General features: G+C 40.2%; 62 protein-coding genes, 3 tRNA genes and 3 pseudogenes. 52 read left to right on the top strand and 16 right to left on the bottom strand.

What is annotated here, in order from left to right; translation table 11 throughout:
* From HMPREF0014_RS26340 to HMPREF0014_RS19160, 7 genes and pseudogenes are all read left to right on the top strand, one after another.
* Positions 1-414, top strand: a pseudogene (locus HMPREF0014_RS26340) (DEAD/DEAH box helicase); the annotation flags it as partial.
* A gap of 106 nt (positions 415-520) precedes the next feature.
* Entirely contained in the window at positions 521-691 is a 171-nt protein-coding gene (locus HMPREF0014_RS26335; protein ID WP_004884605.1) for a hypothetical protein, read from the top strand.
* Positions 692-816: 125 nt separating this feature from the next.
* Complete coding sequence (locus tag HMPREF0014_RS19180) at positions 817-1,635, top strand: ABC transporter ATP-binding protein (RefSeq protein WP_004711782.1); 819 nt, start codon at positions 817-819, stop codon at positions 1,633-1,635.
* Complete coding sequence (gene mlaE, locus HMPREF0014_RS19175; RefSeq protein WP_001091949.1) at positions 1,632-2,408, top strand: lipid asymmetry maintenance ABC transporter permease subunit MlaE; 777 nt, start codon at positions 1,632-1,634, stop codon at positions 2,406-2,408. Before HMPREF0014_RS19180 ends, mlaE begins: the two co-directional genes overlap by 4 nt.
* Positions 2,408-3,091, top strand: coding sequence for an outer membrane lipid asymmetry maintenance protein MlaD (locus tag HMPREF0014_RS19170; protein WP_002049738.1), 684 nt, complete (start codon positions 2,408-2,410; stop codon positions 3,089-3,091). Before mlaE ends, HMPREF0014_RS19170 begins: the two co-directional genes overlap by 1 nt.
* Positions 3,092-3,117: 26 nt before the next feature.
* Positions 3,118-3,759, top strand: coding sequence for an ABC transporter substrate-binding protein (locus tag HMPREF0014_RS19165; RefSeq protein ID WP_002049753.1), 642 nt, complete (start codon positions 3,118-3,120; stop codon positions 3,757-3,759).
* 11 nt (positions 3,760-3,770) lie between these two features.
* A complete protein-coding gene (locus HMPREF0014_RS19160; RefSeq protein ID WP_000250997.1) occupies positions 3,771-4,058 on the top strand; it encodes an STAS domain-containing protein in 288 nt (95 codons plus the stop codon).
* A 73-nt stretch (positions 4,059-4,131) separates the two neighbouring features.
* On the opposite strand, the gene HMPREF0014_RS19155 is transcribed toward HMPREF0014_RS19160, so the two are convergent.
* Positions 4,132-5,145 carry a CorA family divalent cation transporter gene (locus tag HMPREF0014_RS19155; protein WP_002049699.1) on the bottom strand — a complete coding sequence of 338 codons (1,014 nt, stop codon included), beginning with the start codon at positions 5,143-5,145 and terminating at the stop codon, positions 4,132-4,134.
* Between the two features lie 157 nt (positions 5,146-5,302).
* Between HMPREF0014_RS19155 and HMPREF0014_RS19150 the strand changes: the two genes are divergently transcribed.
* Positions 5,303-5,884 (top strand): TIGR00730 family Rossman fold protein, encoded by a 582-nt coding sequence (locus HMPREF0014_RS19150; protein ID WP_002049746.1) that lies wholly within the window; start codon positions 5,303-5,305, stop codon positions 5,882-5,884.
* Positions 5,885-5,898: 14 nt separating this feature from the next.
* Positions 5,899-6,300 carry an NUDIX domain-containing protein gene (locus tag HMPREF0014_RS19145; RefSeq protein WP_004884602.1) on the top strand — a complete coding sequence of 134 codons (402 nt, stop codon included), beginning with the start codon at positions 5,899-5,901 and terminating at the stop codon, positions 6,298-6,300.
* 2 nt (positions 6,301-6,302) lie between these two features.
* On the opposite strand, the gene HMPREF0014_RS19140 is transcribed toward HMPREF0014_RS19145, so the two are convergent.
* Entirely contained in the window at positions 6,303-6,938 is a 636-nt protein-coding gene (locus tag HMPREF0014_RS19140; protein ID WP_006580705.1) for a phosphoribosyltransferase family protein, read from the bottom strand.
* Entirely contained in the window at positions 6,931-8,976 is a 2,046-nt protein-coding gene (gene recG / locus HMPREF0014_RS19135) for an ATP-dependent DNA helicase RecG (protein WP_006580704.1), read from the bottom strand. Before recG ends, HMPREF0014_RS19140 begins: the two co-directional genes overlap by 8 nt.
* A 20-nt stretch (positions 8,977-8,996) precedes the next feature.
* Here recG and HMPREF0014_RS19130 point away from each other — a divergent pair, with 20 nt between their 5' ends.
* Positions 8,997-9,812, top strand: a complete 816-nt coding sequence (locus HMPREF0014_RS19130; RefSeq protein WP_006580703.1) for an NAD(P)H-binding protein — start codon at positions 8,997-8,999, stop codon at positions 9,810-9,812.
* Between the two features lie 78 nt (positions 9,813-9,890).
* Positions 9,891-10,877: a putative multidrug efflux protein AdeT2 gene (adeT2, locus tag HMPREF0014_RS19125; RefSeq protein ID WP_006580702.1), complete on the top strand. Its 987-nt coding sequence runs from the start codon at positions 9,891-9,893 to the stop codon at positions 10,875-10,877.
* A 42-nt stretch (positions 10,878-10,919) separates the two neighbouring features.
* On the opposite strand, the gene plsB is transcribed toward adeT2, so the two are convergent.
* On the bottom strand, positions 10,920-13,493 hold the full coding sequence (gene plsB / locus HMPREF0014_RS19120) for a glycerol-3-phosphate 1-O-acyltransferase PlsB (protein WP_004711794.1): 2,574 nt from the start codon (positions 13,491-13,493) through the stop codon (positions 10,920-10,922).
* Positions 13,494-13,768: 275 nt separating this feature from the next.
* On the opposite strand from plsB, the gene HMPREF0014_RS19115 reads away from it, so the two are divergent.
* Together HMPREF0014_RS19115 and HMPREF0014_RS19110 are read left to right on the top strand one after the other, a co-directional pair.
* On the top strand, positions 13,769-14,641 hold the full coding sequence (locus tag HMPREF0014_RS19115) for an acyl-CoA thioesterase II (RefSeq protein ID WP_002049736.1): 873 nt from the start codon (positions 13,769-13,771) through the stop codon (positions 14,639-14,641).
* A gap of 108 nt (positions 14,642-14,749) precedes the next feature.
* Entirely contained in the window at positions 14,750-16,015 is a 1,266-nt protein-coding gene (locus tag HMPREF0014_RS19110; RefSeq protein WP_031944341.1) for a dicarboxylate/amino acid:cation symporter, read from the top strand.
* A 44-nt stretch (positions 16,016-16,059) separates the two neighbouring features.
* Here the strand turns inward: HMPREF0014_RS19110 and HMPREF0014_RS19105 are convergent, their stop codons facing one another.
* From HMPREF0014_RS19105 to HMPREF0014_RS19080, 6 genes are all read right to left on the bottom strand, one after another.
* A complete protein-coding gene (locus tag HMPREF0014_RS19105) occupies positions 16,060-17,010 on the bottom strand; it encodes a metal-dependent hydrolase (protein ID WP_082187632.1) in 951 nt (316 codons plus the stop codon).
* Between the two features lie 123 nt (positions 17,011-17,133).
* Positions 17,134-17,910, bottom strand: coding sequence for a ribosome biogenesis GTP-binding protein YihA/YsxC (yihA, locus tag HMPREF0014_RS19100; RefSeq protein WP_004884586.1), 777 nt, complete (start codon positions 17,908-17,910; stop codon positions 17,134-17,136).
* A 108-nt stretch (positions 17,911-18,018) separates the two neighbouring features.
* Positions 18,019-18,456: an Rrf2 family transcriptional regulator gene (locus tag HMPREF0014_RS19095; protein WP_020992298.1), complete on the bottom strand. Its 438-nt coding sequence runs from the start codon at positions 18,454-18,456 to the stop codon at positions 18,019-18,021.
* Positions 18,457-18,541: 85 nt separating this feature from the next.
* The gene (locus HMPREF0014_RS19090) at positions 18,542-19,306 is read right to left on the bottom strand and encodes a globin domain-containing protein (RefSeq protein ID WP_006580698.1); all 765 of its coding nucleotides are present in this window, start codon (positions 19,304-19,306) and stop codon (positions 18,542-18,544) included.
* Between the two features lie 143 nt (positions 19,307-19,449).
* On the bottom strand, positions 19,450-20,985 hold the full coding sequence (locus tag HMPREF0014_RS19085; protein ID WP_006580697.1) for a helicase HerA-like domain-containing protein: 1,536 nt from the start codon (positions 20,983-20,985) through the stop codon (positions 19,450-19,452).
* A gap of 43 nt (positions 20,986-21,028) precedes the next feature.
* Positions 21,029-22,219, bottom strand: a complete 1,191-nt coding sequence (locus HMPREF0014_RS19080; protein ID WP_006580696.1) for a PLP-dependent transferase — start codon at positions 22,217-22,219, stop codon at positions 21,029-21,031.
* Between the two features lie 168 nt (positions 22,220-22,387).
* Here HMPREF0014_RS19080 and HMPREF0014_RS19075 point away from each other — a divergent pair, with 168 nt between their 5' ends.
* The 30 genes and pseudogenes from HMPREF0014_RS19075 to HMPREF0014_RS18930 all read left to right on the top strand — a co-directional run bounded on the left by HMPREF0014_RS19075 (position 22,388) and on the right by HMPREF0014_RS18930 (position 38,599).
* The gene (locus tag HMPREF0014_RS19075) at positions 22,388-23,116 is read left to right on the top strand and encodes a type 1 glutamine amidotransferase (protein ID WP_004711809.1); all 729 of its coding nucleotides are present in this window, start codon (positions 22,388-22,390) and stop codon (positions 23,114-23,116) included.
* Between the two features lie 252 nt (positions 23,117-23,368).
* Positions 23,369-23,680, top strand: coding sequence for a 30S ribosomal protein S10 (gene rpsJ / locus HMPREF0014_RS19070; RefSeq protein WP_000070912.1), 312 nt, complete (start codon positions 23,369-23,371; stop codon positions 23,678-23,680).
* A gap of 57 nt (positions 23,681-23,737) precedes the next feature.
* A complete protein-coding gene (rplC, locus tag HMPREF0014_RS19065; protein ID WP_002049740.1) occupies positions 23,738-24,376 on the top strand; it encodes a 50S ribosomal protein L3 in 639 nt (212 codons plus the stop codon).
* Positions 24,377-24,387: 11 nt separating this feature from the next.
* Complete coding sequence (rplD, locus tag HMPREF0014_RS19060) at positions 24,388-24,990, top strand: 50S ribosomal protein L4 (protein ID WP_002049755.1); 603 nt, start codon at positions 24,388-24,390, stop codon at positions 24,988-24,990.
* The gene (gene rplW / locus HMPREF0014_RS19055) at positions 24,987-25,307 is read left to right on the top strand and encodes a 50S ribosomal protein L23 (RefSeq protein ID WP_002049693.1); all 321 of its coding nucleotides are present in this window, start codon (positions 24,987-24,989) and stop codon (positions 25,305-25,307) included. The genes rplD and rplW overlap by 4 nt, the downstream gene beginning before the upstream one ends.
* Positions 25,308-25,318: 11 nt before the next feature.
* Positions 25,319-26,143: a 50S ribosomal protein L2 gene (gene rplB / locus HMPREF0014_RS19050; protein ID WP_002049686.1), complete on the top strand. Its 825-nt coding sequence runs from the start codon at positions 25,319-25,321 to the stop codon at positions 26,141-26,143.
* Between the two features lie 13 nt (positions 26,144-26,156).
* Positions 26,157-26,432 (top strand): 30S ribosomal protein S19, encoded by a 276-nt coding sequence (rpsS, locus tag HMPREF0014_RS19045; protein WP_001138119.1) that lies wholly within the window; start codon positions 26,157-26,159, stop codon positions 26,430-26,432.
* Positions 26,433-26,443: 11 nt separating this feature from the next.
* Positions 26,444-26,773 (top strand): 50S ribosomal protein L22, encoded by a 330-nt coding sequence (gene rplV / locus HMPREF0014_RS19040; protein WP_001982638.1) that lies wholly within the window; start codon positions 26,444-26,446, stop codon positions 26,771-26,773.
* 1 nt (position 26,774) lies between these two features.
* A pseudogene (rpsC, locus tag HMPREF0014_RS19035) lies at positions 26,775-27,591 on the top strand (30S ribosomal protein S3).
* Entirely contained in the window at positions 27,531-27,944 is a 414-nt protein-coding gene (gene rplP / locus HMPREF0014_RS19030; protein ID WP_002049688.1) for a 50S ribosomal protein L16, read from the top strand. Before rpsC ends, rplP begins: the two are co-directional and overlap by 61 nt.
* The gene (gene rpmC, locus HMPREF0014_RS19025; protein WP_000849928.1) at positions 27,944-28,141 is read left to right on the top strand and encodes a 50S ribosomal protein L29; all 198 of its coding nucleotides are present in this window, start codon (positions 27,944-27,946) and stop codon (positions 28,139-28,141) included. Before rplP ends, rpmC begins: the two co-directional genes overlap by 1 nt.
* Positions 28,138-28,395: a 30S ribosomal protein S17 gene (rpsQ, locus tag HMPREF0014_RS19020; protein ID WP_001291845.1), complete on the top strand. Its 258-nt coding sequence runs from the start codon at positions 28,138-28,140 to the stop codon at positions 28,393-28,395. Before rpmC ends, rpsQ begins: the two co-directional genes overlap by 4 nt.
* 92 nt (positions 28,396-28,487) lie before the next feature.
* Entirely contained in the window at positions 28,488-28,856 is a 369-nt protein-coding gene (gene rplN / locus HMPREF0014_RS19015) for a 50S ribosomal protein L14 (RefSeq protein WP_001982634.1), read from the top strand.
* Positions 28,857-28,865: 9 nt separating this feature from the next.
* Positions 28,866-29,183, top strand: coding sequence for a 50S ribosomal protein L24 (gene rplX / locus HMPREF0014_RS19010; RefSeq protein WP_002049703.1), 318 nt, complete (start codon positions 28,866-28,868; stop codon positions 29,181-29,183).
* A 15-nt stretch (positions 29,184-29,198) separates the two neighbouring features.
* Entirely contained in the window at positions 29,199-29,735 is a 537-nt protein-coding gene (rplE, locus tag HMPREF0014_RS19005) for a 50S ribosomal protein L5 (protein WP_002049698.1), read from the top strand.
* Between the two features lie 9 nt (positions 29,736-29,744).
* On the top strand, positions 29,745-30,050 hold the full coding sequence (gene rpsN / locus HMPREF0014_RS19000; RefSeq protein WP_002049689.1) for a 30S ribosomal protein S14: 306 nt from the start codon (positions 29,745-29,747) through the stop codon (positions 30,048-30,050).
* An 11-nt stretch (positions 30,051-30,061) separates the two neighbouring features.
* Positions 30,062-30,457: a 30S ribosomal protein S8 gene (gene rpsH, locus HMPREF0014_RS18995; RefSeq protein WP_002049732.1), complete on the top strand. Its 396-nt coding sequence runs from the start codon at positions 30,062-30,064 to the stop codon at positions 30,455-30,457.
* A gap of 13 nt (positions 30,458-30,470) precedes the next feature.
* Positions 30,471-31,004, top strand: coding sequence for a 50S ribosomal protein L6 (gene rplF, locus HMPREF0014_RS18990; protein ID WP_002049709.1), 534 nt, complete (start codon positions 30,471-30,473; stop codon positions 31,002-31,004).
* A gap of 14 nt (positions 31,005-31,018) precedes the next feature.
* Positions 31,019-31,369, top strand: coding sequence for a 50S ribosomal protein L18 (rplR, locus tag HMPREF0014_RS18985; protein ID WP_002049741.1), 351 nt, complete (start codon positions 31,019-31,021; stop codon positions 31,367-31,369).
* A 2-nt stretch (positions 31,370-31,371) separates the two neighbouring features.
* Positions 31,372-31,869, top strand: a complete 498-nt coding sequence (rpsE, locus tag HMPREF0014_RS18980) for a 30S ribosomal protein S5 (protein ID WP_001141025.1) — start codon at positions 31,372-31,374, stop codon at positions 31,867-31,869.
* A 6-nt stretch (positions 31,870-31,875) separates the two neighbouring features.
* Positions 31,876-32,052, top strand: coding sequence for a 50S ribosomal protein L30 (rpmD, locus tag HMPREF0014_RS18975; protein WP_000849088.1), 177 nt, complete (start codon positions 31,876-31,878; stop codon positions 32,050-32,052).
* Between the two features lie 3 nt (positions 32,053-32,055).
* Complete coding sequence (gene rplO / locus HMPREF0014_RS18970; RefSeq protein ID WP_002049750.1) at positions 32,056-32,496, top strand: 50S ribosomal protein L15; 441 nt, start codon at positions 32,056-32,058, stop codon at positions 32,494-32,496.
* 45 nt (positions 32,497-32,541) lie between these two features.
* Positions 32,542-33,861: a preprotein translocase subunit SecY gene (secY, locus tag HMPREF0014_RS18965; protein ID WP_170318186.1), complete on the top strand. Its 1,320-nt coding sequence runs from the start codon at positions 32,542-32,544 to the stop codon at positions 33,859-33,861.
* 20 nt (positions 33,862-33,881) lie between these two features.
* Positions 33,882-33,998 (top strand): 50S ribosomal protein L36, encoded by a 117-nt coding sequence (gene rpmJ / locus HMPREF0014_RS18960; RefSeq protein WP_000867907.1) that lies wholly within the window; start codon positions 33,882-33,884, stop codon positions 33,996-33,998.
* 107 nt (positions 33,999-34,105) lie between these two features.
* Entirely contained in the window at positions 34,106-34,462 is a 357-nt protein-coding gene (rpsM, locus tag HMPREF0014_RS18955) for a 30S ribosomal protein S13 (protein WP_000090816.1), read from the top strand.
* A gap of 19 nt (positions 34,463-34,481) precedes the next feature.
* The gene (gene rpsK / locus HMPREF0014_RS18950) at positions 34,482-34,868 is read left to right on the top strand and encodes a 30S ribosomal protein S11 (RefSeq protein ID WP_001040166.1); all 387 of its coding nucleotides are present in this window, start codon (positions 34,482-34,484) and stop codon (positions 34,866-34,868) included.
* 12 nt (positions 34,869-34,880) lie between these two features.
* Positions 34,881-35,507, top strand: coding sequence for a 30S ribosomal protein S4 (gene rpsD / locus HMPREF0014_RS18945; RefSeq protein ID WP_002049716.1), 627 nt, complete (start codon positions 34,881-34,883; stop codon positions 35,505-35,507).
* 17 nt (positions 35,508-35,524) lie between these two features.
* Positions 35,525-36,532: a DNA-directed RNA polymerase subunit alpha gene (gene rpoA / locus HMPREF0014_RS18940; protein WP_002049752.1), complete on the top strand. Its 1,008-nt coding sequence runs from the start codon at positions 35,525-35,527 to the stop codon at positions 36,530-36,532.
* A gap of 18 nt (positions 36,533-36,550) precedes the next feature.
* Positions 36,551-36,928, top strand: coding sequence for a 50S ribosomal protein L17 (rplQ, locus tag HMPREF0014_RS18935; protein ID WP_002049717.1), 378 nt, complete (start codon positions 36,551-36,553; stop codon positions 36,926-36,928).
* A gap of 180 nt (positions 36,929-37,108) precedes the next feature.
* The gene (locus HMPREF0014_RS18930) at positions 37,109-38,599 is read left to right on the top strand and encodes an NAD(P)/FAD-dependent oxidoreductase (protein WP_006580692.1); all 1,491 of its coding nucleotides are present in this window, start codon (positions 37,109-37,111) and stop codon (positions 38,597-38,599) included.
* Positions 38,600-38,647: 48 nt separating this feature from the next.
* Here the strand turns inward: HMPREF0014_RS18930 and HMPREF0014_RS18925 are convergent, their stop codons facing one another.
* Positions 38,648-39,820, bottom strand: a complete 1,173-nt coding sequence (locus HMPREF0014_RS18925) for an acyl-CoA dehydrogenase family protein (RefSeq protein ID WP_002049748.1) — start codon at positions 39,818-39,820, stop codon at positions 38,648-38,650.
* A gap of 189 nt (positions 39,821-40,009) precedes the next feature.
* Between HMPREF0014_RS18925 and HMPREF0014_RS18920 the strand changes: the two genes are divergently transcribed.
* The 5 genes from HMPREF0014_RS18920 (at position 40,010) to HMPREF0014_RS18905 (ending at position 45,549) form a co-directional block, all read left to right on the top strand.
* Entirely contained in the window at positions 40,010-40,267 is a 258-nt protein-coding gene (locus tag HMPREF0014_RS18920) for a succinate dehydrogenase assembly factor 2 (protein ID WP_002049719.1), read from the top strand.
* Between the two features lie 6 nt (positions 40,268-40,273).
* The gene (locus HMPREF0014_RS0206525; protein WP_006580691.1) at positions 40,274-40,663 is read left to right on the top strand and encodes a hypothetical protein; all 390 of its coding nucleotides are present in this window, start codon (positions 40,274-40,276) and stop codon (positions 40,661-40,663) included.
* Positions 40,664-41,430: 767 nt separating this feature from the next.
* Positions 41,431-42,516, top strand: a complete 1,086-nt coding sequence (locus tag HMPREF0014_RS18915; RefSeq protein ID WP_006580690.1) for a hypothetical protein — start codon at positions 41,431-41,433, stop codon at positions 42,514-42,516.
* An 83-nt stretch (positions 42,517-42,599) separates the two neighbouring features.
* Positions 42,600-43,166 (top strand): rhombosortase, encoded by a 567-nt coding sequence (gene rrtA / locus HMPREF0014_RS18910; protein ID WP_004711824.1) that lies wholly within the window; start codon positions 42,600-42,602, stop codon positions 43,164-43,166.
* Positions 43,167-43,353: 187 nt separating this feature from the next.
* Entirely contained in the window at positions 43,354-45,549 is a 2,196-nt protein-coding gene (locus HMPREF0014_RS18905; protein WP_006580689.1) for a TRAP transporter large permease subunit, read from the top strand.
* A gap of 147 nt (positions 45,550-45,696) precedes the next feature.
* Here the strand turns inward: HMPREF0014_RS18905 and HMPREF0014_RS18900 are convergent, their stop codons facing one another.
* The 4 genes from HMPREF0014_RS18900 to rnr form a co-directional block, all read right to left on the bottom strand.
* A complete protein-coding gene (locus HMPREF0014_RS18900; RefSeq protein ID WP_006580688.1) occupies positions 45,697-46,128 on the bottom strand; it encodes a hypothetical protein in 432 nt (143 codons plus the stop codon).
* Between the two features lie 11 nt (positions 46,129-46,139).
* Positions 46,140-46,349 (bottom strand): YheV family putative zinc ribbon protein, encoded by a 210-nt coding sequence (locus HMPREF0014_RS18895; protein ID WP_002049754.1) that lies wholly within the window; start codon positions 46,347-46,349, stop codon positions 46,140-46,142.
* A gap of 40 nt (positions 46,350-46,389) precedes the next feature.
* Positions 46,390-48,444 (bottom strand): M3 family metallopeptidase, encoded by a 2,055-nt coding sequence (locus HMPREF0014_RS18890; RefSeq protein ID WP_006580686.1) that lies wholly within the window; start codon positions 48,442-48,444, stop codon positions 46,390-46,392.
* A gap of 133 nt (positions 48,445-48,577) precedes the next feature.
* Positions 48,578-50,998: a ribonuclease R gene (gene rnr, locus HMPREF0014_RS18885; RefSeq protein ID WP_002049749.1), complete on the bottom strand. Its 2,421-nt coding sequence runs from the start codon at positions 50,996-50,998 to the stop codon at positions 48,578-48,580.
* Between the two features lie 261 nt (positions 50,999-51,259).
* On the opposite strand from rnr, the gene HMPREF0014_RS18880 reads away from it, so the two are divergent.
* The 4 genes from HMPREF0014_RS18880 to HMPREF0014_RS18865 all read left to right on the top strand — a co-directional run bounded on the left by HMPREF0014_RS18880 (position 51,260) and on the right by HMPREF0014_RS18865 (position 52,254).
* Positions 51,260-51,350, top strand: a tRNA-Ser gene (locus tag HMPREF0014_RS18880).
* A 10-nt stretch (positions 51,351-51,360) separates the two neighbouring features.
* A tRNA-Arg gene (locus tag HMPREF0014_RS18875) sits at positions 51,361-51,437 on the top strand.
* Positions 51,438-51,476: 39 nt separating this feature from the next.
* Positions 51,477-51,553 (top strand) — tRNA-Arg (locus HMPREF0014_RS18870).
* Between the two features lie 107 nt (positions 51,554-51,660).
* Positions 51,661-52,254: an HAD-IB family hydrolase gene (locus HMPREF0014_RS18865; protein ID WP_006580684.1), complete on the top strand. Its 594-nt coding sequence runs from the start codon at positions 51,661-51,663 to the stop codon at positions 52,252-52,254.
* Positions 52,255-52,323: 69 nt separating this feature from the next.
* Here HMPREF0014_RS18865 and HMPREF0014_RS26330 read toward each other — a convergent pair.
* Positions 52,324-53,256, bottom strand: a pseudogene (locus HMPREF0014_RS26330) (hypothetical protein); the annotation flags it as partial.

The raw sequence follows: 53,256 nt of genomic DNA, 5'->3' as shown, positions 1-53,256 counted from the left end.
CGTAGCTTCGGTGGTGAAGATCGTCCGCGTCGTGAGTTCAACTCTGACCGTCCACGTCGTGAAGGTGGTTTTGAAGATCGTCCAAAACGTAGCTTTGGTGGTGAAGATCGTCCACGTCGTGAGTTCAACTCTGATCGCCCTCGTCGTGAAGGTGGTTTTAACGATAAGCCTCGTTTTGATTCAAATGATGACAACCGTGGTAATCGCGTAGATTATAAACCTCGTCGTGAAAATGGTTTTGGTGACCGTCCACAACGTAGTTTTGGTGGCGAAGATCGTCCACGTCGTGAAGGTGGTTTCGGTGATCGTCCAAAACGTAGTTTTGGTGGTGAAGACCGTCCACGTCGCGCAGTTCGTGAAGAACATTTTAATCAAGAATCTCGTGGTGAACGTCGTCGTAAATTCGACCGTTAATCTTAAAAAGATTTAAAAAAAGGCCAGTTAACATACTGGCCTTTTTTATTTTTCAGTTTTGTTATAAAATAACAAAGTGTAAAATAGTTCAACATTTATTGTAATAATGCGTAAAAGTAAGCGAAAAGAGACTCCTTTGGCATGGTTGAGTAAATTATTACTTCAACATGGTTTGCCATACCTTTTTATTGCACTCGCTTTGTGTAATGGAATCTATTTTGCCTATGCTTTATTAACTGGCCATTTCGTAGATCAGTTTCAAGTTCTCAATCAGTAAATTTCTTTCAAAATCTAGCTCATATTGATGAATGAGCTTGTTTCGCTTTTGTCAAAATTACAACAAGATTCTCAAAATTCAGTGTTATAGTATGCTGGCATAAAAGTGCAGGAATGATTGCCATTATGAATAATAAAACTCCTCTCTCGACTCAGTCACTCATTGAAGTGAAAAATTTGAGTTTTAATCGAGGGGAACGCGTCATTTATGACAATATTAGTTTAAATATACGTCGAGGCCAGATTACGGCCATCATGGGACCATCTGGTACAGGTAAAACGACTTTATTACGTCTGATTGGTGGGCAGCTTGTTCCCGATCATGGTGAAGTTTTGCTTGATGGTAAAGATATTGCTCAAATGTCACGTCAGGAATTGTTTGCAGCGCGTGCACGTATGGGAATGCTATTCCAAAGTGGTGCTTTATTTACCGATATGTCGGTGTATGAAAATGTCGCTTTTCCAATTCGTGCGCATACTAAGCTTTCTGAAAATCTGATTGCTGAACTGGTCGCTTTAAAGCTTGAGTCTGTTGGCCTGCGTGGAACAGAACAGCTTATGCCTACTGAGCTATCGGGTGGTATGAATCGACGAGTTGCTTTAGCTCGTGCAATCGCGCTTGATCCAGATTTAATTATGTATGACGAACCTTTTGCAGGGCAGGACCCGATTGTAAAAGGTGTTTTAACACGTCTCATACGTTCATTGCGAGAAGCTTTGGATTTAACCACCATTATTGTTTCGCATGATGTTCCTGAAACCCTATCTATTGCCGATTACATTTATGTTGTGGCAGAAGGAAAAATTCAAGGGGAAGGAACACCAGAAGAATTGCAAAAATATGCTTCTCCATTTGTAAAACAGTTCTTAACCGGTTCTGCAGAAGGTCCGGTTGAGTACCAGTTTAGCCACCAAGCTTATTTAGATAACGAGGTTCGTCCATGAATACGATTGCCTGGTTAGGTAGACTCGTTATTGAGCGGATTCGAGGGATTGGTGTTGCGGCACTGATGCTCTTACAAATTATTTTTTCATTACCTTCAGCCGGCGGTTTTGGACGTTTCGTCTATCAAATGCATCGTGTAGGGGTAATGTCTTTACTTATTATCACGGTATCAGGTTTATTTATTGGTCTGGTACTCGGATTGCAAGGCTACTCAATATTGGTCAATGTTGGTAGTGAATCAATGCTAGGCACTATGGTGTCTTTAACTTTACTGCGTGAGCTTGCACCAGTTGTTGCTGCTTTACTATTTGCTGGACGAGCAGGTTCTGCATTAACTGCTGAAATTGGTTCAATGAAACAAAGTGAACAGCTTGCCAGTATGGAAATGATTGGTGTTGACCCTTTAAAGCAAATCGTATCACCACGTCTTTGGGCTGGCATAGTCAGTTTGCCAATGTTAACTGTTATCTTTGCTGCGATTGGTATCGTTGGCGGTAAATTGGTTGGTGTTGACTTTCTTGGCGTTGATGAAGGCTCCTTCTGGAGTGGTATGCAAAATAATGTTCAATTTGGCCATGACGTTGTAAATGGCATCATTAAGAGCATTGTATTTGCTTTACTTTGTACATGGATTGCTGTTTTCCAAGGGTATGCATGTGATCCAACACCTGAAGGCATTGCAACGGCAATGACCCGAACGGTTGTATATTCTTCATTATGTGTTTTAGGTTTTGATTTCGTGTTGACTGCGGTCATGTTCGGAGGGATTTAATGAAATCACGTACTAGTGAGCTGGCCGTAGGTATCTTTGTCATTATCTTCGGTATTGCTTTATTCTTTTTAGCGATGAAAGTAAGTGGTTTGGTAGGTACAAACTTGAGCGAAGGTTACACCATGAAAGCTCAGTTTGATAATGTTAACGGACTTAAACCACGTGCTAAAGTAACGATGAGCGGTGTAACAATTGGTCGTGTTGATTCAATCACGCTTGATCCGGTTACACGTTTAGCTACAGTAACTTTTGATCTTGATGGAAAACTGACAAGTTTTAATGCTGAACAGTTAAAAGAAGTTCAAAAAAATGCTTTAGACGAATTACGTTATAGTTCTGATTATACGCAAGCGACTCCAGCGCAACAAAAAACAATGGAACAGCAACTGATCAGTAACATGTCATCCATCACCAGTATTGATGAAGATGCTTATATAATGGTTGCAACCAATGGTTTATTGGGTGAGAAATATTTAAAAATCGTACCGGGTGGTGGTCTTAACTACCTTAAACGTGGCGATACAATTTCTAATACCCAAGGAACGATGGATTTAGAAGATTTAATTAGTAAATTTATTACTGGTGGTGGCGCAGGTAAAGTTGCCGCTGGTTCATCATCCTCAGCAGAAGAAAAAGCTCCTGCAAGTACTGACAGCAGCGCACAGCCGTCATTTGTTGAGTAAGAGATTATTTGAAGGAGTGGTTCCAGGTGAATAAGTTGTTTAAACAAACCCTGACAGCAAGTGTTTTGTCTACTATGATTGCTGGTACAGCTTTTGCTGCACCTTCAGAAGCACCACCTGATTTTATTAAGCGTGTTGCTGATGGTTTGATTGCTCGTTTAAAAACAGATCATGCCAAGTTGCAAAACAACCCTGCTTTAGTTAAATCAATCATACGTCAAAATTTAGATCCGTATGTTGACTCACAAGCGTTCACTCGTATTGTGATGGGTACTTATGCGACAAATCAGTATAGTACGGCTGCACAGCGTGCTCAGTTTGAAACAAACTTCCGTAATACATTAATTGAGAATTACGGTAGTGCATTTGCTAAGTATACAAACCAGACTTACACCATGCGTCCTTATAAAGCGACAGCAGGCAAAAACCCTGTTGTAACTTTAGACTTCAACCACAATGGCGATAAAATTCCTGTGTCGTTCCAGTTGGCTGACAAAGGTTCGCAGTGGAAAATCCGTAACATCAATGTTTCTGGTATTGATTTAGGATTACAGTTCCGCAACCAGTTTGCTGCAACTGTTAAGCGTAATGGTGGCGATTTAAATAAAGCAATTGCTACGTTCCAACCTGATGCAGATGCTGCTGTTAATCAGAACAAACAAAAATAAGTAGGTGAAGAGTGGTTCAGTATCTTAACCAAGAGTTAGTTGTTTCAGGCAAAATCGATTTTGAAAATGCTGAACAACAATATCAAGCTGGATTGGCAATTATTAAAAAGCAGACTAGCTTTCCTCTAATTGTTGATTTAAAACAGCTTGAGCATGGTAATACGTTAGCATTGGCGGTGTTAGTTCAATGGTTACGTCAGACGCCACAGAAGTCTGGATTACATTTTAAAAATGTTCCAGAGAAGATGCTGAAAATCATTCAAGCTTGCCATTTGCAAGAAGATCTACATTTGGTCTGATTATGCAAAGATAAAAAAGCACCTAAATTTAGGTGCTTTTTTTATATAAAGGATTGGTGAATATGGACAGGCTTTAAATCCACTTTTTCCAGCGGAAATAAATGATAGGGCCAATAAAAAAGCCAATAATGATTAATAAGACTGCGATAAAACTACTTTTACCATGAGCAAAAGGCAATACTTCAGTGTTCATACCATAGATACTCGCGATCAGCATTGGTGGTGCTAACATACTTGGTAAAATCGAGAATCGACGAATCGTATCGTTTTGCTCAGTGTTAATGAACCCAGACGTTGTATCAAGCAAGAATCGTACTTTTTGGAATAAAAAAGCATCATGTTCTACAAGTGAACGAACGTCTTCACTTAGTTCTCGGATATCTGCATCGTAGATATGACTGCCTAAGGCACGTGGACGAGATAAAAATGTTAAGACTCTTCGTAAATCAATTAAACACAGTTGAGCTTTTCCAAGCATATCTTCTTGTTGAGCCAAGCGGGTAATCATGTCATCAAGGTCTAAAATCTTCTCACGTTGATGGTTGTTGAGCACCTCAGTAGAGTATTTTTCTAGATCCTTGTGGATATCTTCTAAGATATCCGCAAGCTCATCCAGTTTTGCTTCAAGCAAGCCCAATAAAATCCAAGTTGGATCTTTGTAATCCATTTCATAGTCATTACGACGAGCTCGCGCACGAAATGCACGAAATGCAACTAGCTTCTCACCACGCAAAGTAAATAAGCGATCTTTATGTAAAATAAATGCTACGGTTTGTACCATGGCAAGCATATGTGATGAATCTTCCGCATCTCCATCAACCTGATAATTTTTATTTTTCGTTAAAAAATAGGTGCTGATATGCAAAATGCCGTCATCATCACGGTAGAATCGAGCAGAAGATGAAATGTCTTCTAGCGACTTTAGTGTAGGTAAGTTCTGATCGTAGGCATCTAAGACCCATTGTTGTTCTTCTTGAGAGGGTGCAATTAGATCAAGCCATACTAATTCGGGATGTAGATCAAATCCACCGTTGATGGTGGCATCTTCCAGACTTCCGCGTTCTGTGGCATAAAAGGCTTCAAGCATGTGTCTTTTTTCCTCACGCAGTCTGATGGAAATTGATGGGTGTATTTTAGACAAGGATTTGCCGAAAAACACTTGCCAATACGCTATTTTGCAAAAAAAAACTCTGTCGATAGTCTAGTTTGTCAGCATGACAGTTCAATAAAACGGTTTTTATACTATGAATTCAATTTGTATTTTCTGTGGTTCATCTTTAGGTTCAGACCCAATCTTTCAACAAATTGCTCAATTAACCGGTCAAACTATTGCTAAACAAGGTAAAACTCTTGTTTATGGTGGTGGTCGTTCGGGTTTAATGGGCGTTGTCGCTGATAGTGCTTTACAAGCCGGTGGACAAGTCATTGGCGTCATTCCTCGTGCTTTAGTCGATCGCGAGTTAGCTCATCCCGGGCTGACAAGACTATATGTCGTCGAGAATATGCATGAGCGTAAGACCAAAATGGCAGATCTATCGGACGGTTTTATTGCTTTACCAGGTGGGGCAGGTACATTGGAAGAAATCTTTGAACAATGGACATGGGCACAATTAGGTATTCATCAAAAGCCGTGTGCTTTTCTAAATGTAGCGGGCTTTTATGAAGATTTGCTTAAAATGGTTCAAGGAACTGTAGATAAAGGTTTTAGCCAAGCAAGGTTTGCCGATAAATTGATCGCTTCGGATAAAATTGAGGATATTCTTCAGCAATTTGAACAATATCAGCCGCCTGCTCCAAAATGGACAAATGCGGATGTTCAACCATAAATGAGGTTAGATAGGTGAAAACAATTACGGTCGCCGCTGCGGTGATCTTAAATGAACAAAATGAATTATTGCTTGTTAGAAAGCGTAATACACAGGCTTTTATGCAAGTAGGCGGTAAACTGGAGCCGAATGAGGCTCCGGAAACTGCTATACAACGTGAAATCTTGGAAGAAATAGGTAGCTCGTGTGTAATAGAGCGGTTTATAGGCCGTTTTGAGACAGCAGCAGCCAATGAACCAGATCATACGCTGATTAGTCATTTATATTTAGTTCGTTTGAAACAGTCTCCACAAATTGCAGCCGAGATTGCTGAAATGAAGTGGATAAAATTTAATGATTCCGAGACAAAACTTGCGCCATTAACCAAAGAAATTGTAATTCCATGGTGTGAGCAGAACTTATCTACAACTCTATAATTTTAATATGATGTAGATGAGGCAGCAGCTAGGCAACTTGCATAAATAGATGTGCACCCTAGCTGTTTTAGTGCCTGACTTAAAGCGTGAATTGAACTTCCTGTTGTGATTACATCATCAATAATCAGCACACGACGGTAACGCCGTTTTTCTTGAGTCATCGCAACAAATTGCTGTTCAATATTTTCAAATCTTTCGAGGCGAGACAATCCTTTTTGAGAGCGTTCATTTAGGCGCTGCACAGGCTGCCAAACAGGTATTTTTAATTGTTTACTTAAAAGTTTGGCGAGTAATAAGGATTGATTAAAACCACGTTCAGTTAAGCGTTGTTTAGAAATAAGCATAGGTACTATGGCTTGTACCTTAGGAAATTTTATTTGCTGTAAGACTTCGGCAAGTAAGGTTTGATAGTGTAATTTTTGTTCATATTTGAACTGCTGAATTATGCGATTAATTGGATATGCGTAGTGGCAAGCCACAAGAACAGATTGATCATTGCGCTGAACTGTTTGCTTAAGCCACGGTAGTTGTTCCCAACATTCTTTACAAAGTGAATATTTTTCCCGTGTTCCTATTTCACATAATAGGCAAGGGGACAATAACTGAAAAAGATATTGAGGGTTGAACAACTTAAACATAAGCGTATCGAGGTGCTTCAGGCAGCCACCGTTTCAAGAGGGCGTCAGCTTGCTCAGGGTAATCTTTTAGAACTTGTTGTGCAACGTAATGCGCTTGACTCAGTAAATGATCATCTCGTTCTAAACGTGCGACACGGAAGCCCATATCACCTGTCTGTTTTGTTCCTAATAATTCACCCGGACCTCGTAATTCAAGGTCTTTTTCAGCAATGACAAAGCCGTCGTTACTTTCTCTTAAAATTGAAAGTCTTTCTTGCCCATTTTGTGAAAGTGGGGGTTTATAGAGAAGAACACAAAAACTAGCCTTTGCACCTCGTCCGACTCGACCTCGTAATTGGTGTAGTTGTGAAAGACCTAAGCGTTCAGCATTTTCAATGACCATAATTGAGGCATTAGGTACATCTACCCCAACCTCAATAACAGTTGTTGCAATTAGCAGTTGTAGTTCATTGTTTTTAAATGCTTGCATGACAGATTGCTTTTCATCAGCTTTCATTTTGCCATGAACCAAACCAATATTAAGTTCAGGAAAGCGTTCTTTCATTTCTTGATAAGTGGCTTCGGCAGCTTGAGCATCTAAAGTTTCGGACTGTTCAACCAGAGTACATACCCAGTAGGCTTGTTTACCTTCTCGGCAATTTGTAGCAATTCGATTTAGCACTTCTTCACGACGATCTAGCGGAATTGTGACGGTCTGAATTGGAGTTCGGCCTGGCGGCAATTCATCAATAATCGATGTATCCAAATCGCCATAAGCACTCATTGCTAATGTTCTAGGAATTGGCGTTGCAGTCATGACGAGTTGATGTGGTGTGAGTTGTTCTGCGCCTTTGTTGCGTAAAGCTAATCGTTGATCAACCCCAAAGCGGTGCTGCTCATCAATAATCACGAGTCCTAGTTTGGCAAACTCAACATTATCTTGAAACAAAGCATGCGTACCTACAATAAGCTCGGCATGGCCCTCTTTGATTTGTTGTTCAGCTTGTGTTCGTGCTTTACCTTTTTGTTTGCCTGACAGCCAAGCTACTGTAATACCTAAAGGTTCAAACCAGCGTTTAAAATTTAAATAATGCTGCTCTGCTAAAATTTCGGTAGGTGCCATTAAGGCAACTTGCCAATCTGCTTCTAAGGCATGACATGCAGCAACTGCCGCAACTAAAGTTTTACCTGCACCTACATCACCTTGTACTAAGCGTAACATCGGTTGGTGTTGTTTTAAGTCGCTTAAAATTTCTTTTGATACACGCTTTTGTGCGTTGGTCATTTGAAAGGGAAGAGCTTCTAACAGTTTTTTTGCAAGTACTTTACTACTCGGAAAAGCAGGTGAGGCAATTTGACGAATATAAGCACGTCGCGTGAGAAGGCTAATTTGATGTGCGACCAACTCTTCAAAAATAAGGCGTTGCTGAGCAGGATGAGACCCTTGGGCCAATTGAATCATATTGGCATCGACAGGTGGCTCATGAATGTAATGTAGGGCTTCTTTGAGTGCGTATCCATTTGTATATTGTTTAGGAAGCAGCTCAGGTAGAGCATCACTATGATGCTTCAACGCTTGTTTAACATATTCACGTAACTTAGGTTGCGTTAAACCATCAGTACTTGGGTAAATTGCCGTGAGCTGCGTTTTGGGTAGAGGTGTATGCTCATTAATGAGCTGAATTTCTGGATGATAAAGCTCAAGTCCTCGTGCACCTACGCGAACTTCACCAAAAATACGTAAACGATGGCCTGGTTTTATTTTGTCGGTTAAATTTTTATAAATATGATAAAAGCGTAAAGTCACCTTACCAAATTCATCTTGTATTAATGCGGCCATAGATTTACGTTTACCTGGAGGGAAATCAACAGATTTGACTTCACCCTCGAGTAAATAACTACGACCAACCACCAATTGATTCATAGGAATAATGGTACTGCGATCTTCATAATCACGGGGCAGATGAAACAGTAAATCATCTGTGGTAAAAATATTTAGTTTTTCGAGTAGGGCTGCTGAAGCCGATCCAACGCCTTGTAACTGATGGACTGAAGTCATGTCCCCTCAACGAGTTCTCTATGCATATATTATTTATCGGTTATGGTAAAACATCTCAGCGTGTTGCTAAACAACTATTTGAGACAGGACATCAAATTACCACAATCAGCCGTAGCGAAAAAACAGATCCTTACGGGAAACACCTCGTACAGGATATTTTTACACTTGATTTAAGTGAAATTGCGCCTGTAGATGTAGTGTATATTTTACTTTCTCCAGACGATAGTACAGTTCAAGGTTATCAACATACTTACGTTGATAGTATTGAACCTATTCGTCAAGCGTTAAAATCACATCCGGTCAAAAGACTCATTGTTGTGTCATCTACACGTGTATATGGTGAAAACTCTGGTGAAACTATTAATGATGATAGTGAGATTCACCCGAATGATGCTCAAGGACATATCCTGCATAATATGGAATTGCTTTGGCAGAAATACTTTCCAGCTCAGTGCGTGATTGTACGTCCTACAGGGATTTATGGTACTTCGATTGACCGATTAAAACGCATGGCTGAAAACACACAGTCCTATCCAAATATTCACTATAGTAATCGTATTCATATCGATGATTTAGCAAGATTTTTAGCATTTTTAGCCGATTTTGAAAAACCGCATAAAAGTTATCTTGTTGCAAATAATGCTCCTGTACCTTTACATGAAGTTTTACTGTGGTTCCAAAGTCAGTTGGATTTACCACTTCTTACTTTAGACTCAGCCCATGTTTCAGGTAAAAAGATATATGCGAAACATTTATTTGAAACAGGTTTTCAGCTTGAACATCCGATTTGCTTTAATGACTATTTATTATGTTTAAATGCTCATGGTACAAATTAAAATTTAGACTAAACTTTAAATAACAATAGAAATACCAGAAGAGGCAATCAAATTGCCGATAAAGAAAAAAGGTTGCAAGTGAAGAAATTTTGTTTAGCTCTTATTTTGAGCGTAATGTCAGTTGCGAGTTGGGCTCAAGATCAGGTGTGGTGTACATATGATCCTATGGGTACCCAAGGGGATATAACGCGTCGTTTAAACGATATTCGATTATATGCTCAGCAATATCAAGTCAAGTTCAAGGTCGTCAGTTATCAAAAAGAGCAGCAAGCTATACAAGCTTTTGATGAAGGGAAATGTTCGGGTCTAGCAGCCAGTAACTTTAATACTTATCAGTACAATCATTTTATGGGGAGTAGTTCGGGTATTGGTCTTATACCTAATAACCGAACCGCTCGAAATTTATTGCAGCTTTTAAACCATCCTACAATTGAGAAAAAACTCATTAATCAAGACTATGAAGTGGTCGGTATGATTCCCGTAGGAACAGCTTACATGGTCATGAAAAACAAAAAAGTATCAAAAGTTGCACAGCTTAGAGGCCAGCGAGTCGGAGTCTTGGCTAATAATCCGCCACAGCAGGCTTTGGTGAGAAGTGTAGGGGCGCAGCCAGTCTATGTTGATTTATCCAATGCAATTGCCCAGTTCCAGCAAAATAAAATCGATATTATGCCTGCACCGATTTATGGTCTTTTACCTTATAACTTACAGAAAGATTTCGGGCCAGACACTCAAGTGATTAATTTTCCATTGGCTTATTTCGGGGTAAATCTAATTATTAAACCTCAAGCTTATCCTGCCAATTTTGGACGAAAAATTCGGGCTTGGTTTGTGCAAAATAGTCAATTACTAACGAATAGAGCAATGCAGTGGGAAAATCATTTACCTGCCTATTATTGGGTAGATGTTTCTTTTTACGAAAAGCAGAGCTATGACATTATGGTGGCCAAAATACGGAATCAATATGTTCGCTCTGGATATTATGATGCATACTTTGTTGAGCTAATGAAACGCTTACGTTGTATCGATGATCCACGTTACTTTGAATGTTCTATGCGTCGATAAAATAAAAGGCAACCTGAGTTGCCTTTTATTTTGACTAAAAATTTAAGATTTCTTACGTTTTAAACGGCGTTTAGCTTGTTGAGAAGCCATTGCTTCAAGGGCTTCTTTTAACTCTTCATCAGTAAAGGTGGTGATGTGTTGCAACATCTGTAACGTTACTTCATCAAGTACTAACTGTGCGCCTGCTGCCATTTGACGAAAATTATCATCAAACTCGATTTGGCCTTGGTCATTCGTTCGAATGTAATTTTGTTGAGTTAAGACTTTGATAAAGCTTTGGAACAATGCTTTATCAAAGAACTCTGGAGAATTAAACTCATAAAGTACAGACAAACGTTGGCCTAACAAATGACTTAACTCTTCAACTTGTTTTGTTGAAATATTGCCTGAACCACGCTGAGTGATTAAAGCTAACGTCATGTAATAACGCTCAAGACTTTGTTTAACAGGTGTCGCCAATACAACAAGCTGATTGTGCTCTTCAGTATTTGGTGCAGAGCTAATCAAGTTACCTTCATCATCTTGCTCAATAAGTTTTGATTGAACTAATGCATCTGCATATTGTTCAATCTGTTCTTTAAGTTCACTACTTTTCCATTTAAGGAATAGTTCAGCTTTTAAGAACGGGTAAAGTGTATAGATGACATTACTTAAATCAGTACGACTGATTTTTCCGTTATGCTCAACAAGAGATGCAACCAATGAAGGTAAAACGAAAGCATGCAAAATGTTATTACGGAAATAAGTGAGGAGAACGGCTTGGTTATCTTCAATCGCAATAATGTCACCAAGAGCATGCTGTACACGCTTAATGAGTTTAAGTTTTAAGCCGTAAGCAATAATTTCCTTACCAGATAAAGGCGTTACTTCTGTACGTGCATCATAAGGGAAATTTGATGCCAAATTGCGATAAGCTTCAAGCTGTTTAATACAGATTTCTTCATCAAGCGTATGTTTTGGCGTTGCAAGTAAAATAATTGAAAGTAAAGAAACCGGGTTAATCACTACCGCACGGTTAATATTCTCTAAAATCGCATTTGCAGAGCTATTCACTGCTTCTGAAACAGCTGGTGGTACTGGGTCATCATTCTTTTCAATGTAGACATTTTCTGCATTGTGCTGTTTAAGCAAGTCGTCTAGAAAAACAGGTTCACCAAAGTTAACGTGTACCTTACCGAAAATGCGTTCAATTTTTCGAAGTGTTTTTAAAATACCAAAAATAGACTCAGCTTCTTTTGGCTTACCTTGCATTTCGCCTACATAGGTCGAACCTTCCATAAGACGTTCATAACCAATATAAGTTGGTACAAATACAATCGGCTTGGCACGGCCACGTAAATGGCTATGAACTGTCATTGCAAGCATGCCAGTTTTCGGTGGTAATAAACGACCTGTACGTGAACGTCCACCTTCAATAAAGTATTCAAGTGGTGTGTTACGAGAAAGAATACTATATAAATATTCTTTGAATACCGAAGTATAAAGGCCATTACCACGGAAAGAGCGGCGAATAAAGAAGGCACCGCCACCACGTAAAAGCTGACCAACGAAAGGTAAGTTTAAGTTGTCGCCCGCAGCAATATACGGAACCATCAAACCACGTTTATAGATCACATAAGACAGTAATAAGTAGTCAATATGGCTACGGTGACATGGTGTGTACACAATTTCATAGTCTTTTGCGAGCTCACGAACAGTACTGAAGTTATGAACTTCTACCCCGTCATAAAGCTGAGTCCATAAGCGTGTTAATGCTAAATCTGCAAAACGAACTGCTGAGTGAGAATAGTCAGATACGATTTCGTTGACATAACCAATCGCACGGCGCTCTGCTTCAAGCATGCTGATTTTGCCACGAATACTTTCGCGTCGAATAGCTTCTTGAACATCACGAGACTTTAATACCGACTGCATGACATTGCGGCGATCTGATAAGTCAGGGCCTAAAACAACTTCACGTTGGCGGTCAAGGTAGTCATTTAAAGTACTCACAATATAAGTCGCTGGCGAAAGATTCGGATAATGCTGTTGAGCATATTCAACGAGGTCACGCAAAGACTGTGGTTCATGGAACTCTAAATAAGATTGACGACCATGTAAACCAATATTCACAAGCTGTTTAACGGTACTTGGTGTTGCCCATGTATCTGAGAATAACAACTTAAACCAAGAGTCTTCTTTATCTGGAGAGCGGCCCCATAAAACGGTTACTGGAACTAGTTCTATATCGAGCTCAGGATTTGCTTGTAAAACTTCAATCAGTTTAATTAAACGAGGTGGAAAAGCATGAGGAGGGGGATTTAATAGGTTATTTTCATCATTATGCTGTAAAAATAAAACTGATGCTTTTTCCTGATGAGAACCGATGACTAACGGATCTAATGCAGGTTTTAAATTTAAACGGCGAGTTTCCCCATCCACCACTAACGCATTACTGCGAGAATGATTTTGCAAGACGTAGCACACTACCTTTTGGCGCTCAGTCTTTGCTTCAGTTTCCGATGTTTCTGATACTGGTTCAGTAGGAACTTCCCCAAGAACATGTGGTGTTACCACGAGGTCAAGTAGCTTACTTGAAAGCCGACGATACATTTGACCAAACCCACTCTTGGACATAAGAACTCCTACTTCTTAAAGACAAATCCCAGCACCAAATGCAGAGGGTAATTATTTTGAGGCATTTATTAAAAAAAACAATATGCTACTTTCTTATAAATTATAATGCTTTTGGCATTTTTTATCGTTAAAAATCGTATTTTTAGCTGCTTTAAGGGCAATGTTCGTCAGAAGTTGACTGATTGTTCCATGTACAAATAGTTTTTTATGGCACAATAGATTCTACACATCTGTCCTTTAATACCAATTTTGCCTGCAATATGAAGGTATCTCTCATGAATGCGTTAACCCAAGAACTGGTTGAGCTGCTCACTTTAGAAAAGCTTGAAGAAAATATTTACCGTGGAATTAGCCGTAATTTGGTCGGTAAACGTGTTTTTGGAGGTCAGGTTTTAGGGCAGGCTTTACGTGCAGCTTCTTATACAACTGACCGTCCTGCGCATTCTATGCACGCTTACTTTTTATATGGTGGCGATATTAATGCTCCAATCATCTATGAAGTAGATCGCTTGCGTGATGGAAAAAGCTTTGTCAGCCGTCAGGTTCGGGCAGTCCAACATGGACGAGTTATTTTCTCTGCAATGGTATCTTTCGCCAATCCTGAAGAAGGCTTGAACTACCAACACTCAGAACCAGAATATCCAGCTCCTGAGACCTTAAAGTCGGAAAATGAACTGAAAGAAGGTATTCTTAATTTTGTACCGGAAAATGTTCGTGCAAGTTTCATGCGTGAACGTCATGTTGAAATACGACCGATTGATCCAGTCAATCCATTTCAACCACAACCGGAAGCGCCATATAATGCGCACTATATCCGTACCCATGACCGTATTCCAAAACAACTCGATGATATCGCTTTACATCAAGCAATTGTGGCGTTTTACTCGGACTTTACTTTGATGACTACGGCTTTAAGACCACATGGTCTTAGCTATATTTCTCCAAGTTTGCAGTGTGCCAGTATTGATCATGCCATTTATTTCCATCGCCCACTTCGCGCTGATGAATGGATGCTCTATGACATGGAAGCAACAGTTAGTGCAGCTTCTCGTGGTTTGAATTTTGGCCGTATGTGGCAAAATGGCCAACTTGTATGTAGTACGGTACAAGAGGGTTTAATTCGTTTGCGGGAAATTGAAACGCAGTAAACTTGTTTATAAAGCCATCTCATAAGATGGCTTTTTTATTTTAATTGAAAGGATGTGACAAAAAATTGCTCGAATGAAAAGCAAGCTCATGTCATATTTGCAAAAGGATTGCCTACTGAAAAAAATAATGCTGATATGAACTTAAATACACAAATTCTGATTGCTGCCATTTTAGGTTTAGCCTTTGGCTTCATGCTTACCATGTATCCTGATACTGCTTTTGCAAAGCATAGCTTATACGGGTTAGGCATATTAAGTAGTGTCTTTATTGGGCTGCTTAAAATGTTGTTGGTGCCGTTAATTTTCAGTTCTATTGTTGTGGGAGTTTCAAATTTACAGGCAGGAGGGCAGCTAGGTCCTGTTTGGAAAATTACGTTTTTATGTTTTATCACCACCACCACATTAGCCTTAATCTTGGGTATTGGCTGTGCTCATTTATTTGAGGTGGGGCGAGGCGTAGATATTTCAATTTTTCAGGCATCAATGCAAAACTATCAAGCACCAGATAGTTTAAACCCAGCAACTTTCTTTACTAACTTTATTCAAAATACGTTAATTAATCCCTTTAAAGCATTTAGTGATGGAAATGTTTTAGCTGTTGTGGTGTTTGCACTATTTGTGGGTTTTGCATTGGTTCAAGGTGGTGAACGCTTTAAGAGTATCCGCTTATTGAGTCATCAGTTTTTTGAAATGATGATGATGCTAGTGGGATGGGTTATGAAGTTGGCGCCATTAGGAATTTTTGCATTACTTGCTAAATTAATGGCTACAGAAGATATTTCAGTATTAAGCCGCTTGGCAGAGTTCGCTGTTGTTGTAACTGGAACCACTATTTTCCATGGTGCTGTTGTTTTGCCATTACTGCTCTGGATTGTTGGTCGTATGAGTCCTTGGACTTTTTTCAAAGGTACACGTACAGCCTTAATTACTGCGTTTGCAACAAGTTCGAGCTCTGCAACAATGCCGCTGAGTATGAAATGCACACAGGAAAACTTAGGTGTTCGTCCTCAAACGGCAGGTTTTGTGATTCCATTAGGTTCTCAACTTAACATGGATGGTACAGCTTTATATGAGGCTGCCGCTGCGCTCTTTGTTGCAAATTTAGTGGGATTAGACTTAAACCTGACCCAGCAAATTGTTGTGTGCTTAACAGCGATGATTGCATCACTTGGTGCACCAGGAATTCCAAGTGCGGGTATGGTCACCATGATTATGGTATTGCAATCTGTGGGGTTACCAGCCGAAGCAATTGCTATTTTACTTCCAATCGACCGTTTACTCGATACGGTAAGAACGGTGGTAAATGTGCAGGGCGATATGATGATTAGTGTAGTTGTAGATCGATATACTAAAGAGAAAGATATCAGTTTCTAATCTCTAAATAAAAAAGCAGGATTTTAAATCCTGCTTTTTTATTTTTAAGCGGCTTGTAGCTCGGCTCTTTTTGCTGCTGGAGATTGTGATAAATAACTTACCGCATCTTCAGTGCTACCTTCTTTAACTGGATCGTACCAAGGCATGAGATAGTCAATTTGCTGAGCAATAAGCCAAAATGGATTTGGTAATACCTGATTATCTTTACGGCTAATCTTGTACCATTCTACAGCAACCCAAACTGGAAAAAATTTAGATTTGGCCGCATCGACAAAGCGAGGATCTTGCTTCATAATATGCGCAGCGCCGTCTACCCATAATCCAAGGACAAGGGTAATAACAGCAAGGCTTAAATAGTAACGTGGGATGTAACCACCACCAAGATGACGATATAAGTCAAAGGCTACGGTGCGATGTTCAATTTCTTCAGAACCATGCCATTTAACCAGATCTACCATTTCTGGATCTGCGCCTAATTCTTCCCAACGGTTGTTATAAAGCGCATATTTACCGAGTACACAGGTCATATGCTCAACAGTTGCGATAACACCTAAACGAAATAAATCCCATTGTTCCTGCAAGAACTGAGGAACTTCTTTATCAAAAGGTTTATCTGCCAAAGCAGTGGTAAATAGATAATTCATAATGTCCAGATTTCTCTGGATATCAATATTACGTGCGCTTAAATATTCTTTATTGGCAGAAGTGTGTGCATTTGCGTGCATTGCTTCTTGGCGAATAAATGCTTGAACATCCTGTTTAAGTTTTTCATCGGTAATACGAGGTAAAACCTTATTATAGAGTCGACAGAACCAGAACTCTCCCGCAGGCAAGATATTATTAATTTCATTAATAAAATAACTTGCAAACGGTTGGTTTGGAATCCAGTCTACAGGGGTATCTTTCCAGTCAAATTTTACCTTGCGTGGAAGAATTTTATAATCAATAGAAGAACCTAAAGCCTTATTCTTCAAAAAAGATAGCAATTTCATCATTTAGTCCTGATTTTTAACTCGATGAAGTTATAACGAGTATAAAAAAAGCCCCTACATTTGTGTTTAGCAATAGGGGCCAATTGAATATAAATTTAATAAAGAAATTGTATCTGTTTTGACGATTTACTCTTCTGCATCCTCATCGCTTGCTTCCGGGATCGCATCGACGTCAAATTCAGGCTGTTGCTCAAGCGTAAAGTGTAGACGTCCAGCCATTACACTTGCGAGTTCTTCTAAGCCTAGTTTGTTTAATGAAGAGAAAAGCTGAATTGAGAAATCAAGCTTCATTTTTTTCAATTGTTGTTTAACTTCAAGCAAAACTTTGTTTGCTGGACCACGGTTAAGTTTGTCTGCTTTGGTTAAAAGAATATGAACAAATAAATGGCGGGAATAAGCCCACTCTAGCATCATCATGTCAAAGTGCTGTAAAGGGTGGCGAATATCCATAAGTAAAACTAATCCTTGTAAACTTTTACGGTGGATTAAGTAGTTCTCTAATTCTTTTTGCCAAACACGTTTCATATCCTCTGGTACAGCCGCATAACCATAGCCTGGAAGGTCAACTAAACGTTGATCGGGATTACCTAAACTAAAGAAGTTAATCATTTGCGTACGGCCAGGTTTTTTTGAGGCACGTGCGAGTTGTTTTTTGTTGGTTAAAGCATTAATAGCGCTAGACTTACCAGCATTTGAGCGTCCTGCAAAAGCAATCTCGTAGCCACTATCTTCAACACAAAGTGCCAATTTAGGTGCACTCATTAAAAACTCAGCTTGGCGTAACCAGTTCAAAGATTGTACGGCATATTCCGTGATCGCCGGGTCTGGTTTTTTTTCATAACTGATCTTTTGCTTGGGTGCTAGTCTGGCTTTGGTGTCTTTCGATTTTTCACTACGACGCATAAAAAATAACTTTTTAAATGAGAGGGCTCGCGCCTAGTATAAAGGAGCTTGGTTATTCTTGCTAATTTTCAGTAAGCTTGGTTGTAAAGATAAATAGAATTACAAACATTAGATTTGCAAAAAGGAAATAGGGGATGTGTCAGATGCAGATTTAGGCTGTTGTAAAACTTCACCTAATGTATGCTGATCTAAACTTTGATAGAAACTTTCTAAAGCCTGATCAAGAATTCCTTTTAAACCACAATGCGAGCGTAAAACACAAGGAGGAGTATTGCATTCAACAATTTGATGATCACCTTGTAAAATTCGCACAATTGCGCCGAGCTTTAAATCTAAAGCTTTTGGATTTAAACGAATTCCACCGCCTTTTCCTCGAATAGTAATAATCCACTCTTGTTTACCCATAAAATGGACAACCTTGACGAGATGATTTTGTGAAACATATAAATCTTGAGCGATTTCTGCAATTGTATACGGTGCATCACTTGGACGAGCGATATACATTAATATTCTTAAAGCATAATCGGTAAATTTATTAAGTTGCATGATCACCAAAAACAAAAGGATAGGAGGTTGATCATCTTAGCCTGAAAGTCTAAAGAATAAAACTTTCAGGCTAAAGCTTTTTCAATTACAGCGTTAAAGGAGCTGAAACTTGTACTTGATCACCAACTCTATAGTGTTCAAGCAAAATGTTCGAAACTGAGAACTCTGTATGGTTTTCTTCAGGCTGAACATCAAAATGATAAGTATTATTTTCTTGAGCCTCTGTGAACTTAAATGCTTTAGGTTGTTCAAGCTGTTGGTCGGGAACTTGAACTTTTACAGAAATAAAGGCATTTGCTGGGCCAGTTAATACATCTTCATGGTCAGTTGCTTTTAAAGTGAAACGTTTGCCAGACTCAAGTGGATCAATTTGTGTGATTTCAAATGAACGCCAACCAGCCCATCCACCTTTTAAGCTCTCAAGTTGCGCATATTTTTGTTTTTCAACACCAATTAATATATCTGCTAACTGTAAATAAGCTTGTTTCCACGCTTCAATGAGTTCTGATTCAAAAGGGACATTTAAAACTTCACTAATTGAATGAAGCAAGTTATCGCCCACAATTGCATATTGATCTGGTTGAATGTCTAAACTCACGTGCTTCGTGGTAATGCGTTCAACTGCTTTGGCAAGTACTGTAGGATTCTCAATATTTTCAGCATATGCGAGTACTGCTGCTGCAAGAGCACGAGGTTGGCGTAGGCTGGTTTGATCATCAAGATTAAAAACATTTTTTAATTCTGGGTTGTTATTCAATATACGTTTATAAAAGTATGTAGTCAGAGTAACACCATGTTCACGCAATACAGGTACAGTAGATTTAACGAGTTCAATTTGTTGTGGAGTCATGGCTAGACCTTAATTATCTGGCTATATAAGATGTATTTAAAATACATCTTTAAGAAAATTGTGGCAATAGCTTTTTTACAAAAACCTTAAAAAAATTAAGGGATATTACATCCCTTAATTTAATTAATTGATTTGATTGTTTTTTATTTTCCAAATAATGAGCCGAGTAATCCTCGTACTAATTTTTGTCCTGTACTGCCGCCTAAACTTCGAGCGGCACTTTTTGCAAAAGTTCCAACAATATCTTGAGTCAATTTTGCTCGTTCTCTTGCCGCACGTTCTTCTTCTTTCTGTTGTTCACGTGCTAGACGTTCTTGTTCTTTAGCGTGCTGTTTCGCTAAAGCTTCTTGCTCTTTGGCAAGCTCCGCATCTTGTTTTTGCTGTTCACGCTCAGCGACTTTATTTTGGAGCATTTCATATGCACTCTCACGGTCTACGACTTGTTCATAGACGCCAGCAATAATACTTTGCTCAATTAAAGTTTTTCGTTCTTCAGGTGTGATAGGGCTAAAAGAAGAGTAAGGAGGCATAACCCAGCCACGTTCAACAATTTGTGGAGTACCTTGCTCATCTAGACAACTAATAAGTGCCTCACCCACGGCTAGCTGTGTAATTGCCTCATCCACTTTAAAATCAGGATTTGAACGGAATGTATCTGCAGCAGTTTTTACTGCTTTTTGATCTTTGGGGGTAAAGGCGCGTAGAGCATGTTGCACACGGTTACCGAGCTGACCCAAAACACTTTCTGGTAAATCAAGTGGGTTTTGAGTGATAAAGTAAATACCGACGCCTTTAGAGCGAATTAAACGTACAACTTGTTCAATTTTTTGTTGTAAAGCTTGACTGGCGTTGTCGAATAACAAGTGAGCTTCATCAAAGAAAAACACGAGTTTTGGTTTATCCATATCACCAACTTCAGGAAGTTGTTCAAATAATTCAGAAAGCATCCATAACAAGAAAGTGGCGTATAGCTTAGGTGTATTCATGAGCTTGTCTGCAGCAAGAATATTGATATAGCCACGACCATTAGCATCAGTTTGTATAAAGTCTAGAATATTTAAAGCTGGCTCTCCGAAGAACTGGTCTCCACCTTGGTCGGCAAGAGCGAGCAAATTACGCTGAATTGCTCCTAAACTAGCTGGAGATAGATTGCCGTACTCGGCTTTAAATTCTGCCGCATGTTCACTTACAAAGGTGATCATAGCTTTCAGATCTTTAAAGTCGACTAACAGTAATCCTTGATCATCTGCAATGCGGAATACAGCAGATAAAACACCTTCTTGAGTATCATTTAGGTTAAGTATGCGTGCTAATAAAATTGGTCCAATCTCAGAAATAGTGGTCCGAATAGGATGGCCTTGTTGACCAAATAGATCCCAAAAAATAACGGGATTGGCAGCAAAAGGAACACTATCAATTTGTAGAAGCTTTAAGCGTTCATTAAATTTATCCGAGGCCTCGCCAGCTTTTGCAAGACTTGACACATCACCCTTTGCGTCAGCAAGAAAGACGGGAACACCGATTCGAGAAAAACTTTCTGCAAGAACTTTTAGGGTGACAGTTTTACCTGTACCCGTAGCACCTGCAATCAGGCCATGTCGGTTGGCAAATTGAGAAAGCAAAACAATTTCTTTTGATGTGTCATTAATGTTTTTTGCAATAACAATCGGTGTACCCATATATTTTTATCCCTTGGAGCGAGCCACTATTGATGTTGTCGTTTTACAAATGTTTTAGTGCATTTTCGATATCTTGAATTAAATCTTGAGGATCTTCTAGCCCTATACACAAACGAACCAATAAACCTTGTTGTAAATGTGTATTCTCAAGTTTCCTCATCATTTTTAAATCATAAAGCATAACGAGGCTAACTGGTCCGCCCCAGCTAAAGCCAAGTTTAAATAGCTTAAGAGCGTCACAAAAACGGCGTACTGCTGAAATATCATAGTCAGGTTTAAATATGACACTGACTAATCCTGCACTCTTACCTGTAGTGCAAATCTCTTGCCAATATTGATGACCTGGAGAGGCTTTATCGCTTGGATGTAGAACTTGTGCAAATTGAGGCTGTTGCTTTAACCATTCCAATAAGGTTTTTGCATTATCTGATTGCTGTTTATACCGTAGTGACATATGTGCGAGGCTGCGCTGAACTTGTGCTGCATCATCTCCTGAGATAGCAATACCTAGAATGGCATGTGTACGGAACAGGCGGTGATACAGTTTTTTATCACGTGTTACAACACTTCCCATTAAAATATCGCCACCACCACTTGGATATTTTGTTAGCGCATGTACGGTTAGATCTACCGACAAGTGCTCATCAGAGAAATCAAAAGCATTAAAGGCAAGTCCAGCTCCCCAAGTATTATCTAAAGCAGTTACAACTCCATGTGACTTGGCTTTTTTAACAAGTTCTTTAAGATCGGGAAATTCAAGAGTCACTGAACCTGCCGCTTCTAACCATAAGAGCTTGGTTTTTTCAGTTGGCTTAAAACTTGATACATCAATTGAATTATAAATTTTGACACTAATGCCATATTGATCTTTTAAGTGGTTTAGATGCTCTAGATTTGGGCCATATATATTGTCCGGGACCCAAACTTCATCGCCTGTTGATAAAAAAGCAGAATTAACTAAGTTAATTGCAGATAAGCCGCTGGGTGCAAGTAAACAGTACAGGCCACCTTCAATTTGAGCAATATTGTCGCCTAAGGTAAATGTGGTTGGTGTACCGTGCGTTCCATAACTGTAATCATAAGGGTCGGTCCAGTGGCGGTCAAAAAGGTGCGTAGTTGATTTAAAAATAATAGTCGATGCACGAAATAAGGGAGGTTGCACAGTTTCAATAAATTGTGGTGCTTTTCGTGGTGCATGAATGAGTCGGGTTTGGAAATTGTTATGCTTTTTCATGGGGCGCTATGCTTTAAATAATAAGATTAGATTAAGAGAAAACTGATTTATTCGCCAGATTTTTGGTTAATTCTAAGATGTTTCGTTACTACTGTAACATTCACTAAAAACTTGGCTTTATTTTTGCAAAGATCAAACCAACATTCTAACAACAATAGGTTTAAGCGCATGAAGTCGCATTTACGTGTTCACTATTTTCAACATATTGCTGGCGAAGGTTTTGGAAGTTGCTATTCGTTTTTAAAAGCGCATCACGCCACTATTAGCTCTACAGAATTCTTTGCACTTCCCGTAGATCGGTCACTTGAAATAGAAGCTTTACCTCGGATTGAAGAAGTTGACTTACTACTAATTATGGGTGGGACCATGAGTGTAAATGACGAGGCAAACTATCCATGGCTTAAAATAGAAAAAAGATGGTTGCGTCGATATTTGGCAGCAGGGAAACCAGCAATAGGTCTTTGCTTGGGTGGGCAGCTAATTGCGAATGCATTGGGTGCAGCAGTAAGCCGTAATCGTTATCAAGAACTAGGATGGTCGACAGTTCAAAGAGTTGCAAACTTACCACAAGAAAGTTTTCCGCTACCTGAGGAAATCAATGTGATGCAGTGGCATAGTGAAACATTTGAAATACCTAAAGGAGCTATACGTTTGGCTGAGAGCATTGCTTGCCGTAATCAAATGTATCAGATTGGGAAAAATGTATTAGGTTTTCAATTTCATCCGGAAATGACACCAGCAGCTTTACAGCTTTTACTGGAAAATGAAGAAGAGCTATCTATTTTTGACGGAGAATATGTTCAATCTGCACATGAACTGCAATCTTCAGAAGCACAGAAATTTGAACAAGGTAATCAACTCTTAAATAAAGCAATTGAGTTTGTAATAAATGCATAGAATGAATTATTAATACGTAGCTAAAGTGGAATTTGAGCAAAAAATAGAAAAAGAGAATTGCATAAGACTTAAACAATCGTTATAATGAGCGACCCTCAAGAAGAGGGCATTTACTGCGAAGAAAGTAGTAAATGTGCATTACAGTCGTGGCATCGATCACGACCTTGGTGATTATCACTGCCTTTGACACTTACCAATAGGTGAGATGCGTCAAAGGTGATTCTTTATATATTTGGCTTGGAGTTTACTGGTATGTCTAACCAGAGAATTCGTATCCGTCTTAAGTCTTTTGATCATCGTCTGATTGATCAATCTGCTCAAGAGATCGTAGAAACCGCTAAGCGTACCGGCGCACAAGTTTGTGGTCCAATTCCGATGCCTACTCGCATCGAACGCTTCAACGTTCTTACTTCACCGCACGTTAACAAAGATGCGCGTGACCAGTACGAAATCCGCACCTACAAACGTTTGATCGACATCGTTCAACCTACAGATAAAACTGTTGATGCATTGATGAAGTTGGATCTTGCAGCTGGTGTTGATGTTCAGATCGCTTTGGGTTAAGGCTTTCGGTTAATTAACGATTAGTTAATTAGGCCGCTTTTTTAGAGGTTTATGCACATGGCTATTGGTTTAGTCGGTCGCAAATGTGGTATGACTCGCATCTTTACAGATGCTGGTGTTTCTGTACCTGTTACAGTCATCGAAGTCGATCCAAACCGCATTACGCAAATCAAAACACTTGAAACTGATGGTTATCAAGCTGTTCAAGTAACTACTGGTGAACGTCGCGAATCTCGCGTAACTAACGCTCAGAAAGGTCACTTCGCGAAAGCTGGTGTTGCTGCTGGTCGCTTGGTTAAAGAATTTCGTGTTACTGAAGCTGAGCTTGAAGGTCGTGAAGTTGGCGGTACTATTGGCGTTGATTTGTTCACAGTTGGTCAAATTGTTGACGTAACTGGTCAATCAAAAGGTAAAGGTTTCCAAGGTGGTGTTAAACGTTGGAACTTCCGTACCCAAGACGCTACTCACGGTAACTCAGTTTCGCACCGTGTATTAGGTTCTACAGGTCAAAACCAAACTCCTGGACGCGTGTTCAAAGGCAAAAAAATGGCTGGTCACTTAGGTGATGAACGCGTAACAGTACAAGGTCTTGAAATCGTATCTATTGACGCTGAACGTTCTGTTTTAGTTGTTAAAGGTGCAATTCCTGGTGCAACTGGCGGTGACGTAATTGTACGTCCTACCATCAAGGCCTGAGGGGAAATACCGTGAATTTGAAAACTGTTTCCGGCTCTGCTGTTGAATTGTCTGAAGTTGCTTTCGGACGTGAATTTAACGAGGCTCTTGTACACCAAGTTGTTACTGCTTATTTAGCAGGTGGTCGTCAAGGTACTCGTGCTCAAAAATCGCGTGCAGACGTTTCTGGCGGTGGTAAAAAACCATTCCGTCAAAAAGGTACTGGTCGTGCTCGTGCGGGTTCTATTCGTAGCCCTATCTGGGTTGGTGGTGGTAAAACTTTTGCTGCTCGTCCACAAGATTGGTCTCAAAAAGTAAACCGTAAGATGTACCGCGGTGCAATGCAATGTATCTTAGCTGAACTTGTTCGCCAAGATCGCCTTGTATTAGTTGAAGAGTTTGCTGTTGCAGCTCCAAAAACTAAAGAATTGCTTGCAAAACTTAACGACTTAAATGCTGCTCGTGCATTAATCGTTACTGACGCTGTAGATGAGAACTTATATCTTGCAGCACGTAACCTTCCACATGTAGATGTGGTGGATGCAACTGCAATCGATCCTGTAAGCTTGATCGCGTTTGATAAAGTTGTGATGTCTGTAGCTGCTGCTAAGAAAATTGAGGTAGAACTCGGATGAACAACGAACGTATCTATCAAGTCCTTAAAGGACCAGTCTTCTCAGAAAAGGCACAAGTTTTAGGTGATACTGTTGGTGTTCAAGTATTTAAAGTAGACATCAATGCTACTAAACTTGAAATCAAAAAAGCAGTTGAAAAACTTTTTGGTGTAGAAGTTGTTAAAGTTAACACAACTATTACTAAAGGTAAGACTAAGCGCTTTGGTCGTACATTAGGACGTCGTTCTGATGTTAAAAAAGCATACGTCACCCTGAAAGCCGGCCAAGATGTTGAAATGGCTGACTTGGGCGATACCGCTGAAAGCGCAGCGGAATAAGGACGAAAATTATGCCGATTCAAAAATGTAAGCCAACGTCTCCAGGACGTCGCTTTGTAGAGAAAGTGGTTCATGACCATCTTCACAAAGGCGCTCCTTACGCACCGTTGGTTGAAGCTAAAAAACGTACTGGTGGTCGTAATAACAACGGTCACATTACTACTCGTCACGTTGGTGGTGGTCATAAACAACACTACCGTATCGTTGACTTCAAACGTAACAAAGACAGCATCCCAGCTGTTGTAGAGCGTATTGAATACGATCCAAACCGTACAGCACATATTGCTTTATTGAAATATGCTGACGGTGAGCGTCGTTATATCATTGCACCTAAAGGTTTACGTGCTGGCGATAAAGTACAATCTGGTAACGATGCTCCAATTCGTCCAGGTAACTGCTTGCCACTTCGTAATATGCCGATCGGTTCTACACTTCATAACGTTGAACTTAAAATTGGTAAGGGTGCACAATTAGCGCGTTCTGCTGGTGCTTCTGTTCAGTTGTTGGGTCGTGATGGTTCTTACGCGATTATTCGTCTTCGTTCAGGCGAAATGCGTAAAGTGCATGTTGAATGCCGCGCTGTAATTGGTGAAGTTTCTAACCAAGAAAACAACCTTCGTTCATTGGGTAAAGCTGGTGCTTCACGCTGGCGTGGTGTTCGTCCTACCGTACGTGGTATGGCGATGAACCCGATTGACCACCCACACGGTGGTGGTGAAGGGCGTAACAAAGGTATTCAACCTGTAAGCCCATGGGGTCAAAAAGCTAAAGGGTACAAGACACGTACCAATAAGCGTACGACTAAGATGATTATTCGCGACCGTCGCGTCAAGTAAAGGAATCTGACTAATGCCTCGTTCTCTGAAAAAAGGCCCATTCGTCGATGCGCACTTGTTCGCTAAGGTTGAAGCGGCTGTTGCTAGTAACTCTCGCAAGCCGATCAAAACTTGGTCTCGTCGTTCGATGATCCTTCCAGATTTTGTTGGTTTAACAATCTCTGTTCATAATGGTCGTAATCACGTTCCAGTAATTGTTACTGAGCATATGGTTGGTCATAAACTCGGTGAATTCGCGCCAACTCGTACCTATCGTGGTCACGGTGTTGACAAGAAATCTAAACGTTAATAGGTGTCATGATGGAAGTAACTGCTAAATTACGCGGTGCCGCTATCTCGGCACAAAAAGCACGTTTGGTTGCAGATCTTATTCGCGGCAAATCTGTTGCGCATGCTTTAAACATCTTAAACTTCAGCAATAAAAAAGCTGCTGTTTTAGTAAAAAAAGCATTGGAATCTGCGATTGCAAACGCTGAACACAATAACAGTTTAGATGTTGACGATCTTAAAGTTTCTACGATTTACGTTGATGAAGGCATGAGCCTTAAACGTATTATGCCACGTGCTAAAGGCCGTGCAGATCGTATTACTAAGCGTACTTGTCACATCACCGTTAAGGTAGGGGTTTGATATGGGTCAGAAGGTTCATCCAATCGGTATCCGCCTAGGTGTTGTGAAACGTCATAACGCTAACTGGTATGCGAATCCGAAACAATACGCTGAATACTTGCTTAAAGATCTTCAAGTTCGTGAGTTTTTAACTAAAAAACTTAAGAATGCGATGGTAAGCAATATTCTTATCGAACGTCCATCAGGCGCTGCTAAAGTAACTATTAGCACAGCTCGTCCTGGTATCGTAATCGGTAAAAAAGGCGAAGATATTGAGAAATTACAGCGCGAACTTACCAGCATTATGGGTGTTCCAGCGCAAGTAAGTATCAACGAAATTGATCGCCCAGACTTAGATGCGCGTTTAGTTGCTGAAGCAATTGCTTCTCAATTAGAAAAGCGTGTTATGTTCCGTCGTGCTATGAAGCGTGCGGTTCAAAACACTATGCGTGCTGGTGCTAAAGGTATCAAAGTTGAAGTGTCTGGCCGTTTAGGTGGTGCAGAGATTGCTCGTACAGAATGGTATCGTGAAGGTCGTGTACCTTTGCATACATTACGTGCAGACATTGACTATGCAACTATGCGTGCAGAAACAACTTACGGTACGATTGGTGTTAAAGTTTGGATTTTCCGCGGCGAGATCTTAGGTGGCATGAAACAAGTCATGAACCCTGCTCCTGCTGAAGATCGTCCAGCTAAACGTGGTCGTGGTCGTGGTGAAGGTCAAGAGCGTCGTGGTCGTCGCGGTGACCGTGCTGCTGACAAGGGAGAATAATCCATGTTGCAACCTAAACGTACCAAATTCCGTAAAGTGCACAAAGGCCGTAACACTGGTCTAGCGCATCGTGGTAGTACAGTATCATTTGGTTCGATTGCAATTAAAGCAACTGAACGTGGTCGTATGACTGCGCGTCAGATTGAAGCTGCACGTCGTACTATTAGCCGCCGTATTAAGCGTGGTGGTAAAATCTTTATTCGCGTATTCCCGGATAAACCAATTACTCAAAAGCCTCTTGAAGTGCGTATGGGTAAAGGTAAGGGTAGCGTGGAATACTGGGTTTGCCAGATCCAACCAGGTAAGATCCTGTACGAAATTGAAGGTGTGAACGAAGAATTAGCGCGTGAAGCATTTGCTTTAGCTGCTGCTAAACTTCCGTTTAAAACCACTATCGTGACTCGGACGGTAATGTAATGAAAACTAAAGATCTACGTGAAAAATCGGTAGAAGAGTTGAAAGCTTTGCTTGATGAGCAGCAGCTTAACCAATTCCGTCTTCGTATGGCGAAAGCAACTGGTCAGTTGGGTAAATCGCACGAAGTGCAAGTTGCTCGTAAGACAATTGCTCGTATTAAGACACTCCTTACCGAAAAACAGGGGAACGGACAATGAGTGAAAAAACAGTCCGCACGTTAACCGGCAAAGTCGTAAGTGACAAAATGGATAAATCTATTGTTGTTCTTATTGAACGCCGCGTTCAACACCCGTTGTATGGCAAGTCAATTCGCCGTTCAACTAAGTTACACGCTCATGATGAGAACAATGTTGCTAAAATTGGTGATGTTGTAACCATTAAAGAAAGCCGCCCAATTTCTAAAACTAAAGCTTGGACTTTAGTGGAAGTAGTTGAAGCAGCTGCTGAGTAATTCGACGTTCTTGTTGCATCATCGGTCAATTTCGAGTACTCTTTGAGCCTTTCGAAATTGTGACCGGTGATGCTCGGTTTTGGAGTAGGGCAATGATTCAAACCGAAACTATGCTCGACGTAGCAGACAACAGTGGTGCTCGCCGCGTACAATGTATTAAAGTACTTGGTGGTTCACATCGTCGTTATGCTTCTGTTGGCGACATTATTAAAGTTACTGTAAAAGAAGCAATCCCACGCGCACGTGTTAAAAAAGGTGACGTGATGAATGCGGTTGTAGTTCGTACTAAATTCGGCATTCGTCGTCCAGATGGTTCTGTGATCCGTTTTGATGATAATGCTGCAGTTATTTTGAACAACAACAAAGCTCCGATTGCTACTCGTATCTTCGGACCAGTGACTCGTGAACTTCGTACTGAACAGTTCATGAAAATCATTTCATTGGCTCCTGAAGTTCTATAAGAGGCAATCATGGCTAAGATTAAAAAAGGCGATCAAGTTATCGTGATCGCAGGTAAAGAAAAAGGCAAACAGGGTACTGTGTTGTCTGTTTCTGAAGACCGCGTTAAGGTTGAAGGCCTTAACTTAGTGAAGAAGCATCAAAAGCCTAACCGTGTAACTGGCGCTGAAGGCGGTGTAGTTACTCAAGAAGCTTCGCTTCATATTTCAAACGTGGCAATTTTAAATGCTACAACCCAGAAGGCTGACCGTGTTGGTTACCAAGTGATTGATGGCGTGAAAACTCGCGTTTATAAATCAAATGGTGAATCAGTGGCGGTAGCGAAGTAATAGGTTGAAAAGGCAATGGCCAGACTTAAAGCACGTTACAACGATGAACTTAAAGCAAAGTTAAAAGAAGAACTTGGCATTAAGAACGTGATGGAAATTCCACGCATCACAAAAATTACCCTAAACATGGGTGTAGGCGCAGCTGCAACTGATAAGAAATTATTAGATGGCGCTGTAGTCGACATGCAATTAATTGCTGGTCAAAAACCAGTAATTACACTTGCTCGTAAATCTATCGCAGGTTTCAAAATCCGTGATGGTTGGCCAATTGGTTGTAAAGTTACTTTACGTGGCGACCAAATGTACGAATTCTTGGACCGTTTGATCTCTATCGCAATCCCTCGTATCCGTGACTTCCGTGGTTTCTCTTCGAAATCATTTGATGGTCGTGGTAACTACTCAATGGGTTTGAAAGAGCAAATCGTTTTCCCTGAAATCGATTTCGATAAGATTGATCGTATTCGTGGTATGGATATTACCATTACTACGACTGCTCGCACCGATGACGAAGGCCGTGCGCTTATGCGTGCATTCGGCTTCCCGTTCAAATAAGAGGTCGATATGGCTAAGAAAGGTATGATTAATCGCGAATTGAAACGCGAAAAAACAGTTGCTAAATACGCTGCAAAACGTGCTGAATTAAAAGCTACAATTGCAAACGTAAACGCAAGTGAAGAAGAGCGTTTCGAAGCGATGTTAAAGTTACAAGCATTGCCACGTAATGCATCTCCGGTACGTCTTCGTAACCGTTGTGGTTTAACTGGTCGTCCTCATGGTTACTTCCGTAAGTTCGGTTTAAGCCGTAACAAATTACGTGACACAGTAATGCAGGGTGATGTACCAGGCGTTGTTAAGGCAAGCTGGTAAGGAGCGACTAAATGAGTATGCAAGATACCGTTGCCGACATGCTAACACGTGTTCGTAACGCACAAATGGCTAAGAAACAAACTGTTTCTATGCCTTCTTCTAAGTTGAAAGTTGCAATTGCAAACGTACTTCAACAAGAAGGTTATATTTCAAATGTAGAAGTTGCTCAAGAAGAGACAAAATCTACTTTGACAATTACTTTAAAATATTTCGAAGGCAAACCAGTTATCGAAATGGTTAAGCGCGTAAGCCGTCCAGGTCTTCGCCAATACCGTGGTAAAGATAAACTTCCAAGCGTTAAGCAAGGTTTAGGTATTGCAATTGTTTCTACAAGCAAAGGCATCATGACTGATCGCGCTGCACGTGCTGCAGGCGTTGGTGGTGAAGTTATTGCTTTTGTTTCTTAATAGGTGATTCCTCATGTCTCGTGTGGCTAAAGCCCCAGTAACTGTACCTAATGGTGTAGCAGTTACTCAGAACGGCCGGCAGGTCGAAGTGAAAGGCAGCAAAGGTACATTGTCTTTCAACCTGCATGCGCTGGTCGAGCTAAAACAGGAAGAAGGTAAACTTCAACTTGCTCCAGTTAAAGAATCGAAAGATGCTTGGATGCAAGCTGGTACTGCTCGCGCTGTATTGAACAACCTTGTAAAAGGTGTTAGCGAAGGCTTCGAACGTAAGTTACAGCTAGTTGGTGTTGGTTATAAAGCTGCGGTTAAAGGTACTGTTGTAAACCTTAACCTTGGTTATTCACACCCAATTGACTACGCTTTACCAGAAGGTGTAACAGCGGAAACTCCAACTGCAACTGAAATCATTTTGAAATCAGCAAACAAGCAGTTGTTAGGTCAAGTAGCGGCAGAAATCCGTGCGTACCGTGCTCCTGAACCATATAAAGGTAAAGGTGTTCGTTATTCGGATGAAGTCATTCTTCGTAAAGAAGCTAAGAAGAAATAAGGCGCGAGGTTCTTATGAACGAAAAGAAACAATCCCGTTTGCGTCGTGCGAAAAGCACACGCTTGCACATTCGTGCATTGGGTGCGACTCGTTTGTGTGTAAACCGCACTCCGCGTCACATCTATGCTCAAGTTATTTCAGCAGATGGTGGCAAAGTTTTAGCGCAAGCTTCAACTTTGGATGCATCTTTACGTAGCGGTACTACAGGTAATGTAGATGCAGCTACTAAAGTAGGTGCTTTAATCGCAGAACGCGCGAAAGCAGCTGGTGTAACTAAAGTTGCATTTGACCGTTCTGGTTTTAAATATCATGGTCGTATCAAAGCCTTGGCTGATGCTGCTCGTGAAAACGGCTTGGAGTTCTAATCATGGCTAAAGTTGAACAAAACGAAGGTCTTGTTGAAAAGCTGGTTGCCGTTGATCGTGTAGCCAAAGTTGTTAAGGGCGGTCGTATCTTCTCTTTCACAGCATTAACTGTTGTGGGTGATGGTAATGGTCGTGTTGGTTTTGGTCGTGGTAAAGCGCGTGAAGTTCCTGCTGCTATTTCTAAAGCACTTGAAGCTGCTCGTCGCAACATGATCACTGTAGACCTTGCTGGTACTACTTTACAACACCCTGTGAATGCTCGTCATGGTGCAAGCCGTGTATACATGCAACCTGCTTCAGAAGGTACTGGCGTAATCGCTGGTGGTGCAATGCGTGCCGTTCTTGAAGCTGCAGGTGTACATAACGTACTTGCTAAATGTTATGGTTCTACAAATGCTGCTAACGTAGTAAACGCAACTTTTAAAGGTTTGCGTGATATGACTTCTCCTGAGAAAGTCGCTGCGAAACGTGGTAAATCAGTAGAAGAAATTCAAGGGTAATCAATCATGAAAACGATTAAAGTTACCCAGACTAAATCTTCTTCACATCGCTTGAAAAATCACAAGCTTTGCTTACAAGGTTTAGGTCTGCGTCGTATTGGTCATACTGTAGAAGTGCAAGATACGCCTTCTAACCGTGGTATGATCAACAAAGTCTACTATATGGTTAGTGTAGAGGAATAAGCCATGACTCTGCGTTTAAATGAGCTTGCACCTGCAGAAGGTGCAAAACGTGAACACCGTCGTTTAGGCCGTGGTATCGGTTCTGGCGTTGGTAAGACTGGTGGCCGTGGTGTCAAAGGTCAAAAATCACGTAAAAGTGGTGGCGTTCGTCCAGGTTTCGAAGGCGGTCAAACAGCGATTTATCGTCGTTTACCTAAATTCGGTTTCACTAGCCAAATCGCTTTAAAAACTGCTGAAGTACGTTTGTCTGAGTTAACTAAAGTGGAAGGCGACATTGTTAGCCTTGAAACTTTAAAAGCTGCGAATGTTGTTCGTCGCGATCAAATTCGTGCTCGTATCGTGCTTTCTGGTGAAATCACTCGTGCATTCACTGTTCAAGGTGTTGCATTGACTAAAGGCGCTAAAGCTGCAATTGAAGCAGCTGGCGGTAAAGTCGAGGAGTAATCTCGAGTGTCTATGTCTCCTAGTTCTTCAGGTCATGTCAACATGATGAAAGGTCAGCCATTTCATGTGAAATACCGTGAAATTATTCGCCGGATGAGTTTTCTAATCGGTGCATTGCTGGTCTTTCGACTAGGAGCGCATATTCCAGTACCAGGCATTAATAATGCTGCGTTAGAAAATTTATTTCATGCAAACCAAGGAACTATTCTTGGGCTATTCAATATGTTTTCTGGCGGTGCTTTAGAGCGAATGTCGATTCTTGCTTTAGGGATCATGCCTTATATTTCTGCATCTATTATTGTGCAGTTAATGTCAACAGTGATTCCTTCTCTTGAAGCCTTGAAAAAGGAAGGGGAGCAAGGTAAGCGAAAAATTAATCAATATACGCGTCAAGGTACATTACTACTTGCAGTGGTTCAGGCAGTAGGTATGTGTGCAGGCCTTATTGGTCAGGGTATTACTCTGTCTACAGGACTTGCATTCTATATACCTGCGGTTACATCACTTATCGCTGGAACTATGTTCTTAATGTGGTTGGGTGAACAAATCACTGAAAGAGGTATCGGTAATGGTATCTCAATGATTATTTTTGCAGGTATTGTAGCTGGTTTGCCTAAATTAATTATGCAATCAGTGTCATCTGTAGATAATGGTCAAACAAGTTTGATTGGTCTTGTCATCTTTGGGCTTTTGTCTCTTGGTGTATTGGCTGCGATTGTGTTTATTGAAAAAGCACAACGTCGTATTCCAGTAAACTATGCGCAGAAGCAGCAAGGTCGTCGTATATTTACAGCTCAGCAAACACATCTACCATTAAAAATTAATATGGCTGGTGTGATTCCTGCGATTTTTGCAAGTTCTTTACTATTGTTCCCAGCAAGTCTTGGACAATGGGTGGGTAGTGCAGATCCGAATGCTGGTTTAATTAAACGTAGCTTACAAGATTTAGCTTTGGTATTGTCGCCTGGACAGCCTTTGTATTTGGTGCTCTTTGGTGCGTTAATTATCTTTTTCTGTTACTTTTATACGGCTTTAGTATTTAGCCCTAAGGAAGTATCAGAAAATCTAAAACGCAGCGGAGCTTATGTGCCTGGTATTCGCCCAGGTGAGCAAACTGCTCGTTACTTAGATCATATTCTTAATCGTTTGACGTTTATTGGTGCGATTTATATTACAGTCATTTGTTTGATGCCAATGATTCTACAAAGTTCTTTTGGTATTCCATTCTATTTGGGTGGTACCTCATTACTGATCGTAGTCGTTGTTGTTATGGACTTTATGGCTCAGCTACAAGCGCATTTAACATCTCATCAATATGACAATCAAACATTAATGAGAAAAACGACTGCTCATCCTAAGGGATAAGCGCACTTAGAGGTTTCATCATGAAAGTACAAGCTTCTGTAAAGAAAATTTGTGGTAGCTGTAAAGTTATCCGTCGTAATGGGGTTATTCGCGTGATTTGTAGCGCAGAACCTCGTCATAAGCAGCGTCAAGGTTAATCTAATCAAGACCTGTTGATTTCAGTAGGCGAATTGGGTTAATATCCGCCCCTCAAGATTTTTGTGGGGCGGTTGATTATCTCTACTGCCTTTTTGGAGAAAAGTGAATGGCTCGTATTGCCGGTGTAAACATTCCGGATAACAAGCATGCTGTTATCTCCCTCACTTACATCTTTGGTATCGGTCGCCACACTGCTAAGAATATCTTAGCTACAGTTGGTATTACTGAGACTACTAAGATCCGTGAGTTGGACGATGCTCAGCTTGATGCGATTCGTGCAGAAGTTGCTAAGGTTCCTACCGAAGGTGACTTACGTCGCGAAATTTCCATGAACATTAAACGTTTAATGGATTTAGGTTGCTATCGTGGCCTTCGTCATCGTCGCAGCTTGCCTGTCCGTGGTCAACGCACCAAAACTAACGCACGTACCCGTAAAGGTCCGCGCAAACCGATTAAAAAGTAAGATTTCTGGAAGCTAAAAGATGGCTAAAGATACTCGCACACGCAAGAAGGTCACTCGTACCGTCTCTGAAGGTGTTGCACACATTCACGCGTCTTTTAATAACACCATTGTTACGATTACCGATCGTCAAGGTAATGCATTGGCTTGGGCCACCTCAGGTGGACAAGGCTTCCGTGGTTCACGTAAATCAACTCCGTTTGCTGCTCAGGTAGCTGCTGAAGTTGCTGGTAAAGCAGCTTTAGATTACGGTTTGAAAAACCTTGACGTCCTTGTAAAAGGTCCTGGTCCAGGTCGTGAGTCTGCGGTTCGTGCATTAGGCGCAGTGGGTTATAAGATTAACAGCATTACCGATGTGACTCCAATTCCTCACAACGGTTGCCGTCCACCTAAAAAACGTCGCGTGTAAGGAGAAACATTCATGGCTCGTTATATTGGTCCAAAATGCAAACTCTCTCGCCGCGAAGGGACAGACCTGCAACTTAAATCTGGCGTTAAACCATTTGACGTCAAAACTAAAAAAGCTAACAAAGCACCTGGTCAACACGGTCAGGCTCGCGGTGGTAAGCAATCTGAGTATTCACTACAATTACGTGAAAAACAAAAAGTCCGTCGTATTTACGGTGTGTTAGAGCGTCAATTTAGTAACTACTATAAAGAAGCAGCTCGTGTAAAAGGCGCAACTGGTGAGAACTTGTTGAAATTGCTTGAAAGCCGTCTTGATAACGTTGTTTATCGCATGGGTTTTGGTTCTACACGTGCAGAAGCTCGTCAGTTAGTAAGTCACCGTAGCATTACTTTGAATGGTCGTCGTGTAAACATCGCATCTATTCAAGTTAAAGCGGGTGATGTAATTGCGGTTCACGAAGGTGCTAAACAACAATTGCGTATCAAAAACGCGATTGAATTAGCTGCTCAACGTGGTATTCCAGCTTGGATTGATGTTGATCATTCTAAACTTGAAGGTACGTTTAAAGCTGCACCAGATCGTTCTGATTTACCTGCTGAAATCAACGAAAGCTTGATTGTAGAATTGTATTCTAAATAATCCTTGAGGTAGCAATAATGACGCGTACTGCAAACGAGTTTCTCACTCCGCAAGCGATCAAGGTCGAAGCGGTAAGCGGGACCTCGGCAAAAGTGATTCTAGAACCTTTAGAGCGTGGTTTTGGCCATACTCTAGGTAATGCTTTACGTCGCATTCTATTGTCTTCTTTACCTGGCGCTGCTGTGGTTGAAGTAGAGATAGAAGGTGTCGAGCACGAGTACAGTACTTTAGAAGGCTTGCAGCAGGACATCGTCGAGCTCTTGCTGAACCTAAAAGGATTGTCTATTAAGCTGTTCGATCAAAATGAAGCTTATTTAACATTAGAAAAACAAGGTCCTGGCGATATTACTGCTGCCGACCTTCGTTTACCTCATAATGTTGAAGTGGTTAACCCAGATCATTTAATCGGTACTTTGAGTGCTTCAGGTTCATTAAAAATGCGCTTGAAAGTTGCTCAAGGTCGTGGTTATGAAACTTCTGATTCTCGTTTCCCTGAAGGTGAAACACGTCCTGTAGGTCGTTTGCAATTAGATGCTTCTTATAGCCCAATTAAACGTGTTTCTTACACCGTTGAAAATGCGCGTGTTGAACAACGTACCGATTTAGATAAGCTGGTAATCGACCTTGAAACAAATGGAACGGTTGATCCTGAAGAAGCAATCCGTAAAGCGGCAACAATCTTGCAACAACAAATTGCAATTTTTGTTGATCTTCAGAAAGACCAAACTCCAGTTGCTCAAGAGCCTCGTGAAGAAGTTGACCCAATCTTGCTTCGCCCAGTAGATGATCTAGAGCTTACTGTTCGTTCTGCTAACTGTTTGAAAGCAGAAAATATTTACTACATTGGTGATCTCGTTCAACGTACTGAAGTTGAGTTGTTAAAAACTCCTAACCTTGGTAAAAAATCGTTAACAGAGATCAAAGATGTTTTGGCATCGAAAGGCTTACAACTCGGTATGCGTCTTGAAAACTGGCCACCAGCTAGTCTTCGTATGGACGACCGTTTTGCCTATCGTAGCCGTTAATTAAGTAGGACTATCACCATGCGTCATCGTAATAGTGGTGTGAAATTAGGCCGTACAAGCAGCCATCGTAAAGCGATGTTCCAAAACTTGGCTAATTCTTTATTTGAACACGAGTTGATCAAAACAACTGTTCCTAAAGCTAAAGAATTACGTCGTGTTGCTGAGCCTTTAATCACTCTAGCAAAAAACGATACTGTAGCAAATCGTCGTTTAGCATTTGCTCGTACTCGTAATGCTGCAACTGTTGGTAAATTATTTACCGTACTCGGCCCTCGTTACAAAGAACGTAACGGCGGTTATCTACGTGTTCTTAAAGCGGGCTTCCGTGCTGGTGATGCAGCACCGATGGCTTACGTTGAGCTTGTAGATCGTGAAGTGAACACTTCAGCTGAATAATTGATATTATTCGAAAAAGGCCGGCTTTATGCCGGTCTTTTTTATATTTTGAAAAATGGAAATTTAAAAATTGTCCTCAAGTGACATAAAAAAACGGATAAACGGTCAAACTTGACATTGTGTATTGTCAAAATTGTGCTTTAATAAAGTCATATTCTCAACAATGGGTATAAAAATAAAATGGAAAAGCAAGTTGATATTCTAATCATTGGTGCCGGCATTTCAGGAATCGGAGTGGCTGCCCATTTATCTAAAAATTCTCCACAACGTCAGTTTGAAATTTTAGAGCGTCGTGAATCTTTTGGTGGGACTTGGGACCTCTTTCGTTATCCTGGTATTCGTTCAGACTCAGATATGTCAACTTTTGGTTTTAACTTTAAACCATGGCGTAAAGCAAATGTATTGGCTGATGGAGCTTCTATTAAAGGATATTTAGGCGAAGTTATTGATGAATTTAAATTAAAAGAAAAAATTCATTTTGGTCATCGTGTACTTTCTGCAAATTATGATTCTTCATCTAAGAAGTGGAATGTTGTTGTCGAAGACAGTAATAAAAAACAGCAGACTTGGGTAGCCAACTTTGTTGTAGGTTGTACAGGTTATTATAATTATGATCAAGGCTATGCGCCGACATTCCCAAATCAAGATGCTTTCAAAGGTCAACTTATTCATCCGCAGCATTGGCCAGAGAATTTAGACTATACGGGTAAGAAAGTAGTAATTATTGGTAGTGGAGCTACTGCAATTACTTTAGTACCAGCTATGTCAAAAGGTGGCGCTGGTCATGTGACGATGCTACAACGTTCACCGACTTATATTGCTTCTGTTCCGTCTATTGATTTCATCTATGAAAAAACACGTAGATTTATGTCTGAAGAGGCGGCTTATAAATTTACACGAGCACGTAATATTGGTATGCAACGAGCAATTTATGCATTGTCTCAAAAGCATCCGAAGACAGTTCGTCGTTTACTCTTAAAAGCAATTGAAATGCAGCTTAAGGGTAAAGTAGATATGAAACATTTTACACCTTCATATAACCCTTGGGATCAGCGTTTGTGTGTGGTACCTGATGGTGATTTATTTAAAATTCTTCGTGAAGGTAAGGCGAGTGTTGAAACTGATCAAATTGAAAAATTTACTGAGACCGGTATTCAATTAAAATCAGGTAAACATCTTGATGCAGATATCATTGTTTCTGCAACTGGTTTACAGGTTCAAATCATGGGTGGTGTGCAGGCAACTATTGATGGAGAGCCAGTTAAATCATCTGAACACATGCTGTATAACGGCGTGATGCTCAGCGATGTACCAAATATGGCGATGATTATTGGCTATGTAAATGCTTCGTGGACATTAAAAGTTGATATTGCAGCAGATTATATCTGTCGTTTATTAAACTATATGGATAAGAATAATTATGATGAAGTCATCCCATCTGGTGATAAGACTGTGATGGAAGAGGACACAGTCATGGGTAGCTTATCATCTGGTTATATTAGTCGTGCTGCTGACGTGATTCCTAAACAAGGTAAACAAGCACCATGGCAGGTAACCAATAATTATCTTGAAGACCGAAAATCATTAAAAAATGCAAAATTTGATGATGGTGTTCTACGCTTTCATAAGCATTCAGAAGTTACTACACGTAAACCAAAATTAGTATCTTGATATTCAAAAATAAAAAGGAGGCTATAAGCCTCCTTTTTATTGTGAACATTAAAGAGTTCTAGAGATTAGTTCTTTCATAATTTCATTGGTACCTGCATAGATACGGTTTGCTCGGTGATCGATGTAAGCGCGAGCAATTGGATATTCCAGCATATAGCCATAACCACCATGTAATTGAAGACATTCATCTACAACTTTTGAGAACATATCTGAAATTTTATATTTTGCAGCAGCTGCTGCTTCAACACTCAATTTTTCATCGAGTTGTAATTCCATACAACGATCTAAATAGGTACGGCAGAAATCAATTTCTGTACGTAATTCTGCGAGTTTAAAACGTGTATTCTGGAAAGCACTAATTGGCTTGCCAAATGCTTTACGATCTTTTGTATATTGAACAGTATGAGCAAACGCTGCTTCTGCACCAGCTTGGCAGATAATTGCCACCAACATACGCTCCCATGCTAATTCTTTCATGAGCATAATAAAGCCCATACCTTCCATGCCTAAAAGATTTTCTTTAGGAACACGGACGTTGTCGAAGAAAAGTTCACATGTATCTTGGCCTTTCATGCCAATTTTGTTGAGTGGCTTACCTTTAGTAAAACCTGCACGATCAGCTTCAACAATAATAAGTGATAAATTGGCAGAGCCTTTATCACTGTTGCCTGTTTTACAAACAACGATAGCCATATCGCACAAATAACCATTGGTAATAAATATTTTTGAACCATTAATGACATATTCATCGCCATCAAGAACAGCAGTCGTTCTCACAGCTTGTAAATCGGATCCTGTTCCTGGCTCGGTCATGGCAATCGCGGTTACTGTTTCACCAGTCGCCATTTTAGGGAGCCATTTTTGCTTTTGTTCTTCGTTTCCAAAGTTATTGATATAGTTCGCGACAATATCGGAATGCAGTGAGAAACCTGTACTTGAGTCCATAGCATAGGCTTGTTCTTCAATAAGAATCATACTATATAGGCGGTCTACACCTGAGCCACCGTATTGTTCAGGCATGGTTGTGCACAGTAAGCCTAAGGCACCAGCTTTATTCCAAAGATCTCGGTCAACATGTTGTTGTTTTTCATATTTTTCAGTATTTGGTACAACTTCTTTTTCATAAAACTTGCGTACAGTTTCTCGGAAAGCTTCATGTTCTTCATTTAATAGACGGCGAGGTAACATATTTGGAATGGGACGAATAGCACCAGATTGCATTGTATTTCTTCCTTGGTTTGGGCTTGATGTTATAAGTCTAAACATACGGGAAGCTTACTAGGTCTAACAATGTGATGAATGCTCATTTATAGCTATGAAGTGATAAGTTTGGTCAATTTGAGATTTTTAGCGAACTTTCTTATGTGATCAGGTAAACTAGGCGCACTATCAACGCAGATGGGGAAATAAATGTCTGAAGAAATGACCTTGGAAGAACGTAAAGTAGTTTATCGCGCACGCCGCGGTTTAAAGGAAATTGATGTCTATTTTGACCCGTATGTGAAAAATTATTATTTAAAGGCAGATCCAGCAGAAAAAGCATTATTTGCTGAATTAGTAGAGCAGGAAGATCCTGATTTACTTGACTGGTTTATGGAAGTATCTGAACCGCCGCGTACAGAATTACGTGATTTTATTCATAAATTAAAGCATTATGTTCATGGCTGATTAGTTTTGGTCAACCATTTGAATTTCAAACTGAAATATAGCCGTTTTGCGATTATATTTCAGTTTTTTATTGGCTTAAGTTTGGTAGTTCTATTTTATCAACTCCTACCAATATTATGGTGGTTGGTTACGGTCAGTTTACTATTCACAAGTTTTATTTTCTTTTTAAAGCGGCCACAGCTCGCTCAAATTGCTCATTTAGATCAAAAATTATGGTCACTTAGCTTTCATTCAGAACAAACAATTTCTCGGGTAGAGATTTTAAAAATAATTGATTATCAGATTTTCATAGTGGTCTATTTTGAAGGGCATAAGACATTAACTTCTGTTATTTGGTTTGATCAAATACCTCTATCTCAGTGGAAACAACTTAAAACCTTAGAAAAATTTTATTAATTGTTAGACAATTCTACATTTGTATATTTATTTAAAAGCATTAAAAATCAAATAATTAATATTTATTTCTTTTCAGGAAATTTAAATTGTCTAGTTAAAATACAGAAAAAAGAGCAAGAAAGTTAATTGTCGGACAATTTCTCAATATGGTTATTATTCTATCGGTTAAAGTACAAACACCAACGTAAAGTGTGTCGGAGGTCTCAAATGGAGATGCCAACATGGTCGTTCTTGGTCATTGCCATCATTCTGGCAGTGGTGATAGGAAGAGCAGGAACTTTACTCAGGGAACATCTTAATAAAGCTAATTATAGCAAAGTTAAGAGACAGAGGATGCAAAGGTCGTCGGTCAGTCAATAGTTTAATTGGTTAATCGATTAATTTCATCAAGTGTCCAGTTTTACTGGGTGCGAATGTAGTAAGGAGGTCTCTCATGGAGATTTCAATGTGGATGTTTCTGTTAATTGCAGTTGTTATGGCTGTAGTAGTAGGAAGAGCAGGAACTTTACTCAAGGATTATATAGAACAACAATAATATAAGCTGTTAAAAGCTTATCCCAGTTAATAAGTAGCATGTGCTGAACCGTCGCAATGCTACTTTTTTTTGCCTAAAATTTTTGTTTCCCTGAAAAACTGTCAATTTTATCTGCTGTGAAGTGTGTCAAAGTATAAGCGCTACAATTAGAGTAATTACTCTTTTATTCAAGATATGCATCTGCTAATGTACATCTGAAAAGGAAAAAACAAATTACATCGAGGACAGGAAGATGTCTAAAGTCCAAAAAATAAGCCAAGGTTTGGCGATGAGTTTTCTTGCAGCTTCAGTTTTATCAGGTTGTTCATACGTCGTGAAAAGTGGAGCAAATGTTGCTTTAGGTTTTACGGAAAAGCATGTTGTTCCACCTATTTTAGCAATGCAAGATGCTGAAATGGTTTGTAATACTGGTAGTGCCTTAACTCCTGCAATCATGTCGACTAAGGGTATGGGTGCAGATCCTACTCGTGTCGCTGTCTTAATGTATGCTGCCTCAGGTGTATGCGCGGAAAACCAAGCATTAGAACAGGAGTTACGTTACTTGCGCGCTTCAAAAGCAGGACAGGTTACAGAAGCTCAAGATGCACGTATTGCGCAGAAGCGTTGGGCTGCTATTGCTGCTGAACGCCAATATACGGGCTATAAATTATTCGCTGATCGTTGGGAATCTAAATATAAGTACCATTTAGGTGACTCATGTCCAACTATGCGTAGTGATACTGATCAGACTGTATATCTACTTGGAATGATCAGCGGTCTTCAAGCGGTGACGAATGATATTAACTCAGGTGGTTCTGTCAATGTTCCGAAAGATATCGCTGCTATTGTAGAGCGTGGTATGGTCTGCCTTGATAACCAAAAGTTCTGGGGCGCACCAAATGCAACACGTGCGGTGATCTGGACTTTATTACCAGGGGCCAACGAAGGTAAGCCTGATCCGTATGAGACTTTAAAACAGTCAGTCCAAATTGGTGAACAAAAAGGTGTTCGTTTGTCTCACGCACTCTATGCTGTAGCTGCTCAGGCGAGTGGTGACGATGCAAAAATCCGTGATGCATTAAAAACATATGCAGCATCTCAAGCAGATGATAAACCAGTTAATCCGAACTTTCAGTTAATTGATAGTATGGCTGGTTTAATCGTTCGTGGCATTTCTGACCGTTACTGGACTGAGCATACCGGTGTTCGTACAGGCGATGGTGGTATGTCTCATTTCTGGGATGAGAAAAACGAAGGTTCAGCAGAACTGGATGAGTTATTTGATGGTGGGGCTGCATCAGAAGTTCCAGCTGACTCAACAACTGCACCTGCACAGTAAAAAGATCTGAAGAAACTCACTCCTTGCGTTACTACTGATTTTCGTATTAATCGTAAGGAGTTCAGTTTTAAAAGGAGTGTGCTATGAAAGATCATGTACTCAATAAAAAAGTGCTTTTGGTCGCAGGGTGCATTTCTGTTTCTGCATGTCTGCAGGTATTTCCAGACTATTTTATTTATTGGCGCGAAAGCTTACTTGGTGAATTTTGGCGTTTGTGGACAGCACACTGGGTACATGTCGGCTGGATTCATTTTTTATTAAATATGATGGCATTTGCATGTTTGCCCTTCATATTTCCGCATACCAAAGTGTGGCATATTTTAAGTCTTCTTTTTCTTCTGCCGCCTTTTATTAGTTTGGTTTTCTATTTTTATTTGCCTTATATCGATGCATATGCCGGTCTATCTGGAGTGCTCCATGGGCTGTATACGGCTGTTGCTTTAGTTTATTTGCAATACCGTAAAGAACGGAATTTTGCATTACTGGTTTTAGGTTTAATTATCGCCAAGCTAATTTGGGAAAATACATTTGGTCAAACAGGCACAGCACAGCTGATTGGAAGTCCTGTTTTAACCGAAGCTCATTTATATGGGGCGATAGGCGGTGCAATCTTTGGAGGATGCTATTGGCTAATACAAAGATTCAAATAGAAAGATTGACAATACAAACTGTTAAAAAAGAGATTTTAGTCATTCTTTATTGATAAAGTTTGATGCAAATTTGATCGTTGAATAAAGGGATTGGTAGAAGGGGAATGGACGATACCCCTGACCAAGGAAATTGCATGACTCAAAGCCTTTGTTATGAGGGATTTGAGAGAACAAAATTGGAATATTTATGCAAGAATATCAAGAAAAAAGATCTGGATTAGGTCTGCTGGGTTATGTATGGAACGAATGGATCTCAACATTCGTGATCCTCATTTTGTTATTAATGACGCTCATAATTGGTACCGGGGAAATGATCCACGGACAATTATTACGTATCGGGGAACGCCTTTATGGTGACCCTGCTTCAGGCATGCAATATTCGTTTTTGCGTGCTGAGCCTGAAAAGCCATCTTGTGATCGACACCCAAATATTGATGCTCAAGTAAAAGAGCAAATGAAAGCGAATGCATCTGATGATTTCGCAAGCTTCTTTGGTGCAGCTTCAGAAAGTGATGTCCGTGCATCCTTACTAGCAGCACAGCAGCAATGTGAAGATAAATATTTGGCTTATGATAAAACCATTAAATATATTGAAGCACATCCAGGGGTACGTACATATCGTACGATTGAAACGGGTTTCTTTGGTATATTTAAATTTGGTACAGAAAATCGCGCAATTTTGCTGGTCTTTATGGTTTTGATTTCAGCGATTACTGCATCGTTAAAGTTTCACCATATTGGTTTACGTAACCCTGCAACAAAGCTGGACTACAAAGTGTATGCCTTCTTTATGTTGCTTGGTAATGCATTGCTCAGTTCTTCAGTAATTAGCCAGTACCGTTCTGTGATTAATTCAGGGGTTTCTCCAACTCATGAAACAATCATTATTTATTGGTTATGGATGATCTTGTTTGTCATTCTGACCTTAATTAGCCTTTATCAGCTATTTGTTTCCCCTGCGCCAAAACGTGAGGGTGGCAATATTGGCCTAGCTTTATTATGTGTACCTTTGTATGCGTATATGGCTGTGATTACAGGTGTAGCTTTTACATTCTTTATGGACTATCCAATGGGCCAAGGGATTTACCTAGGTCAGTTGGTAGAATTCTCGGGTATTTTCTTAAACCTTGCCTTATTTATTTGGGCGGGTATGTTGCTCACGCAAACACGTGTTATGGATTTATTCCTAAACGTACTTCGTCCATGGAACTTGGCCCCAGAAACTTTAACTTGGTTAATTTTAATCGCTGCTGCTGTGCCGACTGCTTATACGGGTGCTTCTGGAATTTTCGTTATCGCAGCCGGTGCGATTATTTATAAGGAAGTTTGGAATGCAGGTGCTCGCCGTCAGTATGCACTTGCTGTATCTGCAATGTCAGGTTCATTAGGTGTGGTGGTGCGTCCTTGTCTTTTGGTAGTTTTAATCGCCATGTTGGACAGCCGTCATGTTACATCTGATGAATTGTTTGGACATGGTATTTATGTCTTCTGGTTAACTGCATTTATTTTCTTGGGTGTCTCTCTTTTCTTGGCAGAAGAGAAATTCCGCGTGAACTCGCCGAAAGTAGCACTTCCAGGTATGGCGCGTGCTTTTGTACCTGTTATTCCATACATCTTGATTACTGTAGTTGTTCTTGCATTTTATAAATATGCATTAGATACAGGAATGAACGAATTTACTGCACCAGTGATTCTGCCTCTCGTGCTCATTGCGATGATCTTGTACGATAAAATGGTTATGCCTAAAGAGGCACCAGCTTTAAATATTCATGAAGCAATTGTTCGTGAACATGAGAAAAAATCTCCATTTTTACAGTCACACGATCCGCATAGTTCACAGTTCCGTCTAGGTTTTGGTGGAGCATTACGTTTTGCAACATCAGAAACAGTTGGACATATTGGTGCACTTATTATTTTGATGGCATTGTCAGCAAGTGTGGGTGGTTTAATCGAGCGTACCGAAATTGTTGAAATGTTGCCGACTCACTTAGGTAATATTTATATTTCGCTCGCATTTATTGCATTACTACTTGCCATTATTGGTATGTGTACCGATCCATTTGGTGCGGTAATTTTAGTAGCAGCAACAATTGCACCTGTAGCCTACGAAAATGGTATTCATCCAATTCACTTCTGGATGATTGTATTGGTTGCATTCGAGTTTGGTTATGTAACCCCACCAGTTGCCTTGAACCATCTATTGACGCGGTTATCCGTTGGTGATGATGAGGTAAATGCTGCTGATGCAGAAGCGAAAGAGAAATATACAAGTTTCTATTACCGTTATGAACGTTGGTTATTACCAATTATTGTTTTATTCTCATCATTGGTATTAGTCACTTATGCTCCATTAGTACTCAAACTATTTGGTTGGTACCAATAGTCTAAATATGTAAGCTCAATAAAAACACTCTCTTTAAGGAGGGTGTTTTTTTATGTGGTAGTTATTTTGATATAAAAATTCTTAATAAATAAAAAGCTAGTTCAGAGTGAACTAGCTTTTTGCATCTTAATGATATTTAAATAAATACTATTGCTGTTTAACCTGAGCTTCAAGGAGTTTTACTTGCTCTTCTTTTAACTTAATGAGTTGGTCTGCATCGGCATGCTGGGCTTTTAGTGTTGCTTCCTGATCTTGCAGCTGCTGATGAATGTCATTAAGTTTAGAAACTTCTTCTTTGGCTAAAGACTCTTGCGCAGGTACAGGCTGTTTGAGCACATCTTCATTTACAAGTTGCTGCGAGTTAGCAGTGTGTGTTTGAGCTACAGGCTCCGAACTTGCAGATGGTTGTGTCGTTTTTTGAGGTAGAGGTGTCGAGGCTGGTTGAGGATCAACCATTGGCGCTGACGATTCAGTTTTTTTGAAAAACCATTGTGCTGCGAAAAAAAGCACTACGAGAATGCTTAAGCCCCCAATTAAAATCCACAATAATTTTGAGTTTTGTTTTCTTTGTAGTGGCATGTCTAAGACCTTTAGTCAGAACGACGAGGCTTGAACTGTATTACTCCAACTTCATCAGGTATAGCAGGCGTTTCGGGCTCATCAACATGAGTCGGTCGATTTTCGCTATATCCGCATTCGATACATTCAATCCATTCGTCTTCAGCGGTGGTTAGCATGACAATCCGATCAATGGCTTCACATTTTGGACATTTAGCTCCAGCAATGAAACGTTTTTTCATCTTTATCACCCTAACCACACGATCAATTTAGGCCCATAGTTTAAGCGGTTTTATTGTCATTCGTCCAACCTTGATGACGTAACAATGCATCAATTTTTGGCTCACGACCGCGGAAATTCACAAATGCTTCAAGAGCAGTGTCTTTTCCACCTACAGCTAAAATTGCTTGGCGGAATTCTTTACCTGTTTGAGTATTGAAAATACCTTCATTTTCGAAACGGTCAAATGCGTCACTTGCTAAAACTTCCGCCCATTTGTAAGAGTAGTAACCCGCTGCGTAGCCGCCTGCAAAAATATGACTAAAGCTATGTTGGAAACGATTGTATTCAACAGTTGGAACCACTGCATATTGTTTACGAATAGCATCTAAAGTCTGTTGAATTTGCTCACTATTTAATGCAGGTGTTTTGGTATGAATGGTTAAATCAAACAATGCAAATTCAAGTTGACGTAAAGTTTGCATACCAGACTGGAAGAAACGTGCATTTAATAAAGCATCAAGTAACTCTTGAGGTAAGGTCTGCTTGCTCTCAATATGCTCACTTAAAACATCCAGACTTTCTTTATCCCATGACCAAAACTCCATAAACTGACTTGGTAACTCGACTGCATCCCAAGCAACGCCGTGAGTACCTGCAACCGAAATATTATCTACTTCAGTGAGCATATGGTGTAAGCCATGGCCAAATTCGTGGAATAAGGTGATGACTTCATCATGAGTTAATAAGGCAGGCTGGTTACCTACAGGTGGTGTGAAGTTACACACCATATAGCAAATTGGTTTTTGTAAACCATGAACAGTTTGCATACGTGAGCGGAAGCCACTCATCCATGCACCGCCGCGTTTACCTGTACGTGCATATAAATCAAAGTAGAACCCACCAATCACTTGGCCTTGGTCTTCTAACTCAAAATAACGTGCATCTGGATGCCAAACTGGAGCTTCACGTTCAACAATATTAATACCGTATAGGCGCTGCACAATCTGGAATAAACCCTGAATGACTTTCGGAGCAGGGAAATAAGGCTTTAATGCTTCTTGTGACAAATTAAACTGTTGTTGTTTAAGCTTTTCAGAATAGTAAGTGGTATCCCAAGGTTTGAGTTCATCAATCCCATCTTGTTTGGCAATGGCTTGTAGCTCAGCAACTTCTTGGAGAGCAGGGGTACGTGCATGCTCAGCTAAGTCGGCTAAAAAGTCATGAACAGTTTTAACATCTGGAGCCATTTTACTAGCAAGAGAATATTCAGCGTAGTTATTGAAACCAAGTAGTTTTGCCATCTCTTGGCGAAGGCTCAAGATTTCTTCCATAATCTTGCTGTTATCAAATTCTGTTTGTTCAGATTGATCTGATGCACGAGTGACATAAGCTTTATAAAGCTCTTCTCGCAAAGCACGGTCATCGGCATAGGTCATAATGGCAAAATAAGCTGGGAAATCTAAAGTTGCTACTGCTTGATCAAGCTCACGCTGTTTGCCGTACTGTTTTAATAACTCAACATTACTTTCTGGGAGACCTTTTAGCTGATCTTCTGTCAGTGGTTTAAAATAAGCCTGTGTCGCATCAAGTACATGGTTTGAGAAGTCCGAAGAAAGCTGTGAAAGACGTGCAGAAATTTCTGCATAGCGTTTTTTCTCTTCACCTTCTAAAGCAACGCCAGAAAGTTTAAAGTCACGTAATGCAAGGCGGATCGCACTTTGTTTTGCGGGGCTTAACGTTGAATAGCTCTGACCATCATGAATGTGTTGATAAGTCTGGTACAGCGCCGTATGTTGGCCAAGCTGAGTGTAATATTCACTTAAAGCAGGTAAGAGCGACTGGTAGACCCCTCTAGTTTCAGCATTACTCATCACAGCATTTAAATGTGACAACACTCCCCATGATTCACTGAGGTTATTTTCAAGTGCATCAATTTGTTCAAGCACGGCAAGTTGCTGATCTGTCTCGGATGGTGCAGCCGTAAGGGTATTTAAGAACTCTTGTCCTGCTTGAATCGCTTGTTGAATATCTTGTTTTAAATTATCTAATGTAATTTGGTCAAAGTGGGGAGTAGGTAGAGTCGCTTGCTGTAAAGTCATTGCTAATAGCCACATTATTTTTTAAACATAGTATTAGATGTAGGTATTGTTAGGCAGGAAATCAAGCTTAATTTGAAAATAAACGTTTTAAAAGTATTAAGCCCCCATGCTTGGGAGCTTAATAAAAGGGATTAGAAACACCTATGAATTAGTCAGCCTTAGACTTGGCATTCGACTTTTTCTTTTTGGGTTTCGCTTTTTTCTTTACTTTTTCTGGCTTGGCTTCTGTTTTTGTAGAGGTTTTTTTGCCAGACTTTTTACTATATGAACTAGGTTTACCTTTTTCCTTCTTTTTACGGACAGGTTTTTCACCATCATTCGAAGGAGTAGATGGTTTGCCAAAAACTTCTTCAGTTGCTTGTGCCGCTGTTCTGGTTGTGCGTGGGGCACGACTGCGAACTACTCGTCCAGCATGTGTCACTTGCTGAATAAGTTGGAAATCGATCTTACGTTCTTCTAGGTTTACACCAGCAACCTGAATTTTAACTTCATCGCCTAAACCGAAAACCTGACCACGATTTTGTCCAATAAGGTTTTGACTCGCTTGATCATAAATAAAGAAATCATCGCCGAGTTGGCTAATATGAATCATGCCATCAACATAGAGATCTTTAAGAGTAACGAATAGACCAAATTCAGTGACAGCACTTACAATACCAATGAACTCATCACCTAAGTGCTGTTGCATATAGTGGCACTTTAACCAAGTCGTTACACTACGAGATGCTTCATCAGCACGACGCTCGGTTTGAGAGAAATGTTCACCAGCATCATCTAAAGCCGCACCAGAAAGCGGATAAGGCTTTTGTTTAAGATGCGCTTTAATGGCACGATGTAACAATAAATCTGGGTAGCGGCGAATTGGTGAAGTGAAGTGTGTATAAGCTTCATAAGCTAAACCATAGTGACCGGCATTTTTTGCACCATAGTAAGCTTGCATCATTGAGCGTAATAACACTGCATGAATGCTTGGCGCATCAATGCGGTCTTTAGTTGCCTCAATAACTTTTTGATAATCTGCTTGAGTTGGTTGGTCGGGGAACGGTAAGCCAAGAAGTTTTACAAAGTCTTTTACTTTCTGAATACGTGAGAACTCAGGCGCTTCGTGTACGCGATATAACATTGGAATATCATGTTCTAATGCATATTCAGCCGCAGCAACGTTAGCAAGCAACATACATTCTTCAATCAGTTTGTGTGCTTCATTACGTGTACGTGGCAAAATTTCTTTAATTCCGCCCAGCTCATCAAAAGTCATGTACGTTTCAATGGTTTCAAACTCCATTGCATGACGATCAGCACGTAAATTTTTCAAAATCTGATAAAGCTGGAAAAGCGTATTTAGCGATTTGTGAATATCACGATCTTTTGGAATTGCATCAGTTGCACCGTCAAAGTATTGCGCCACCTGTGTATAGGTCAAACGCGCTTTTGAATGCATTACCGATGGATAAAACTCATAACCAGTTACGCGGCCCGTACGTGAGAGCTTCAAGTCACAGACCATACATAAACGATCTACGTGTGGGTTAAGTGAGCACAATCCATTTGATAATGCTTCTGGTAGCATTGGTAAAACAAAATGAGGGAAGTAAACTGAAGTACCACGTTCTTCTGCTTCTTCATTTAGTGCCGAGCCTAGGCGTACATAGTGGCTTACATCAGCAATTGCTACAACAACGCGATAACCGCCCCCAGGACGTTTTTCTGCATACACAGCATCATCGAAATCTCGAGCATCTTCACCATCGATTGTGACGAGTGCTAAATCTCTTAAATCAACTCGACCTTCCCGGTCTTGTGCAGAAGGTTCCTTAAAACTTTCTGCTTCTTTTATAACTTCATCTGGGAATTCATAAGGCAAGCCAAACTCAAGAATGGTTTGTGGGATAATAATTTCTGTATCCGCTTTATCGGCCATAGATTGAATAATATGCGCCGTAGCAAACTCTTCGCGGGTTGGATAGGTATCGATAGCAACACGAAGCATATCGCCAACATTTGCTTTGGCATGTGCAACTAATTCTTTTTCTAATGGGATAGGTTGATGCTGATTTGGATTATTGGGTTGAATAAAGTATTCACCCTCGTGTATCGACAATTTACCAATTAACTGTTTTACACGGTGTTGGAGAACCTCGGTAATGAAACCCCACGGTTTACCTTTTCGGTCTACTGAGGTCTGCCGAACTCGGACGCGATCGCCGTTAAAGACTAAACGTAACTCGCGCTCAGGAAGCAAAAGATCATCTTGGCCATCAATATGTGCAGTGCCTAAACCTTTACTATTAATATAGACAGTGGCTTCATAGGTTGGTTGGTCTGCCACTAACTGAAACTTGAACCCTTCTTTCATGATTTGGCCATCACGAACCATTGCACTTAAGCGATGGCTTAAAGCTTCGATACTTTTTTGGTCTTGAATATGAAAATGGTCAACAAGTTCTGCATGAGATTGCGGCGTTTGCAATTGTTCCAACGTATCTAATATTAGAGTACGGCTTGGAATAGGATTGTCATAACGTTCAGCTTCAGCTTTCGCTTCGGGATCAGCCCAGTTTTTTGTCATGTCTTTTGGTTTCACGCTTGGCAGATAAGTTTAGCATAAGTCATGCAGACCCGAACTGCACGTTTAGGTTTGCAATAATGTGTTATGCGCTACTGTATTTTAATGAAGAAATAATATCTATCTTAACAAGCGTTTGATCGAAAAAGACGAAAATAATAAGGAAATTGCTTAAAAAATAATTCATTGAACGAAAAAATAAGAAAATTTCAGTATGATGACTTGAACAATAAGGTTTTAGTTTGTATTATGGCGGCTCGTTCCGGTGAGGTGGATGAGTGGCTGAAATCACTTCCCTGCTAAGGAAGCATACCTATTACTGGTATCGAGGGTTCGAATCCCTCTCTCACCGCCATTTACTTAATGCGCTCATAGCTCAGCTGGATAGAGCACTTGGCTACGAACTAAGGGGTCGGGAGTTCGAATCTCTCTGAGCGCACCAAGTAAAACAGAACGAATCGCTGAAAAGCACACAAGTTACGCGCTCATAGCTCAGCTGGATAGAGCACTTGGCTACGAACTAAGGGGTCGGGAGTTCGAATCTCTCTGAGCGCACCAACTTGAAGAATTAACCGCTTTTATAGCGGTTTTTTTGTGCCTGTTATTTAGTAAAATTTTAAAAATCTAAATTTATAACTTTTTAATTATATTAGAGATAATGATAAATGAATCTGGCTTTATTTGACTTTGATGGCACGATCACTCATAACGATACTTTTAGTTTATTTCTTAAATTCTCTTTGAGTAGAAAAACTCAAATATTAGGTGGTCTTCGGCTTGCGCCTTATATTGCAGGATATAAGTTCGGATGGGTAACGGATAAAACCATACGAACTAAGCTCTGTCAGGTGGGATATATAGGCTATGATGCAAACTCTCTAAAATATATGGGACAAGAGTTTGCTAAAACGGTAATTCCTACCTGTATTCGTGAAAATGCTTTAGAACGTATTCACTGGCATAAACAGCAAGGAGATCAGGTTGTTGTGGTATCCGCTTCATTGGGTGTTTATTTAGAAAATTGGTGTCAGTCTTTAGATTTGGCCGTTATCTGTAATCAACTTGAAATAGATAATGGTATTTTAACGGGTAATTTTATTAATGGTGATTGTGGTTATTTAGAAAAAGTAAATAGAATAAAAAATAAATATGACCTAACCCAATATTCTACAATTTATGCTTATGGAGATACTCCTAATGATTCTGCAATGTTAGAGCTAGCACATAAGAAGTATTATAGATGGCAAGTGATGAATTAATTATTAATTAATATTTAAAAATATATTTAAAAAAGAAAGCCACTTTATCAGTGGCTTTCTTGAAGATTATTAAACAGTGTGTACAGAGATATTTAAGAAGTGGTCAGTAAGTAGTGACTGAGGTACTAAAGTATGAACCGTGTCTGTTACGTTAGATACTGTAGAAGTTACTCCGCCTAAGTTACCAGTTACTCCACCTAATAAGTTAGAAATAACATCTGTGCCACCTGTACCAGTTACGCCACCAGTTAAGCTACCTACGATATCTGTTACGACACCGATAGGGTTGCTGCCAGCTGTACCCCCAGTCACACCACCAATAATATCGGTAACTGTGCCAAGTGGGTTACTTCCAGTAGCACCACCAGTTAAACCACCAATAATGTCAGTTACAGTGCCAAGTGGACTATCACCGCCTACACCACCAGTAACACCACCAATAACACCAGTTACGCCACCAAGAATGTCGGTTAAAATGCCAGTCGCAGTTGTGCCATTTGAAACGAGAGTGTTGACAATACCAGTCGCATGATCAGTTGCACCTTGGATATTGCCGCCCACTAAATCAGATACAACTTCAAGCGCACCATTTACAGTATCGCGAGAAGTTTCAAAAGTTAATGTACCGAGGTGAGCAATATCAGTAACAGGGTGTTCAGTTTGAGGAAGTACGCCAACTACAGTGTCCGCAACAGTATTAATGCCTGTATTAATAATACTAGTTTTTAAACTTTCCACACCTTGAAGAACATCAATACCACTTTGAACGGCATCAACAACCGGGGAAATAGGAGATGTACCACCACCAATAATCCCGCCCGTTACACCACCGATAATGTCAGTCACAGTACCAAGAGGATTACCGCTAGTAGCGCCACCAGTAACACCGCCGATAGCGCCCGTTACACCACCAATAATGTCAGTTACAGTACCAAGCGGGTTGCCACCAGTAGCGCCACCAGTTACACTGCCGATAGCACCAGTTACCCCACCAATAATGTC

It is taken from the genome of Acinetobacter sp. RUH 2624, assembly GCF_000162375.2.
Lineage (GTDB): Bacteria > Pseudomonadota > Gammaproteobacteria > Pseudomonadales > Moraxellaceae > Acinetobacter > Acinetobacter nosocomialis.
This window is presented reverse-complemented; position numbering and strand designations above follow the sequence as displayed.

Bases quoted from the DNA above. Each gene is read 5' to 3' on its own strand.
- HMPREF0014_RS26335 (WP_004884605.1), top strand. From the start codon at position 521: ATGCGTAAAAGTAAGCGAAAAGAGACTCCTTTGGCATGGTTGAGTAAA.
- HMPREF0014_RS19180 (WP_004711782.1), top strand. From the start codon at position 817: ATGAATAATAAAACTCCTCTCTCGACTCAGTCACTCATTGAAGTGAAA.
- mlaE (WP_001091949.1), top strand. From the start codon at position 1,632: ATGAATACGATTGCCTGGTTAGGTAGACTCGTTATTGAGCGGATTCGA.
- HMPREF0014_RS19170 (WP_002049738.1), top strand. From the start codon at position 2,408: ATGAAATCACGTACTAGTGAGCTGGCCGTAGGTATCTTTGTCATTATC.
- HMPREF0014_RS19155 (WP_002049699.1), bottom strand. From the start codon at position 5,145: ATGCTTGAAGCCTTTTATGCCACAGAACGCGGAAGTCTGGAAGATGCC.
- HMPREF0014_RS19150 (WP_002049746.1), top strand. From the start codon at position 5,303: ATGAATTCAATTTGTATTTTCTGTGGTTCATCTTTAGGTTCAGACCCA.
- HMPREF0014_RS19140 (WP_006580705.1), bottom strand. From the start codon at position 6,938: ATGTTTAAGTTGTTCAACCCTCAATATCTTTTTCAGTTATTGTCCCCT.
- recG (WP_006580704.1), bottom strand. From the start codon at position 8,976: ATGACTTCAGTCCATCAGTTACAAGGCGTTGGATCGGCTTCAGCAGCC.
- HMPREF0014_RS19130 (WP_006580703.1), top strand. From the start codon at position 8,997: ATGCATATATTATTTATCGGTTATGGTAAAACATCTCAGCGTGTTGCT.
- plsB (WP_004711794.1), bottom strand. From the start codon at position 13,493: ATGTCCAAGAGTGGGTTTGGTCAAATGTATCGTCGGCTTTCAAGTAAG.
- HMPREF0014_RS19115 (WP_002049736.1), top strand. From the start codon at position 13,769: ATGAATGCGTTAACCCAAGAACTGGTTGAGCTGCTCACTTTAGAAAAG.
- HMPREF0014_RS19105 (WP_082187632.1), bottom strand. From the start codon at position 17,010: ATGATGAAATTGCTATCTTTTTTGAAGAATAAGGCTTTAGGTTCTTCT.
- yihA (WP_004884586.1), bottom strand. From the start codon at position 17,910: ATGCGTCGTAGTGAAAAATCGAAAGACACCAAAGCCAGACTAGCACCC.
- HMPREF0014_RS19095 (WP_020992298.1), bottom strand. From the start codon at position 18,456: ATGCAACTTAATAAATTTACCGATTATGCTTTAAGAATATTAATGTAT.
- HMPREF0014_RS19090 (WP_006580698.1), bottom strand. From the start codon at position 19,306: ATGACTCCACAACAAATTGAACTCGTTAAATCTACTGTACCTGTATTG.
- HMPREF0014_RS19085 (WP_006580697.1), bottom strand. From the start codon at position 20,985: ATGGGTACACCGATTGTTATTGCAAAAAACATTAATGACACATCAAAA.
- HMPREF0014_RS19080 (WP_006580696.1), bottom strand. From the start codon at position 22,219: ATGAAAAAGCATAACAATTTCCAAACCCGACTCATTCATGCACCACGA.
- HMPREF0014_RS19075 (WP_004711809.1), top strand. From the start codon at position 22,388: ATGAAGTCGCATTTACGTGTTCACTATTTTCAACATATTGCTGGCGAA.
- rpsJ (WP_000070912.1), top strand. From the start codon at position 23,369: ATGTCTAACCAGAGAATTCGTATCCGTCTTAAGTCTTTTGATCATCGT.
- rplC (WP_002049740.1), top strand. From the start codon at position 23,738: ATGGCTATTGGTTTAGTCGGTCGCAAATGTGGTATGACTCGCATCTTT.
- rplW (WP_002049693.1), top strand. From the start codon at position 24,987: ATGAACAACGAACGTATCTATCAAGTCCTTAAAGGACCAGTCTTCTCA.
- rplB (WP_002049686.1), top strand. From the start codon at position 25,319: ATGCCGATTCAAAAATGTAAGCCAACGTCTCCAGGACGTCGCTTTGTA.
- rpsS (WP_001138119.1), top strand. From the start codon at position 26,157: ATGCCTCGTTCTCTGAAAAAAGGCCCATTCGTCGATGCGCACTTGTTC.
- rplV (WP_001982638.1), top strand. From the start codon at position 26,444: ATGGAAGTAACTGCTAAATTACGCGGTGCCGCTATCTCGGCACAAAAA.
- rplP (WP_002049688.1), top strand. From the start codon at position 27,531: ATGTTGCAACCTAAACGTACCAAATTCCGTAAAGTGCACAAAGGCCGT.
- rpmC (WP_000849928.1), top strand. From the start codon at position 27,944: ATGAAAACTAAAGATCTACGTGAAAAATCGGTAGAAGAGTTGAAAGCT.
- rpsQ (WP_001291845.1), top strand. From the start codon at position 28,138: ATGAGTGAAAAAACAGTCCGCACGTTAACCGGCAAAGTCGTAAGTGAC.
- rplN (WP_001982634.1), top strand. From the start codon at position 28,488: ATGATTCAAACCGAAACTATGCTCGACGTAGCAGACAACAGTGGTGCT.
- rplX (WP_002049703.1), top strand. From the start codon at position 28,866: ATGGCTAAGATTAAAAAAGGCGATCAAGTTATCGTGATCGCAGGTAAA.
- rplE (WP_002049698.1), top strand. From the start codon at position 29,199: ATGGCCAGACTTAAAGCACGTTACAACGATGAACTTAAAGCAAAGTTA.
- rpsN (WP_002049689.1), top strand. From the start codon at position 29,745: ATGGCTAAGAAAGGTATGATTAATCGCGAATTGAAACGCGAAAAAACA.
- rpsH (WP_002049732.1), top strand. From the start codon at position 30,062: ATGAGTATGCAAGATACCGTTGCCGACATGCTAACACGTGTTCGTAAC.
- rplF (WP_002049709.1), top strand. From the start codon at position 30,471: ATGTCTCGTGTGGCTAAAGCCCCAGTAACTGTACCTAATGGTGTAGCA.
- rplR (WP_002049741.1), top strand. From the start codon at position 31,019: ATGAACGAAAAGAAACAATCCCGTTTGCGTCGTGCGAAAAGCACACGC.
- rpsE (WP_001141025.1), top strand. From the start codon at position 31,372: ATGGCTAAAGTTGAACAAAACGAAGGTCTTGTTGAAAAGCTGGTTGCC.
- rpmD (WP_000849088.1), top strand. From the start codon at position 31,876: ATGAAAACGATTAAAGTTACCCAGACTAAATCTTCTTCACATCGCTTG.
- rplO (WP_002049750.1), top strand. From the start codon at position 32,056: ATGACTCTGCGTTTAAATGAGCTTGCACCTGCAGAAGGTGCAAAACGT.
- secY (WP_170318186.1), top strand. From the start codon at position 32,542: ATGAAAGGTCAGCCATTTCATGTGAAATACCGTGAAATTATTCGCCGG.
- rpmJ (WP_000867907.1), top strand. From the start codon at position 33,882: ATGAAAGTACAAGCTTCTGTAAAGAAAATTTGTGGTAGCTGTAAAGTT.
- rpsM (WP_000090816.1), top strand. From the start codon at position 34,106: ATGGCTCGTATTGCCGGTGTAAACATTCCGGATAACAAGCATGCTGTT.
- rpsK (WP_001040166.1), top strand. From the start codon at position 34,482: ATGGCTAAAGATACTCGCACACGCAAGAAGGTCACTCGTACCGTCTCT.
- rpsD (WP_002049716.1), top strand. From the start codon at position 34,881: ATGGCTCGTTATATTGGTCCAAAATGCAAACTCTCTCGCCGCGAAGGG.
- rpoA (WP_002049752.1), top strand. From the start codon at position 35,525: ATGACGCGTACTGCAAACGAGTTTCTCACTCCGCAAGCGATCAAGGTC.
- rplQ (WP_002049717.1), top strand. From the start codon at position 36,551: ATGCGTCATCGTAATAGTGGTGTGAAATTAGGCCGTACAAGCAGCCAT.
- HMPREF0014_RS18930 (WP_006580692.1), top strand. From the start codon at position 37,109: ATGGAAAAGCAAGTTGATATTCTAATCATTGGTGCCGGCATTTCAGGA.
- HMPREF0014_RS18925 (WP_002049748.1), bottom strand. From the start codon at position 39,820: ATGCAATCTGGTGCTATTCGTCCCATTCCAAATATGTTACCTCGCCGT.
- HMPREF0014_RS18920 (WP_002049719.1), top strand. From the start codon at position 40,010: ATGTCTGAAGAAATGACCTTGGAAGAACGTAAAGTAGTTTATCGCGCA.
- HMPREF0014_RS18915 (WP_006580690.1), top strand. From the start codon at position 41,431: ATGTCTAAAGTCCAAAAAATAAGCCAAGGTTTGGCGATGAGTTTTCTT.
- rrtA (WP_004711824.1), top strand. From the start codon at position 42,600: ATGAAAGATCATGTACTCAATAAAAAAGTGCTTTTGGTCGCAGGGTGC.
- HMPREF0014_RS18905 (WP_006580689.1), top strand. From the start codon at position 43,354: ATGCAAGAATATCAAGAAAAAAGATCTGGATTAGGTCTGCTGGGTTAT.
- HMPREF0014_RS18900 (WP_006580688.1), bottom strand. From the start codon at position 46,128: ATGCCACTACAAAGAAAACAAAACTCAAAATTATTGTGGATTTTAATT.
- HMPREF0014_RS18895 (WP_002049754.1), bottom strand. From the start codon at position 46,349: ATGAAAAAACGTTTCATTGCTGGAGCTAAATGTCCAAAATGTGAAGCC.
- HMPREF0014_RS18890 (WP_006580686.1), bottom strand. From the start codon at position 48,444: ATGTGGCTATTAGCAATGACTTTACAGCAAGCGACTCTACCTACTCCC.
- rnr (WP_002049749.1), bottom strand. From the start codon at position 50,998: ATGACAAAAAACTGGGCTGATCCCGAAGCGAAAGCTGAAGCTGAACGT.
- HMPREF0014_RS18865 (WP_006580684.1), top strand. From the start codon at position 51,661: ATGAATCTGGCTTTATTTGACTTTGATGGCACGATCACTCATAACGAT.